Raw genomic sequence first — 49,161 nt, forward strand, 5'->3', positions numbered from 1 at the left:
CCGTAAAACGCCCCTGTGACACCGCCGCCGCCACCGCCGCCAGATGCGGCGTTTGAGGTCACGGTCACGTTGTTCAGCGTCAGGACCCCTGCGTTGAAAATCCCCCCGGCCATCGCGCCCGTGGCGCCGTAGCCACCGTTGCCGCCCGTGCCCGACACCAGCCCACGGGTGATCACCAGACCATCGAGCGTCACGGTTTTGCCCGCCGCAATTTCAATCACCCGGGTCCTGTACTGACCGTCGAGAGTCACATCCGCCACACCGTCGTTGTTCAAGTCGCCATCAACGATGATGTTCTTGTTGATCAGCAGTTCGGAGGTCAACTGCACCGTCATGCCGGTGCTGAAAGTGACGGTATCGCCGTTCTGCGCCGAAGCGATGGCGGCACGCAACGAGCCCACGCCGGTGTTGGCGTTGTTGGTGGCCGTCCAGCTCGCCAGGCCCCACTGATAGTCGCTCATGGCCATTTTCGACAGCACGTTGGCGCTTTCGATATTGCCGGTGGCGATCTCCAGATCCCAGTCGCCACCCACGCCGGTACGGTTGCTGGACGCCGCTACATCACGGCCGGTCAATTGCGCCAGGGAATCGACGAAGTTCAAACCCCGTTCACCCTCGGCGGTGTAGCAGCCGTAGATCAGGATGTCGCCGCCGACGTTCATGTCCTTGCCGATTTCCGCCAGCACCGCGCTGCGGGCCGCGACGTTGTCGGCTGACAGGTAACTGTTCCCCAGCCACAGATCGCCCGCATTGCCGTGGGCGATGATCTGTACCGAGCTGATGCCCTGATGGGTGTCCAGGTAATCGGCAATCTGCTGCAAGCCGTCCTTGGTGGCATCGAGTTGAACCACCTGAGTACCGGGCGCCACACCTTTGAGCAGGCTGTCGGCATCCTTGACCCGGGAATCGACGAACACCACGCTCTGTCCCGGCACGGCAACGGGCGCCACGGCAGGCGTGGCATCGGCCTGGCCGTGGGTGTCCTGGCTGGCGACCGGTTTTTCCGCAACGGGCGGCTTGGCCGCGTCGGCCGTGGTGTGGCTGTCAGCCTGGGCGCTATCGGCCACCGTGGCCGCGACCGCGCCGTCGAACAGCATTCGCGGTTCCAGGGACATGATCATTGGAGAGGCCAGCGCTCGTGCGCCTTTGGTAATCCGTGACTTGCCGTTGCTCCACCACATGTTACTCACCCGGACTCGAACGTTTTTTCTGCGTAAACGAAAACGCCGCGATCAACTGATCGCGGCATCGGCTTTCATACGAATGACATTGGCGGCGCTGGCAGAGCCATCGAGCCAGAAGGACAATTCTGCGTACTGCTTGAACAAATCCGGCGGCAAAATCGTGCGCCGCGATTGCAACTCGACTTTGGGTTTGACCTTGTGCAGGCCGGACACACCGAGGGATTGATCGAACTCCGGCGCGTCGTAGGCCAGGTGGTCGAAATCGTGCTCGAACCAGGGCTCGCCAATGAAGTCGTAGACCAGCCGCATCACCCGGTCAGGCGCTTGAGTCAGCAGGTCGTAATCGACGATCAGCAGCGAGTCGGCGTGTTCACCGTAATAGGCTTCCTTGAGCGCCGCCCAGGCAAAACCGACCAGGCGATTGCGTTGGGCGAGGGTTTCGCAGCGGCTGTAGACCGTGTTGCGTTCGACCGCATCGCCAAACAGCTTGGTGTTTTCAAAAGGGTTGGCGCGATAAAGACGCTCGATGCTGTCCATGACCCAGGCAACGTTGCGCACACAGGCAATGACCTTGGCTTGCGGGAACAGATCGCTGATGGCCGGCAGGCGCGAACTCCACAAGCGGTTGGTGTCGAACACCACCGGTTTGTCGGCCTTGTCGGCGTAGAAGGAGTCAAACAGGCCGCGAAGCAAACGGCGGCGCAGGTCGGTATCGATCACCGCGCCGAACTCGCTGCCGGCGCTGCATTGTTCAAGGACACCGGAAAAGAGTGAGCCGACGGGGCTGGTCATGCCGGCATGGAAACGCGGGTTCTGCAAAAGGATTGCAGAAAGCAGGGTCGAGCCCGAGCGCGGCAAGCCGGAAATAAAATGGAACTGCTGCAATCCCTTCACCCTAGTCATAAGTCCTTTATGTATGACGGAGCGTAGACCATGAATGGCCTTAGAAGTAGTGGTGTTTTGATATCAAATCGAAGTTACGGCGCTGACTAAAACGCGTTTTTTATTACTGCTTGTGAGGTGAATCGTTTAAGCATTCCACCGGCTCAATGCAGTACGAACAATCGCGCAGTGGCGCCTCCCGCCTGTGTTTCGCCCGAGCGCTGCCAGCCTGAGGGCAACGGCGCGAATTCGTCCGGAACATCGACGGTGCCAATCAGCCAGACCCGGCCACTGCCCTTGGGCAAGCGGTCGAGACTGTCGAGGTACGTGTCCTGAGTCACCAATGTGCCGAAGCCATAGGCGTTCGGCCGGCTCGAAGCGCCATTGGCCAGCGGCGGAGTGAACAGCAGCGGCTTGGCCTCGGTGCGGTTGTAATAGACGTAACTGAGGTACCAGAGCATGTCGCTGGTGACGATCCGGTCACCGGTCACGAAGTGCTGGTTCACGTAGTCGACCATGACGTTGATTTGATCATTGGTGTCCACCGTGGCGTTGTTCTTCAGGCCCACCAGTTCAACACCGACAAACAGCACCAGCACCGTCACGGCCAGCACCCGAAAGCCTGAATACAGACGATCAACCGCCAACGCGACAATCATCGGCAGCCCCAGGGCATACGCCGTCAGGTAGCGCTCGATAAATACCGGCGTGATAAACGAAACCCCGAACACCAGCAGCAACGGCAACGCCGTGTAGATCACCAGCAGAGCGCTGCCACGAAAGACACTGCGGTCCCGCGCCAGCGCCACCCCCACAATGGCCAGTAACGCCAGCGGCATCGCGATGAACATTAGCGTCGGCAGGTTCTCGCCATCGTCCTGGATCAGGAACGACCAGAACATCGAAGGCAACGAGCCGAACGTGACAGGCGTTTCCCAGCCCACGTCGCCGTTGGCCTTGAGCTGATCCAGGTGCTGAAGCAGATCGATCAGGCTCGGCGCCCACGGCAGGTACAACAACACGATCGCGACATTCGCCAGCCACCAGCCGGGGCGTTGAACATGGCGCAAGCGATGCCCCGGCTGGACGCGGATCAGCCCCAGATACAGCCAGTGGCAGAGCACGCACAGGGCCGTGAAGTAGTGGGTGTAGAACGCAGCAGTCATCAACAGCACATACGCCACCAGATATCGCCTGCGATGCGGGCGCCTGATCCAGTAGGCCAGGGCAATCGTCGCGCCGATCAGCCACAGCCCAAGCAGCGAATACATACGCACTTCCTGGCTGTAGCGCACCGCCGTGGGCAACAGTGCCAGCAGGAAACCGGCCAGCAGCGCTGCACGGCGAGTGGCGAGCAAATCCATCAGCCAGACGCCGAGCCACACCGTGACGATGCCGGGCAAGGCGCTGAGGCAGCGGATCGAAAAAATGCCGTCGCCGAACAACCCGACCCAACCATGCAGCAGCAGGAAATACAGCGGAGGGTGCACGTCATGGGCCGCATGGACCCAGATGTCGGCCACTGAATACTGACTCAGCAGCAGGCTGGACCCTTCATCGCCCCAAATAGCGGCCGCCGTCAGGTCGTAGAAACGCACCAGCGCCGCCAACGCCAGGATCGGCAACAGCCAGTGCTCCTGCGCCCAGCGCAACCAGCGCTGAACAATCGCCCAGATGCCGGGGGCTGCGTGCGGCTCATGGGTGCCGCCAAACGGTGTTTCTCTGCGCGCCTCCATTACCCCCCCTGAAACAGCCCTCGACCACCCTGCCTGTTGATCACTTTAGGACGGCGCCGGTTCGTCGTCGATGCCGGTTTTGCGACCAGCGACATTCGGCCGTGAGGCGCATCAACTACGCTCTGGTTTGGCGTGACTCAGCCAGGGAAATGAATGGAGTCGGCTGATCGCAACGATGGTTCCGGACGTCCGGACCACGCTTGTGGCGCGCCAGACAACTAACCTGAGGGATGAGGAACTATGGAAGTATTCATCGGCACTATCCAGCCTTTCGCCTTTAACTACGCGCCCAGCGGCTGGGCCTTGTGTAATGGCCAGACGCTCTCTGTCCAGCAATACAACGCACTGTTCGCGCTGCTGGGCGTCAACTTCGGAGGCAATGGCGTCTCCAACTTCATGCTGCCCAACCTGCAAGGCCGAATGCCGGTGTGCATGGGTAACGGGCTGAACCTGACCCCACGCGTCATCGGCGAGTTCTCCGGGACCGAGAACGTCACCGCGACCATCACCAACCTGCCCAATCACACCCACGCCCTGTCCGGGCTGACGGCCACCACCACCCTGCAACTGGCCAGCCCGGCGAGCAACCCGGTCACCACCCCCACCGCGACCAACTCGTATATCGGCGCCTCCGGCGGCGGACCGGGCTCGGCGAGCATTTACTCCGATCAGCAAGGTGCGGCGGCCGTGCCGCTCAAGGGTGTGGCCACGACGGTCACCGGGGAAATCTCGTCCGCCGGCAACGGCCTGCCCATGGCAACGATGAACCCGTTCCTGGTGCTGAACTTCAGCATTGCCCTGGAAGGGCTGTTCCCTTCGCGCGGTTGAAATCCGGCCGGGGGATTCAACGCCCCCGGTCACTTTCATTTTGGGAGTGACGCCATGCTGCAACAGGTTCAACACCAACACTTTCAGGCGCTTCTGGGAAAGACGGGGACGCTGCGGTTGCCGGATGGCAGTGAGCTGCCGATCCATATCGACAGCCTTGAAGAATCACCCCGGTCGCGGATGCCGAATAGCGAGCGCATGCCGTTCCGGGTCGAGTTCAACAGCCTGCAACCCACGGAGTTTGTAGATGGGTTGTGTGCGCTGGAGTTACCGGAACTTGGCTACGTGGAGGATATTTTTGTCTCGCGGGTGCCCGCCATGGGGCGTGATCCGGGCGTGGGATATTTCTACATCGCATTCAACTGATTCACAGGGATCAAAATGTAGGAGCGAGACCGGCTTGCCGGCGAAGGGGCCTTCACACTCAACATCACTGCTGAATGATCCACCGCTATCGCGAGCAGGCTCGCTCCCACAAGGTCATGGTTGTATTCAGCCATTGGGATACCACACCAACCGCTCCGCCGCCGGATTACGCTCTTCAACCTGAAACCCCAGCGCCAGGTAATGCTGGCGCGCGTGGGCATTGTTGGCCCAGACCACCGTGGCCACCGGGCAGCGAATCTGCTGCGCTGCTTTCTGCACCCCTTGCAGCACCGCCCGACCGTAACCCTGGCCACGAGCCTGCGGGATGAACGCCAGGTACAGCACGCGGATTTCATTGGGACCAAAATCAGTGGTCAACGCACCGATGGCCGTGTCGAGTATTTCGATCACGTAGTGCATCGCATTGGGGAAGTGCTCCCCCAGCCCTTGTTCCTGTACCTGGAATTGCTGGGCGACGACCTGCTCAACCACCTCTCGCTCGCCGTCGATCCATTGCAGATCCGGTCGTGCCGATTGGTAAAGCCTGTGCAGAAAAGGTCCATCGTTAACGCGCGACGGCCGCACCACCAAACCGTCGGCCACCACAGCATCCGTGTTCGCCATCGCTGCTCTCCCTAGAAACCGCTTTCCCTGACACCCAACGCGGCCATCCGCCGCCAGGCAACGCCCAGCAAAGACTCGCCGCTCCCCTGCAACACCACCACGCCACGCAAAGGTTGAAGCGGCGTCGGGGTGGCCTCGAGGGTGTTCAGCCGCGCGCCGTATTGTCCCTGTACCGGCTCGGCCCGTTGCGAGGCATCCCGGCGCACGGCAATCGGCCCGTGGTGATCGGAGGTCAATGCCTCCTGATCGACATAGGTCGCACCGTTGGTGTCGATTTCGGTCAATTGCACCGCGATCGCCGGGTGCATCGGATCATCGGCGATAAACCGCCCACTGGCGCCCGGGGCAACACGCCACAACTCAGCTTCGGCCAGATAACCCCGCAGCCGTGCGCCGTCTTCCACCACCCGCGCCAACGGATCTTTGGGCGACAACCAGCGGCCGGCGGACAACTGCGGCAACAGATCTCGCACCTTGCCCGCCTGCGGCGCCCGAATCAGCAGCCGCTCCCGCTGCGCAGCCAACCCACGGTACTCGGCCACGGCCTCCGCCAGACGCTGCTCGACAATGCCCGCATCGGCGGCGGTTTCGCTACGACTTGCCTGGCGGCGCATCTGCAATTGCTGGATCTGGATTTCGCGACGGACGATGGCCTGGCGCGAATCCAGATCCGGCGACACCAATTCGATCAGCACATCGCCCTGAGCCACCACCTGACCGTCACTGACATTCACCTGCCTGACCCGCGCCGCCACCGGCGCATGCAAGGTACTGACGCGCCCGGCCTCGAGCATCGACGGCAGTTCCACGGCACTGCGCCAGGGTAGCGCCAGAAACAACACAAACGCGGCCAGCCCCAACGCACTCAACAACACCCGCGACACATGGGCGTGCTCACGCTGGCTCCACCACTCGCGCCACTCGCGCACGATAGGCAGAAAGATGAACCACACCAGCTCCACCAGCATCAGGAAAATCCCCAGGAGCTTGAAGAACAAGTGGTACACCGCCAGCGCAATCCCGAAAAACAGCACCGCGCGCCACAACCACGTTCCATAACCCCAGACCAGCAAACGCCGCCGCATCGTCGGCGACCAGGGTTCCGGAGCCGGTGCGCCGTAGCCGAACAAGGTCTCACGCAGATGCCAGCGGCACAGGGCAAAGGCTCGCCCTTGCAGGTTCTCCACGTCCCAGAAATCACTGAGCAAAAAGTAGCCGTCGAACCGCATGAACGGATTGAGGTTGATCACCAGCGTGGTAATCCAGGTGGCACTGGCGAGCATGAACGCCGCCGTGCGCGCCGGCCCGTCGGGCAACAGCGACCAGGCGAGCAGCGCGATGCTCGCCAGCAGCAGTTCGGCCAACACGCCACCGGCCCCGATCAGCAATCGGGCACGTCGATCATTGACTCGCCAGGCATCGCTGACATCGGTGTAGAACATCGGCAGCAGCACCATGAACGCCACACCCATGCTTTGCACCCGACAGCCCGCGCGCTTGGCCATGAACGCGTGGCCGAATTCGTGGCACAGCTTGGCAAAGAACAACGCCACGCCGAAGGCCAGCGCGCCACCCAGGCTGAACAAATGGGGGAAAGTCGCGATGAATCGCTGCCAATCCCGGGACACCAGAAATACCCCCAAGATCAGTGTTGCCGGCAATCCGAAGCGCAGCGTTTGCGGACCGAATCGCGACAGCCAGGGCCAGGCGCGATTGAGAAAAGCATCCGGCCGCCAAAGAGGAATCCGGAAAAACAGGTACTGATGCAACAAGACCTGCCACCACGACTGATGCTGGGCGGCGGCTTTCAAGTTGTAACTTTCACGCTGCTGCGGGTCGAGGGCGCTGATCAGATCGTGGCTGCGCAGAAAGCTCAGCAGTTGCTCCAGATCGCTGCCGGCCAACGGCAAACCTGGCTCGCGATTGGCGGCGTGCAGTATTTTTTCGGGATCGCCCAGGGACCAATGTCGCAGCAAGCGCATCGCCGCCACCCCGAGCTTGAAATAGCGACCGCGCACCGGGTCGGCCAACGTCCAGCGCGGCGAGCCGTCCAGCGCCGGTGAAGCGGGCGTCAGTTGCAAATCCGCACGCAGGCTCGGCAGGCTCATCTACAGGCCCACGCTCTGGCGCAAACCGGCCAGTGGTTTACGTAACAGGTACAGCGCCAGGGGCGCGCGATCGCCGAAGATTTTCGCCGTCCCTCGCAAGCCGATGCGCGGCGGCGCCTGATCGAAACTGGCATCGAGCCGATAGGCCAACTGCCCGCCGGCGGTGGGTTGTGCTTCGTATGCGGCGCGCTCGAGCCGGGCCGAATGCCGTTGCAACGGATCACTGTCGAGGAACAGTGCGACTTGCGCACCCGGCTCCAGGGAAATCGCATCGCTCACCGCCAGCTCGATACGCAGTTCGGCCTGGCTCGGGTCGGCGATTTCCATCAGCCGTTCGCCGGTCTGCACCGGTTTGCCGGTCCAGCGCTCGGCGTCGGCGAACACCGCGATGCCGTCGCGCTCGGCCCGCACTTCGCTGCGCTTGAGCAATTCACGGGCGTAGTCCCGTTCGGCGCGTTTTTGTTCGACGCGCGCCGCCAGCAGATCAATCTTCGAACTGGACTCGGCATCGGCAAACGAGCGCTGGGAATTGGCTTTCAATTCAGCTTCGGCAACGCCCAACGCACGTTCGGCCACATCAGCCTGAGCCTTGAGGGTGGTGCCTTCGAAGCGCAGCAACGGGTCGCCGGTTTTCACGGTCTGGTTGGGTTTGACCAGGAATTCGGCAATCACGCCGTCCAGCGGCGCAGCCACGACGCGCCCGCCCAATGGCACCACTTCGGCCGGCGCCAGCACCGATTGGCGCACCGGGATCAACATCCCGAGCACCAGCAGCGCGATCAACGCGACCTGACGTTTTCGGGTCCAGCGCAGTCGCCAGGGCTTGTGCGGTTGCAGCGCCAGCCAGGCGTGACTGTAAGTGTCGCCGAGTTGCGACAGCAGCACTTGTTCGGCCGGGTTCCACGGCAAATCCCGGGCCAGCCACAGTCCGCCGAACACTTCGTTTTGGTGATCGATCAGCGGCAGCCAGAACACCTGGGCGGCGGACAGACTTTGCCAGTCCGCCTGAATCGATTCGCTGAGCAAATCGGGCGCAATCACCCGCGCCTGCTTCAGCACATCACGCTTGAACAACTGCGCCACGGCCTGCTCGACGAACGCCACGAACGGCGCGTTCGGGTCGACGGTACTCACGCCCGTCACCGCGTGCACCTTGCCGGCAATCAACAACGCGGCATGACGAAAACCGAACAACGCCTGAGCGTCATTGACCAGGCTGTAGGCCAGTTGCGACGGAGTGCGTGCGGCGCGGGTCTGGCGTTCAAGATCGAGAAAGCGGGCGAAGACCTGTTCCGCACCGCCGCTGACCGGAGCGTTCACTTGAGCTCCGCGAAACGCGCCGTGCCGCTCATGCCGGCCAACAAGCCAGAGGCGTTGGGCAACGTCGCGACCAACAGCAAGGTCTGACTGCCCTCGTCAATTCGCGCCCCCAGTCGTTTGACCGTGGCATCGAGTGGCCGGCCGGTTTCATCGGGGACAAAACTGAACGTCTGGCCGGGCTTGAGTTTGCCCATCCAGCGCGACGGCACCAACAAATGGATTTCCAGGGTGCGGTTGTCGACCACATCGAGCAACGGCGCGCCGGCGGCAACGCTTTCAAAACGCTGAACCTTGCGCTCCACCACCTGGCCATCAAACGGCGCAACCACGCTGCAGCGTTTGACCTGAACCTGATACACCTGAGATTGCGCCTGCGTCTCGCTGAGCCTGGCCTCGGCCCGCGCCACTTCGAAACGCCCGACCGAATTCAACGCCGCCAGTTGTTTGTTGTGAGCCAACTCCTCACCGGCCCCACGGCTCGCAGCCTGCGCCGCATTGAGCTGCGCTTGATAGGCCGAACAATCGAAGCGCGCCAGCGTATCGCCCTTCTTGAACGACTCGCCCTCACTGAACGGCAACTCGACAATCCGCCCGGACAACTCACTGGCAAGCATCGCCTGATCCCTGGCCCGCAACACACCACGGGCCTCGGTGCTGGCTGCCGAACCGCTGCTGCCGACGGTGCTGCTGTCCAACAGCGGATCGTCTGGCACGGGCGTTTGCGCCTGAGCAGTACACGTTAAAATGGTCAATCCGATAACCCACACACGAACTCGTCGCATAACCGTAACTCCCTGACGGATGAGCGGAGTCTATGACAGCGTGGGTGAGCGTCAAGTGGGTGGGAGTTTTTACCTGATAGAGCGTGTGTTATTGCTAGCAACCATTTCCTTACGGGCAATCGAGACGTGTCCTACGTCATCCGCTGCCAATCAACTATTGCAACCCTCAACACTCAGCTTTTAATCTCTCCCTACCACTGAACCCTGTACGCAGCGATTAAATTCGCTGGCAGTCAGGGGTGAAAAAACCGGCTCCGGCCGGTTTTTTCGTTTTTCCAAATGCACATTAGCGTTGCGCCATCTCCCCCACCGGATACACCGACTCCCATCCCCCACCCAACGCCTTGTACAACCCGACCATCGCCAGCGACACCCCGGTCGAACTTTCGACCCATTGCTGCTGAGTCGCCAGCAATTCACCTTGCACGGTGAGTACGTTGACGAAATCCACCACGCCTTCCACGTACTGCTGTTGCGCGGTGCGCAGGGCGATCTGGTTTTGGCGTACGGCTTCGGCGAGGCTGTCGCGGCGCAGTTGGCTGGCGTTGTAGGCGGTCAGTTGATCGTCGATTTCGTGCCAGGCGCGCAGCACGGTTTGTTGGTAGGCGATGGCGGCTTCCTGTTGTTGCGCTTCACGCAAATTCAGCACACCGCGCAGGCGACCGCCGTCGAACAGCGGCAGGCTGAATTGCGGGCCGATGCCGAAAGCACGTGAGCCCCATGAGCCGAAGTCGCTCAGTTGCATGGCCTGCGAACCGAGGTTGCCTGACAAGGTGATGCGCGGATAGAAATCGCCCTTGGCCACGCCAATGTTTGCGGTGGCGGCATGCAAGCGGGCTTCGGCCTGGCGGATGTCCGGGCGGCGCTCGGCCAGTTGCGACGGCAGGCCGATGGCGACCTGACGCGGGGTTTGTGGCACCGGCGCGTCTGTGGATAACTCAGCGTGCAGCGCTTGCGGCGGCTCGCCCATCAACAGGCTCAGCGCGTTGATCAGTTGCGACTGGCGCTGCTCCAGTGCCGGCAAGCGCGATTCGATGGCCGCGACTTGCGCGGCGGCTTCGGCGACATCCAGGTCGGTGGCGACACCGTCGGCCAGGCGCAGTTGCGACAGCTTCAGGCTGTGGCGGGCGACGTCGAGGTTCTGCTCGGTGACGGCTCGTGTGCTTTGCACGCCGCGCAGTTGAATGTAGTCCTGGGCGGTTTCGGCGAGCACCGACAGCAGCACACTGCGCTGGTCGTTTTCCGCGACTTCAAGGGTGGCATCAGCCGCTTCGGTTTCGCGTCGCACACGCCCCCAGAAATCCAGTTCCCAGGAGGCCGAGAAACCTGCGTCCCACAGGTTGAACGCCGAGTCACCGTGGTGCCCCGACGGATCGCTCAGGCCTTCACCGCTGTTGCGTTTGCGCCCGTAGCTGCCGGTGGCGGCGGTGTTGGGATAGCGTTCGGCGGTGATCACCTGGCGCGCGGCGCGGCTTTGCTGCAAACGGCTGCTGGCGAGTTTCAGGTCGAGGTTGTCGGTCAGAGCGCGTTGGGTCAGGGCCGAGAGTTTCGGGTCCTGGAAAACTTCCCACCAGCGTTCGTCCATATGAGCGGTTATCACTTCACTGGCGGCGGCTTTCGATGGTTTCGACCATTCGGTAACTTGCCGGGCTTGAGGCTTCTGGAAGTCAGGGCCGATGGTGCAGGCGGTGAGGCTCATGACCAACAAGGCGCAAAGGGTCAGCTGAAGCTGACGGCCCCTTCGCGAGCAGGCTCGCTCCCACATTGAGGTTGAGTCATGCACACAATCACTGCTCAAAAGGAGATCCCCTGTGGGAGCGAGCCTGCTCGCGATGAGGCCAGCCCGGTTAACAAACATCTTCATCGTTGCGCAACCTCATGCTTGCCAGTTTCAGCCGTATCAATACTCGCCTCCACCGACATCCCCACCCGCAACCGCTCAGCCAATGGCTGCCCCGGATCGAGGACGATTTTCACCGGTATCCGCTGCACAACCTTGGTGAAATTGCCGGTCGCGTTGTCCGGTTTGATCGACGCAAACGTCACCCCGGTGGCCGGCGCAATGCTCTCGACTCGACCGCGCAACGCTTCGCCGCCAAGGCTGTCGACGTGCACCTGCACACCCTGCCCCGGCTGCACCTCAGTCAGTTGGGTTTCCTGGAAATTGGCGACCACATACGCTTGCGCCAGCGGCACCACGGCCAGCAGCTTGCTGCCCGGCGTGACATACGCACCGACACGCACCGCACGCTCGCCCACCATGCCATCCTGCGGCGCGACGATGCGCGTATAGGACAGCTCGTAGCTGGCCATTTCCAGGGCCGCTAGCGCCCGTTTCAATCCACCGTCGGCGGCGTCACGCTGGGCGGTGAGGATCTCCACTTGCTTGCGCTCCGCCGACAGCACCGCTGTGGCATTGGCTAACCGGGCGCGGGCTTGATCAATACGCGTACGTGCTTGCTGAGCATTCTGAACCGTACCCGCGCCAACGCCGGCAAGGTGGTTGTAGCGGTTCAATTCATGCTCGGCGAACGCCATTTCAGCCTTCGCCGACACCACCGTGGCTTGCGCCTGCGCAATCACTGATGTCTGGCGCTCAAGGGTCGCCCGAGCGTTTTGCAGTTGCGCCCGCGCCACCAGCGTTTCGGCGTCGGCGGCCTGAGCGGCAGCGCGCAGGTCGCGGTCATCGATCAGCGCCAGCAACTGCCCGGCCTTGACCTGCTGGTTGTCTTCCACCAGCACTTCCTTGATGAACCCGGCGACGCGGGGCACGACCAACGTGAAGTCGGCAGAGACAAAGGCGTCATTGGTGTTCTGTTGCGTACGCTTGCCAAAAATTCCCGGCGCCAGCAGATACACCAGCACGCCGACCGCCACCACGGAGGCAATTGCGACGGCGATTTTTTGCTTGGATTGAGTCGTCATAAAAACCTTCTGTTTCAGTGAAGCATTCATGTCGGCGCACGCGGCGGATAGATCCGCGTCGGCAGCCAGAAAATCAACAGGATCAGCGCCAAGGCGACGCCGCTCATGCACAGATAAAGGTCCGAGGCGGTCAGCACCACGGCTTGCTCATGCAGCCGGTGGGCAAGGCCCGCGCTGTCGCTGTCGACCAACGGCGAGTTGCCGAGACGGTCCACCAGCATGGTCGAATGAAAATGCAGCCGCGATGTGGTCAGCGCGTCGATTACGCCAGTCGCGATCACCGCCGACAGGCCTTTGACGGTGTTGAACCAGGCCGAAGCGAACGGCCCTTCCATCGGGCTGATGCTGCCGGTCGAGAGCATCAACAGCGGCAACACCGCCATCGGCTGACCGAAGATTTGCAGCAGTTGCAGCACGTAGAAATCGTCGCGAATCCACGCCGATGTCAGTTGCGAGCCACCGACGCACGACAGCGCCAGCATGCTCAGGCCGATCCCCAACACCCAGCGGCAATCCACCCGGCGCAGGTTGCACAGCGCCGCCACCAACGGCAGCGCAAGCAACTGTGGCAGCGCCGCCAGCAACATGACCGGTGCGGTCTGCACCGGGCGATAACCCTGGACCTGCGCGAGGTAACTGGACGGAATGATGATCACCGCCAGCAAAATCACCAGCACACCCGCCAGGGTCAGCAAGGCGAACGACAGGTTGCGGATGCCGAGCATCTGCATCTTGAAAAAAGGCGTCGGCTGCGACCATTCGTTGATCAGGAACAGCACCAGCAACACCAGCCCGCCGCCGAGCAATCCGCAGATCAGGGTCGATTCGAACCAGTCCAGCCGATTGCCCTGCAGGATGCCCATCACCAGCATGCAGATCGCCGGAAAACCCAACAGCAATCCGCGCCAGTTGAACTGCTTGAAACGCTCAAGGCGCAGCGGATCCTGGGGTAAACCGTAGGCCACCGCTGCCATGGCGAGCAGGCACGGCGCGATGATTTGCCAGAACGTCCACTGCCAGCCGACATGCTCGGTCCACAACCCGGCCAGTGGCGTGCCGAGCCCCGGACCGAAGGTGGCCGTGAGGGCATACCCGGCCAGACCGTAGAGCTTCACGTTGGCCGGTAAAAAACGCAGGGCGACGGTCATCAACATCGGCGGCAAGGCACCGCCCGCCAGGCCTTGCAAAGTGCGCATGAGCAGCAGGCTTTCGTAGTTCGGGGCGAACGGACACAGCACGCCCAACAACGTGAACACGCTGATCGCGCAGAGGGTGAAGCGCCGCAACGAGAACGTCACCGAGCACCACGGCGCGAACGCCATCGCGGCCACCGAGGTCGCGGTGTAACTGGCGACCAGCCAGGTACCTTCGTCATAGCCGATGGCCAATGCGCCGCGAATGTCGGCGAGGGCGACCTTGGTCACCATCTCGTTGAGGCCCGACACCAGCACCGCCAGCAACACACCCACCAGGCCGATGATGATTCGCGGACCGAAGACCGGTGGCGTCACGGCGACCATTGGGCTGGCCACGGCGAGAGCTGCCGGGGCCGTGAGGGAAGTCATTACTGCAAGCTCCGGGATGTGAATGTCGGAGCATTTTAAGAAGCGCGGGACCTGACGAAAATCAACTTATTGGCAGGTTATAAGTGCGCCCCACGCAGCAATACAAAACCCCTGTAGGAGCCGGCTTGCTGGCGATAGCGGTGTATCAGTCGATGAAAATGTTGAATGAAAAATCGCTATCGCCAGCAAGCCGGCTCCTACAGGGGCCCGTGTTCAGTCTGATGTGGGTTGCGCGGCCAGCCATGTCGCGTCGCAGCACGCCTTGAGCGTTTCACGCATCCAGCGATGCGCCGGGTCTTTGTCGAAACGCGGGTGCCAGGCCTGGGTCAGCATGAGGGTCGGCAACGGGATCGGCAGGGTGAACGAGCGCAATTTCAAGCCCAGCCGCCGCACGCTCAGCAGCGCTTCCTTGGGCACCGGCAGAATCAGATCGGAATCAGGCAAGGCAAACATCGCCGCATGGAAACTCGGCGCGATCACCGCCACTCGCCGCTCCAGGCCCAAGGCATTGAGCGCGGTATCGATCGGGCCGCGAGCAATCCCGCGCCGGGACATGCTGATGTGAGAAAACCCGGCAAAACGCTCGGCGGTGATTTCTTCGTCGAACAGCGGATGGTCTTCGCGCACCAGGCCGACAAAATGGGTGGAGAACAGGTTCTGGACCTTCACTTCCGGCATGAGCGGCCGATTGTTGCTGACGCTCAGATCGATGCGCCCTTCACGCAACGCTTCGTCATCCCCATCGCCCTCCGGAACGAAGCGCAATTCGCAGTGCGGCGCCTGACGCTCCATGGTGTCGAACAGCTTGCCGCCGTAGACACCGACAAAGAAATCGTTGGCGCGAATGCTGAAGCGTCGGCGCAAACTGCCCAGCTCCACGTCATCGGCGGAACGGAACAGCAACGCGGCCTGTTCGACCACCTCCCGCACCTGCTCGCGCAACGCCAATGCCTTAGGCGTAGGCACCAGACCGCGGCCGGCACGCACCAGAATCGGATCGCCGATGGCTTCGCGGATTCGTGTGAGCGTGCGGCTCATGGCCGCCGGGCTGAGGTTCATGCGGCGCGCGGCGCCCACCACACTGCCTTCGTCGAGCAAGGCGTCGAGGGCGACCAGAAGATTCATGTCCGGGAGTTGCATGCTGAGCACTCTTGGCCTGGCTGGATTGACCTGGACGCAATGCTAGCAAACATCTTCCATTTTTTGTTTTGGCAGGTCTGGCCCCATCGCGAGCAGGCTCGCTCCCACATTGGTTTTTCGTTGTGTACAAAATCTGCTTCCACTGGAGATCCCCTGTGGGAGTGAGCCTGCTCGCGATGGGGCCTGACCAAACACCACAAAACTCAGCGCTGCATCCCCCAACGCTTCACCGTCACCCGCTCCAACGAATCAAACACCAGATTCTCCACCAGCAATCCAATCAGGATCACCACCGCCAACCCGGCAAACACCTTGTCGGTGTACAGCTCATTACGATTCTGAAAGATGTACCAACCCAAACCGCCCTTGCCACTGGTCGCGCCAAACACCAACTCAGCGGCGATCAGCGTGCGCCAAGCAAAGGCCCAGCCGATTTTCAGCCCGGCGAGAATCGACGGCAGCGCCGCCGGAATCAGGATGAACAACACGAAACGCATGCCCTTCAAACCGTAATTTCGCCCGGCCATGCGCAAGGTTTCCGAGACACCCAGGAACCCCGCGTAGGTGTTCAACGCCAACGCCCAGAGCACCGAATGCACCAGCACGAAAATCAGGCTGTTCTGCCCCAACCCAAACCACAGCAGCGCCAGCGGCAGCAGCGCAATGGCCGGTAGCGGGTTGAACATCGAGGTCAGCGTACTCAGCAGATCGCGACCGAACTGTGTCGACACCGCCAAGGTGGTCAGGGCAAACGCCAGGACGATGCCGATCAAATACCCCTTCAGCAACACCACCAGCGAAATCCACACCTTGCCTAGCAATTCGCCGCTGAGCAGGCCGTCATACAGCGCAACGGCAGTTTGCAGAAAACTCGGCAGCAGCAAGTCGTTGTTCTGAATGCGGGCAACCACTTCCCACAGCACCGCGAGCAAAATCAGGATCAGGCTTTTGCGAATCCAGCCCTGCTGCCACAGGCGTTGACCCAGGGGCAACTCACGCTCCAGCGGGACGCTGGTCAGCGGCTGCAAAACGGTTTCGAACTCTTCACGCGCAGATGATAACTGGCTCATCGGGCACTCCTCTCAATGGCTCAGTAAGCGATGCGAATGTCGGAAAAATCCAGCTCGCGCTCGGTTTCCGGTGACTGGCCTTCATCGAACAACAACCGATGAATCCGCCGCGCCGACTCCTGAAACGCCACGCCGCCAAGACTGTGCAAATCGTACTGATGGCTGTGGACTTCCGCCCGTACCCGACCGGGATGCGGCGACAGCAGCAGGATGCGATTGCCCACCACCAGCGCTTCTTCGATGGAGTGCGTAACGAACAGCAACGTGAAACGCACCTCTTCCCACAGCAGCAACAATTCTTCCTGCATCTTGCGACGCGTGAGGGCGTCGAGGGCAGCGAAGGGTTCGTCCATCAGGAGGATTTTCGGCTGCATCGCCAATGCCCGCGCGATGGCAACGCGTGCCTTCATGCCGCCAGACAAGGTGTGCGGGTAAGCATCGGCAAATGCCGCCAGTCCGACCTTGTCCAGATAGTGCAGCGCCCGTTCTTCGGCTTCTTGGCGCTTGAGGGTTTTCGACGCCAGCAGCGGAAACATCACGTTCTGTTTGACGGTTTTCCATGGCGGCAGTTGGTCGAATTCCTGGAACACCACAATCCGGTCGGGCCCCGGTGCATGGACGGTTTGCCCTTGCAGACGAATCTCGCCTTCAACGGGCTGGATGAACCCGGCAACCGCCTTGAGCAATGTGGATTTGCCGCAACCGGAAGGACCGAGCAGCACAAAGCGGTCCGCCGGGTCGATTTCAAAACTGACTTGGTGGGTCGCTCGAACCACACGCTGAGGCGTGCGGTATTCGAGGCTGACGTTGTCGACCGACAGCAGCGCCTGGGCTGCGACGTTCGGTTTGCTGACCGTGTGGCCTTGCAAAGGGGCGTTCATGTCGGTCAGCTCCCTTGCAGCGGTTTGGTGTCCTGGAAGAAGTAATCCTTCCATGAATCCGGTTTGTTTTTAATCGCGCCGACGCGGTAGAGGAACTCGGCCAGTGGGTAGGTATTTTTCGGCGTGACGCTGAATTCGAACTGCGGGTTATCGATGATTTTCAGCAGCGCGGCGCGATCGATTTTCGCCTTGGTCACGCGGATGTAGGTATCGGCGGCAGCGCCTTTATCGTTCTGGGCAAATTGCGCCGCTTCGGTCAGCGCCTCGACGAAGGCCTTGTAGGTTTTCGGGTTCTCGTTGCGGAATTTCTCGGTGGCGAACAGCACCGTCGGCGAGTTCGGGCCGAGCAGGTCATAGGTGTTCAACACCACATGGACGTTGGGGTTGGCCAGCGCCTGATCCTGGAATGGCGGGTTGGAGAAATGCCCGGTCAACTCGGTGCCGCCGGCAATCAGCGCAGCCGTGGCGTCCGGGTGCGGAACGGCGATGGTGTACTTGTCGAGGCGATTGAATTCCTTGTCGCCCCATTGCTTGGCGGCGGCGTATTGCAGGAAGCGCGACTGCACCGACACGCCAACGGCCGGCACCGCGATGCGGTCCTGCTCGGTGAAGTCGGCGATGGTTTTGACCTTCGGATTGTTGCTCACCAGGTAGTACGGGAAGTTGCCGAGGGAAGCCACGGCCTTGACGTTCTGCTTGCCGTGGGTGCGGTCCCAGATGGTCAGCAGCGGACCGACGCCGGCACCGGCGATATCAATCGAACCGGAAAGCAACGCATCGTTGACCGCCGCGCCGCCGGACAGCTGAGTCCAGTCGACCTTGATGTCGATGCCTTCCTGCTTGCCGTACTTCTCGATCAGGTTCTGATCGCGCACCACGTTGAGCAACAGGTAAACGATGCCGAACTGTTCGGCGATGCGGATTTCACCTTCGGCGTGAGCCACGGTCGGCGCCACCAGGCTGCCGGCGATCAGGCTGAAACCCAGGCCGATGGCCGCAGCCAGCGGTGCAAAGGGAAGACGTTTGGACATGATTCAATCTCCGACAAATCAGAAAGGCGCGTCGCCCTGAATGGTGGTGCGATACAACTTGCGGCGCAGATGGCTGGGGCATCCGGCGGCGAGGTGGATCAGCGAACGGTTGTCCCAGAACACCAGGTCATGGGGCTGCCACTGATGGCGGTAAATGTTGTGCGGCAGCACGCTGTGGGCGTAGAGCTCGTCGAGCAGTTGCTTGCTCTCGTCGTCCGGCAAACCAACGATGCGGGTGGTGAAACCCTCGCTGACGAACAACGCCTTGCGACCGTTTTCCGGGTGCGTGCGCACGATGGGGTGGACGACTTCGGCAACCTGGGCCAGTTGCTCCGGCGTCAGGGTCGGACGCCAGTTGCCTTCGAATTTGGTCTCGCTGTAGCGCGCCGTGTACGAGTGCGCCGCCGAGCGACCTTCGACCGCTTTGCGCAACGCTTCAGGCAGGTTGTCCCAGGCTTTGTGCATGTCGGCGAACAAGGTGTCGCCGCCCTCGGACGGCAACTCCTGGGCGTGCAGCATCGAGCCCAGGCTCGGCAATTCTTTATAGGACAGGTCGGAGTGCCAGAACTTGCCGGCGTCACCGAGGCCGATGGATTGGCCGTTTTCGATGATGTTGGAAACGATGAGGATTTCTGGGTGCCCGGTCAGCAGGAACTGCTTGAGCACGTGGATCTGCAACACGCCAAAGCGGCGGCTGAAGTCGATGTGCTGTTCGGGGGTAATGCGTTGGTCGCGGAACACCACGACGTGATGATCCAGGTGCGCGCGGTGGATGCGGGCAAAGTCCTGATCATTGATCGGGCGGGACAGGTCCAGGCCGATGATTTCGGCTCCGACGGCACCGCTGAACGGGCGAATCTCGAAGGTTTGCGGTGCGATTGCAGGTGATGCAGAGACGGCTGACATAAAAAATCACTCCCACGCACGGCACGCTCAAGGGCGCGCGCGTCGATCAGAAACTCACGGAGGTCCCGTGTTGGTTCGTTTCGTGCGGCGCGCCGATTGGTCGGCAGGTACGCAGGTGAGTGACTTTATAGATATAAGAATTTAAATTTAAATACCGTTAGCGAATAACGATATGGCTTTTGAATTGTGTTGTCTGTCAGGCAGCCTTCGCGAGCAAGCCCGCTCCCACCTTGACCGTGTCCGTCAGGACTACTCGGTTAACTGTGGGAGCGGGCTTGCTCGCGAAGAGGCCATCAGCCCCACCTCACTTCGCCCAATCGATCACTTCACTGTAGGGCGTCTGCAAATCCCGCTCGGGGATTTCCCAGATGATCAGCTTGGGCGGCGTCTGTTTGAACGCCGGGTTGTTGAAGTAGCCGTTGGCGCCACCGGAAAACTCGCCCCCGTCCTTGGCGAAATTGCCGATCGATGCACCCAGCGCCTGCTGCAGGAATCCCGCGAAGTTGGAGTTGCGCGAGAACGAGGTTCCGATCAGCGCCACGTTCGGCAGGTTGTCATCGCCAAACAGGTCGTCGAGGTTATCGCCGCCGCTTTGCGCTGCGGCCGCTTTCTCGCTGATCCGGGTGGCCGCCACGGTTTCCGGGGCCGGTTGCAGGGTCACCGGCAGCCATTCCAGACCGGCAAGCCTGACCAGGTCGCCCGGACGGCGTGCCGGTTCTTGCACCTGCGCCTCGAAATCTTTGTGCGGCGTCGCGCTGATGCCCATGCGCCGCACCTGCTCGGCCAAGGCTTTGGCCGCAACGGCAGCGCCTGTTTCGCTCCAGTGGGTGTCCGTGCGCAGGTACGCGTCAGCGCCCAACGGTTGCAGGCTCGGCGCCAGGTCCACAGCAGCGACACCGACCTTGTTCAGCCCCTCGACCCACGTCGCAGCGCGGTCCTGCAACATCGCCGGGCGACGCAGGTCGCACAATTGCGCCTGGGCGATACGGCTCTTGTCCGGCACCACCGCCACCAGCAACGTGACGCCGCGTTTGACCAGGCGTTGCTGAAGTTCACGCACCACGCCGGCCTTGGTGTCGGCATTGGCGCCGGCGTGACGGTTGATGCGCATCTCATCGGTCAGGAACAACCAGCCGGCACACCCCGAGCGCACCCGTGGGCCGGTATCGTGCAGCGCCAGCCAGCTTGCGCCGCGCTCCAGATTCGCCGCCTGCTCAGGCACCGACGCCTGCGACAACTGCTTGGCGATCTTGTGGGTGATGTCGCCTTCCAGTGCGGCCTGACGCGTGAGTTCTGGCGGCACGAACTCGACTTTGCCGCTCGCCAGCAGCCAGGCGCAAGAGGCGAAACCCAGCGCCAGAAAAGCCACGAACACGACGCCCGACAGCTTGCTGATGCGGGCGGTACGTTCGCAGGGTTGAGCCGGTGCGGGAGACGAAGAAGTCATGGGCGCGGTCATCAGAACTGAAAGTACAGAAAGGGTACGGCTTCACGGCTCGCGATCAACGCAAACGAAAGCAGGAACCCCGCCACCGGCCACAGAGCCGTGACCGGAACGAACAAGGCGTGACGGGCGAACCGCCGCTCGACACGGCTTTGCAGGAGCGGCGCGAGGATGCACACCACGCCGAGCAGCGCTGCCAGCCCATGCACCGGGCGCAGGGTCACCGCCAGCGCATCACCCAACGCAAAGCCATGCAGGCCAAACTGCCCGGCATACATTGTCAGCGCCGAATGGAAATCCGGCGCGCGGAACAGCGTCCAGGCGAGGAACACGAACAACAGCGTCAGGCTGTGCGAGAGCAACGGTGGAATGTTCGGCAAACGGGAACGAGACCAGAGGCGGTCAACGCACAATGCGACCCCATGCGCCGAACCCCACAACAGGTAATTCCAGCTGTCGCCGCCGTGCCACAAACCGGCGATGGCCATGGTCAGGAACAGGTTGCGATAAGTCTTCCAGGCACCGTTGCGGTTGCCGCCCAGGGCGATGTACAGGTAGTCGCGCAGCCAACTCGACAGCGACAAATGCCAGCGCCGCCAGAAGTCCTGGATGCTGCTGGCCAGGTACGGCCGGTTGAAGTTTTCCGGAAAGTGAAAGCCCAGCATCAGGCCCAGGCCGATGGCCATGGCGCTGTAGCCGGCGAAGTCGAAAAACAGTTGCAGCGAGTAGGCCAGACAGCCAATCCAGGCGTCGACAAAGGACGGGTTTTCCAGGTGGAACGCGACATCCACCAGCGGCGACAACGTGTCGGCCACCAGCACTTTCATGCACATGCCGATCATGAATCGACGCGCACCGAGGGAGAAATTCTGCCAGCTGAAATACCGCTGCGTCAGCTCTCGGCGCACCCAGTCATAACGAATGATCGGGCCGGCAATGGAGTGGCCGAACATGGAAATGTACGTGGCGTAATTGATGAAACTGCGCTCCACCGGCACGGTATGCCGATGCACGTCCACCAGATAGGAAATCGCCTGCAGCACGATGAACGACAGGCCCGCCGGCAGCGCCACCCGCTGCCATTCCAGCGGCATCGCCCCGTAATAGGTGATCAGCTCACTCCAGGTCCCGGCGAGGATGTTGGCGTATTTGTACCAGCACAACACCGCCGTGTTGAACACGATCAACGCGATCAACAGCCGCACTCGCCCACGGGAGCCGTCCGGTGCGCGGGCCACCAGCAGGCCGCCCACCCACGCCACAATCGTCAGCACGATGTGCAGCGTCAGGAACAACGGGCTCAGCCAGCCGTAGAACAGCCAGCTGCCGAGCAACAGGATGACATTGCGCCAGGCCGGTCGGCCCAATGCGTAGACCAGCAGAAATGCTGGCAAAAACAATGTCAGGAACTCTAATGAGGCGAAGACCATGGCGGCGCAGAGATCCGATCAGTGGGACAACGAGTCCGTGGCGTTCAACAGACGCGGTCCTGCGGCCGACGGCACCAGCAGCACGCTGTAGCGCTCACCCGCTTTGAGTTCCCCCAGATCCAGCGGCCCGCCGACGTTGGCGTTGGCGCACACCAGTTGCACCGACAGGCTCACCGGGTTGATCGAGCGACGTTGCAAGCTGTCGACCGGCACCGCTTTGAACAGGTCGGCGGTACGCCCGGCGGGACGCAGACTGGCGTCGGCGCACGAAGCGTCGACGTTGAAGAACGCCAGCGACGCTTTCAGGCCGTTGAAGTCGTCCGGCTGTTCGCGCACGGCCACTTGCTTGATGCCAGTGCCGTCCGGCAACACCAGCACGGTCGCGAATTCACCCGGCTCGACTTTCAAATCCATGGCCAGTTTTTGCGCACCGCTGACCAGGCTGCCCTTGATCGGACTGCTGGCCTGCACCGGGAAAAACAACGATACCGGTGCGGCCACTTCAAGACGCAGTGGCGGTTGGCCGGCCTGAGCGATCACGTCCAGCGGCGCGGTGCCGGTGTTGACGAAGCGGATGAACGCCGAATCTTCGGCCGGGCCGGTGGGGTACAGCGCCACTTCGGCGTGGGCCAGGGTACTGATCGACAACACCGGGACGGCCGCGAGCGCCGCGAACAGCTTGATCATTTCTTGGCTTCCTTGACGGCCGGGGCTTCCAGCAGAGCCTTGCTGATGTCAGCACTCCAGGTTTTGTAGCCCGGCGCGGTCAAATGCTGACCGTCCACCGTGGCCCATTGGCCCGGCTTGGAGAACTGCAGCGAGTCGATGTAGCTGCACGGCGCCACGTTGGCGGCGAGGAACTTGGAGGTCATCTCGACCCGGGCAAACGTCTTGCCGTACTTGCCGCCTTCGGTGCCCCAGTTCGGGCCGACCCACGCACAACGGGTGCCGTTGGCCGAGATTTCCTTGGTCAGCGCAGTGGTCTGTTGCCACAGCCAGGCTTTCGGGAACGCCGGTTTGGTGTAGCTGGCCATGGTGTCGCCCATGACAATCAGCACCAGGTCCGGTTTGTCGGTGGCCAGCAACTGGCTGATCGGCAAGGTCGCGGCTTTACCGCCCAGCACCACGGTTTTTTCCGTGCCACGACGCTCGGCGCCACCGCAGGTGCCCGGCGTGGCTTTGAGCCAGTCACCGGCGTTGGCGCCGCAAATACCCAAGGTATGCACGGTCGCACCCTGGGCAACCAGGCTGTCGTGCAGGGAGGAAATCAGATAGTCAGGCGTTGCCAGGTGGCTGTCGCCAATCATCAAAATGGTCATGCCTGCCAGAATCGATACTGCCACGGTGCAAACTCCTGCTGCTTAATTCGAATAAGGGGAACGGTAAGGGCTGACCGGCATCGCCATGCGACCGGTGAAGTCTTCAAACATGTACCGCAGGTACAAACCACCGGTGAATTGCTTGTAGTCCCGGGCGTTGTCCAGGCCGAAGCTGCCGCCCAGGAAGACGTTGTCGCCAAAACGGTACTCGGCGGCCGTATTCAGGTTGTAGCCGACGCCTGTCTTGTTCTGTCCCGAGTACTGGGTCGGCACAATGATCCCGGCCGTGGCGTACTGCTGCGATACCTGATTCAGCACGCTCTGCATGTCGTTGTCGTTCGGGAAGTACGGCGTCGCATCCTGCTCGATGTGCTGTACGCCGACCGAGCCCTTGATCGAGTAACTCAAGCGATCGGTGCGTTGCGACCAGCCGATCGGCACGCCGATGGAAAAGAAGTTTTGCGGGCTGAAGTAACCGCCGTTGCCATAGGTGAAGTTGCCCTGGTTCTTGTCGTAGCTGATGCCGGTGAGGCTCAGGCCGGCGGTCAGCTGACGGCTGTCGTCATTGAGCAAGTACCAGTAGACACCGGTGCCGGCCTCGGCACGGCTGTTGGATTCGACGTGGTTGCCCACCAGTTTGTGCAGGCCACCGTAGCCATAGACGCCGTAATCGCCATTGTCATAGCTGAGCTGCAAACGCCCGCCATTGGCGGTGACGCCGCCCCATTCCAGACCGCTGCGGGCGTCTCGCGCACCGGCGAAAGACACCAGGCTGTCGGTCACCGGGCGCCGCGACAGGCTCAGGCCGTAGCGGAAATCGCTGCCTTCGGTGAACGAGCGATCAATGCTGATACCACCGACCACGGTGCTGTAGAGGAAACCCATGGGGCTTGCGCCCAGATCGGTTTTCAGCCCCAGCGACGGGTTCTCGTATGCCACGGCCAGGCCGACACCCGTGTCCTTTTGGCGCCCGATCGGGCCGCTGATCTGATTACGCAGAAAATCGGTCTGGACCGGGTTCGTGTTGTTCGCCAACTGGGCTTGCAACGCGGCCATCTGCTGCTCATTGAAACCACCGAAGCGCGACTTCGCAGGATCACTGATGCCACCGGCGTTCAGTGACACCGGCGTAACGCGCAGCGCCAGACGGTCATCGCCCAGCGGCACACTGATTTCCAGCGGCGTTTCGACGTCGGTGATTTTGCTCAGGCCCGACTCGCTGTCATTGCTGCGGATGGTCACGCCTTGAGTGACACGCAGGCTGCGTTCCTGATCAATCTGGTCCAGCGCACTTTGCATCGCCTGGCGGGCTTCTGCCTGCGGGTCCGTCGGCTTGGCCGGGGCCCGCGCGGGTTGCACAGCGTAAGCGCCAGCGCTGCCATTACTCGCCAGGGCATTCGATAGGGCCGGCTCGGCCTCATCCGCCGCCTGCGCAACTTGCACCTGCGCGGGCGCCGGAATTTGCGACAGCGTAGCCTCGGCCAGCCGCGATTGACTGCGTTGTCCGGCCTTGCCCACGAACGGGTTGGCAGCCACGGTCCCGGCAAACGGATTGGCGTCTTCCTTGCTCGGCGCTTGCAGTGCCAGGGCGCGCGCATACAGCTGCGCGGCCTTGGCGTTCTTGCCTTGGGCGCGATACAGACTGGCAGCGGTGGCGAGAATCGGCGCATCGTTCGGTGCCAGTTCCAGCGCTTTGTCCATGGCTTTCTCGGCGCCGCGATAATCGCCGGACTGATTCAAGGCCTGGGCCATGCCGATCTGCAGCTGCGGATCATTCGGCGCCTGGTCGAGCAACGGTTGATAAAGCTCGATGGCTTTTTTGGCGTTGTTGTTGGCCAGGTACATGCGCGCCAGCGCGCCAACCGCCAACGGGTCATTCGGGCGCTGAGCCAGGGCCGGCGCGAGCGTGTCGTAGGCCGCCACGAGGTCGCCCTTTTCCCGCAACAGATCGGCCTGACGCACGGTGTAGAGGTACAACAATTGGTCGTAACTGCGCTGATCCGCCGCCGCCAATGGCTGGCTCTGCAACTCGTGCAGGATCTGATTGACCTGCACGTCGTCACCGGTTTTCAGCAGCACGCCGGCGTACGCCAGGCGCAGCGACGCCGACGGTGTGCTGCTTTGTGCCATGGCGTTGCGCAGCATCGACAACGCGTGTTCGGTATCACCGGCATCGACGTACGCCGAGGCCAGCATGCCCAATGATTCGGGTTTGCCGTTGGCCGCCAGTTCGGCACGACGCAGCAAGGTGATGGCTTGGCTGCGGTCACCTTGTTTGGCCAGGGTCGAGGCCTGGCTGGCCAGGGATTGCACTTGAACCTCGTTGGCCAGTTGTTGCATCGCCGTGCTGCGCTGGCTCACCGGGATGCGCTCCAGTGTGCTTTGCGCCGTCGACCATTCGCCCAACTGGCTCGACAGCAACGCGCTGACGTACAGCGCATCGACGCGCTGCGGATCGGCCTTAAGAAGCTCCGCCATGGTCTGCCGGGCTTTGTCCGGGGCCTTCGCTTGCACGTACAGACGCGCCAGGTCATAGCGCGTCCAGACATTCTGCGGGTCGTTGCGCACGGCTTCCTGTTGCGCGGCAATCGCGCCGTTCAGGTCGCCGCTGCGCTCGGCATTTTTCGCCTGGCCGACCGCGACGGCGGCACGCAATGGCCGCAAATCGCCAAGGCGTTTTTGCTGGGCCGGGTTCAGCCCTTCGATCATTCGCAACCCTTGGCTGGCCTGACCGTTTTGCGCCAGCACGGTGATCAGCCCCAGCAAGGCCGCTGGGTTGTCATTGTCCAGGGTCAGTGCCTGACGATAGCTCGCCTCGGCATTGTCCAACTGGTTCTGCTCCGCTTGCACACCGCCCAGGGCGACATAGCCTTCGACTTGTCGCGGCTTACTGGTGATGGCCTGTTGCAACAGGCTGCGCGCCCGCACCAGGTCATGGTCGGATTTGGCCTTGTCAGCCTGGCCCAGCAGATCCCAGTAGCGATTGCTCTCCAGCGCCGCTTGCCAGCGCGGGTTGCCGCCACGGCCTGCGGCACGCTTGAGCAATTCATTGGCGTCGCTCAAGCGGCCCTGACGCTGACGAACGATCCCCAGGCCGCCCAACGCGTCGGCGTCCTGCGCTTGTTCTTTGAGTCGTGCCAGAAAGGCTTGCTCGGCAACATTCAGCTGGTTGTCCTGAAGCGCCTTGAAACCGCGTGCCAGGTTCGGATTCTGCTGGGCAGCCACAGCGGCCGTGCCACGGCTGTTCATTTGCGTGCGAATCTCGGCGTCATCCGGATTGGCCTTGAGGTACTCCTCGAACAACGGGATCTCCGCCGCTCGTGGCGAACCCAGCCACACCAGACCCTCGCGCCAACTCTCGGTAGCCTCACCGCCCAGTTCGGGCAAGGTAGACAGCTGACCCAAGCGACGAATACCGTCGGTACGGGTCGCCTCGTTGCGCAGCAGCAGCTTGGCCAACACCAGTTTGATCTTGGCGTTGTCCGGGCTTTGTTGCAGCAAACGCTCCAGGCCCTGGCGCGACTCGGTCCAGCCGCCGGTCGAGTAACCGAGGTAGTTGTAGAACTCCAGGCCCAGCTCCCCTTGAGGTGCCTTGTCCGCGAAGATCTGCCGATAGATCGGCATGGCCTTGTCCAGCTCGCCCGCCGTTGCCAGTAGGCGCGCCTGCTCCAACTGATCGAGGTTGTTGCCGCTCTGCAAGGCGATGGCCTGTTCCAGCAACAACGTTTGCGATTCGCCGGGATGGGATTGCTTGAGCTGATCCAGGTAGCGATTGGCACCCGCAGGACGGTTGGCCTTGAGCTCCAGCAAGCCCAGACCGTAAATCGCATCGGCTTGCTGCGGATCGATCAGCAGCAGTTTTTTCCAGGCTTCGGTGGCCCGGACCTGGTCACCTTGTGCCTGCCAGTATTGCCCCTGTTGCAGCAGCGCCTTGCCGGCGCCATTGAGCTCGGCAAAGCTGCTGCTGTGGATCAGGGCGGCGAAAACCCCGAAGGCTATGGCGTGACGGCGCGCTGGCATTGCTTCTCCCACATCGGTTGCAACTTCCCGTGATCGAGGAAGTGGTAGCGGTTGTCCATGTAGCCCAGCGAAAACAGGCTCAGTACAAAAAAGTAATAGGGTGGCTGCTTTGCCTGGACCGCTTCGGCGGTCAGGGTCTGGGCCATCAGTTGCTGTACGCGCAAGGCCTGTTGCTGTTGCAGCGACGCATTGCCCAGCGCTTTGAAATACGGCAGCAGCGCGGCGGAAAAACCGAAGGGGCCGGCACCGCTGCGCTGACCGCTGAGCACCTGGACTTTCTCCGGCGGCACACCGTCGGCGAGCGTGGCGGCGAGCATGCCGCCCAGGCTGCCGAGCAGCGGTTTGCGCAGCGGGTCCTTGACCGGCATCACGCCCGCCCACAGGTACGTGCGGATCGCATCGTAACTGCCCAATTCACCCTTGACCGGGTCGACGATGAACTCGCCCTTGCCCGGCCCGGTGCGGTGATAACTGACCCAATCGGCAACGAAGCCTTTGTAGCTGACGGCCTTGATCAGGGTCGCGGTGTTCGTGGCGATTTCCGCCCACGGTCCGTTGCGATCGATGTCGGCGAATCGGCGCAGCACCGGAATCGGCAGGTAACTGGGGTTGAGCTGCCACAGCTCGGGTTTGTCGAGGTCGGGTTTGATAAATCCGAATTTCCCCGGCATCAGCATTTTGCCCAGCCCCGGCAGGTCCTCGACCTCCTGGGTGACAACGTTGTGCAGGATCTGGCGCGCCGCCTGGGTGTAGGCGTCGCTCTCCCATAGTCTTCCGGCTTCGAGCAACGCGTAGGCGAACCAGAGATCGGCGTCTGACGCCGAATTGCTGTCCAGCAGGCGCCAGTTGCCCTGCTCGTCCAGGCCCCAGAACCAACCCGGCAGATTGTTCTTGATATCGCCTTGGGCGAGGTTGTCCTGACTCCAGCGCCACAGCTTGTCGAAGGTGACCCGATCATTCGCCACCAGGGCGAAGAACATGGCGTACGACTGACCTTCAGACGAGCTGTGACGTTGCGGCGTGCTGGCGTCCAGCACACGCCCGTCAGGTTGCACAAAGTGCTCGACGAACGTCTGCCACAACGGCCAGGTCGATGCCTCGCAACGTTGCGCCTGGGCGGTGGCGGGCAGCAGCCATGCCAGCAGCAGCGTCGACAACGCGATCACGGCGGCACGGCACGGGCGTTTACGGGCGAAGGCGGGCACGCTCATCACACCTCAAGACGTCGTTTGGCGCGGGCACGCAGCGACACGTACGCCAGACCACTGAGCAGCACGATGGCCAGCCCGGTCAGCGCAAACATCCAGCCCACATGCCGCGACAACATCCATTGCACGTACTTGAACGGACCGAGTTCGCCGACGTAGTACTGCTCGTCCGCCACCAGCGCCTCGATGGATTTGCCGCGAACCACCACCAGGCTGCCCTGGATCGACTGGGTGTACTCTTCGCCACCGACCAAGGCTTTGGTCGCTTCGGTGAGGCCTTCCGGCCGGTCGCTGGCAATCACCACGACGCTGCGACCGCTCTTCAGCGGCGACTCGAAACCGGTCAGGTACGTGCTGCGCTGCCCGCCGGAAAACGCCATGGCCAGCCGCGCCTTGCGCTGGTTGGCATCCGGGTCGGGGCTGAACCAATCCCGTACGCGCATGGGCAAATCGGACAGTTCGAAACGTTGCTGGCCGTCATTTCCGGCCGCCGGCAGACGGTCAGCCCACTGAGTCAGCAGCGGCTGGTTGACACCGGACGCCAATACCAGCAGATCCTTGTCGGCAGCCGTCGCGACCTGCGCCGCTTGCGTCACCTGTACACCGGTGGCCGGGTAACCGGTGGACTGGCCAAACCGTCCGAGCACCGTGAGGTAGGCATCCAGGTCAGTAGCCCCGGCGTTGTCCGGCAGCACCACGGCGGTTTGCGACAGGTCGGCCAAACGGGTGAACGGGAAGCCTGCATCCTTGAACACGCCGAGGTTGGGCATGGCCATGAAGTGGTCGTAGCCGCGCAGGTCCAGGGTCGATTCCGGGTCCACGCTGCCGCGCATGTTGTCGATGATGATGTCGCCGCACTCGCCCTGTTTGATGTAATCGAACATGTAGCGCAGTTGCAGGCGCGATTGCAGGGCGACCGAGTTCAACGGCAGGCGCACACGAACTTCGCGGGCCAGGCTGTCGTTGGTCTTCAGCGCGCTGAGCACACCGCTGTCGAGTTTGTCCTGGGACGGCAGGTTGCGAGACTGAATCAGCCCGTCGTTGAAGCTGACAATGAACGACGAGTTGGAGGATTTCTCTTGCGGGGTGTAGCGGTATTTGAGGTCCAGCGGTGCGCCTTCGTCGCGCCAGGTGAACAGGTCTGGCGGGAAATTCAGCGGCACGGTGATCTCGCCGGGGTTGTAGCCGGCGACATTCAATTGCTTGGCCGCAATCAACTCACCCAGCTTGACCGGACGATCGGTGGGCAACCAGTTCGGTGCATCGTACGGCTTGCGTGGCTGCACGTTGTCGAGATGGTCGATCACCACGCGGCTGCCCGACAACGCCTGACTGCCCAGCACCAACGCCGTCGCGGCGCGCTTGAGTTCCGCCCCGTCGCGACCGGTGATCACCAGCAATTTGCCGTTCGCATCATTGGGGTTGCTCATCAGCGTCAGGGTCGGCCCTGTCGCCGCCGGCAGCGTCAAACCACCGAGTTGCAGCGCATCAGGACCACTGAGCAGCACCACGGCATTGCCGCTGGCCGGCAGTTGGTTGAAGCGCGAGGAAAACACCGCGCCGCGATAGCTGGCCTGGGCGCCGAACCACGACGACAGTGCGCCGGCGGCTTCCAGGGTGCTGTTGTCTGGCGCAGCGGCAAACACAAACGGCAAGCTCAGCTGACGCGCATCCCGACGGTCGAAAAACGGCAACGGCAGGATCGCCAGATCGTCCGGCAAGGTCAGTGGCGACACTTGAATGTCGAGCTGACTGTTGTTGCTGATCCTGGCCCACAGGCTGGAGTGCTGCGGGTCTTCGCAACTCATCGAATAGTGGCCGACGAACTGCAGGCTCAAACGGTTGAACTCGGTGATCAGGTGAGCGGGAATTTCCACCACCTGTTTTTGCATCGCCCCGGCGTTTTCCTTGGGCAATGGCAGGCTGGCAGCCACCTCATCGTTGACCATCACGTTGATCTGCGAAAGGTCGGCCAGCAGCGCAGGGGAATAGGTGTATTGCAACGTCAGGTGCGCGCCGGTCACGATCGCATCGGCGCGCACGTCGAAGTTGACGCTGTCGGCGGACTCGACGCCGCGCAGGGTCATCGGATAGTTCCGGCCCAGCTGCTTGAGCGTCAGACTGTAGTTGCCGGCACCTGCCGTGGCACTGGTCGCCGGCGCCGTTTCGGCGAACGCCGCGACACCACTCCCCAACGCCAGCATGGTGCAGGTCGCACGAGCCAGAGCGCGGCGAACACCGCGCAGGTTACCGACAGCGAAAGACTTCGAGTTCATCACTTGTCCAGAACGTTTTCTAAGAGGGGTGGGGGTGGACGACGGTTGCGCAGCCAGGCCCGCGCTTCCAGGACCGTGGCCTTGAAGAGTTCGTAGATACCGCGCAGGCCAATGGCACTGACGTCACGCAACGCCACCAACGGCGTATCCACCTGACCGCTGCCCCAGGTCGACGCCCAGGTGTCGGCGCGCGAGAAGGTCAGGCGCACCAGTTCGCTTTGCTGGCGCAGCGTCAACTGATCGAACTGCGCGCCCAAAACGGTGCCGCGACTGAACACAATCACCGCCGGGAACACGCTCAGGTGTTGATTGCGAAACAGCGAGATCTGCACCCGCTCGCCCTGGGGAACCGTCACCCCGTCAGGCAAACGGAAGCCCAGGCCTTTTTGCGAGAAATCGAGAGTGGTGCCTTCGATGACACTGCCGTCGGCACGGGTCAGGCGCATCGGCAACGCCGCCGCAACCCGCGGCTCGGAACGCATCTGCCGGGTTTCACTGGCCACCGCCACCGAGGCGCTGGTGATGATGATGTTGTAAACGGTCCAGGCCAGGTTGATCAGGATCGTGGTCGCCGCATCGTCCGCGCCCTCCATCAGCTTCACCACACCGATGATCATGCCGACGACGTTCAAACTCAGCAGGATGATGTAGGGGCGCGCCAGCTTCCATTCGAAGTACTTCTTGTCGATGATCCCGCCCTTGTCGGTCACGTTGAAGCCGCCGAACTTGGGATTGACCAGCGCCATCAGCACCGGGCCCATGATGTACCAGGCCAGTACCGTCTCGTAGACCTCGTTCCAGAACGAATGGCGGAACCGCCCCTGAATGCTGGAGTTGGTCAGGCTGGCGTGAAGGATGTGCGGCAGCACATAAGCGGTGATCATCAAGGCCGAGGCGTGGTAGATCCGCGCGTCGAAAATCAGAAAGGCCAGCGGCGCCGTAAGGAACGCCAGACGCGGCAAACCATAGAAAAAGTGCAGCATCGCGTTCACGTAGCACAGACGCTGGCCCAGGCTGAGGCCCTTGCCGAACAGCGGGTTATCGGTGCGAAAAATCTGCGCCATGCCCCGTGCCCAGCGAATCCGCTGGCTGATGTGGCGTGACAGGCTTTCCGTCGCCAGGCCCGCCGCCTGAGGAATGGCCAGGTACGCAGTGTTGTAGCCGGCACGGTTGAGTTTGAGCGCCGTGTGGGCGTCTTCGGTCACGGTCTCGACGGCCACGCCACCGACTTCCAGCAACGGTTCACGGCGGATGACGGCACAGGAACCGCAGAAGAACGTCGCGTTCCACAGGTCGTTGCCGTCCTGCACGAGGCCGTAGAAAAGCTCACCTTCGTTCGGCACGGAACGGAAGGTGTCGAGGTTTTTTTCGAACGGGTCAGGGGAGAAAAAGAAGTGCGGCGTTTGCAGCATCGCCAGCTTCGGGTCCTTGAGGAACCAGCCGATACTCACCTGCAGGAAAGAGCGCGTGGGCACGTGGTCGGCGTCGAAAATCGCCACAAACTCGCCACTGGTGACCTTCAACGCTTCATTGAGGTTGCCTGCCTTGGCGTGGCGGTTGTTGTCACGAACGATGTAGTTGACGCCGATCTGCCCGCAGAACTCGCGGAAGTCCTCGCGGCGCCCGTCATCGAGAACATGCACGCGCAGCTTGTCGCGAGGCCAGTCGATGGCCTGAGCGGCGAAGATCGTGACTTTGACGATATCCAGTGTTTCGTTGTACGACGGGATGAACACATCGACCGTCGGCCATTCACTGGGCGGGCCACTCATCAATATCGGTTTGCGGCGCAGCGGCCAGGCGGTCTGGATGTAACCGAACACCAGCACGATCATCGCGTACAGCTCGGCCATGACCAGGCCGTAGCCAAACAGCATGTCCAGCCAGCCTTCGAAACCGAGAGTGGACGTCAGCCGCCAGTACAGATAGCGCAGGGATGCCGTCAGTGACAAACCGATCAGCACCATCACCGTCAGGCGCCCCGGAATCTTGCGCAGCACCAACGCGGTGGCGAAGCAACCCGCCGCAAAGAGGCACTGCGAATACAGATCGAACGGCACCGTGATGATAAAAACAGCCATCAGCGCGCACATCAGCGTGACGCCGAGGATCAACGCTCGACGCAATGCCTTGGGCAAACTGTCCACGCGTTCGGACAGCGCCTGCGCCCAACGCTGCGATCGCGTCAGGGCTTCGGTATCGGGAGCTGAGGCTGTAATCACGAAGCGTACGACTCCGCGATATCCATCGACTTCAACTGCGCCTTGAGCGTGTCACTCAGGACTCGCATGTCTCGGCAGGCCGGGGAAAAGCCCGGCTCCAGCAGCGGGTTTTGACCGTACGCCAACGCCTCGCCGATGCTGTGATCCAGCGCCACGGCCCCCAGCAGATCGTTACCGAGACGGCGCTTGAGCACCTCTTGCATATCCCGGCAAAACGCTCGGGAGGCGTCGAACTGATTGATCACGTAATTGCACTGCGGGGCCTGCCCCCGGGCCTTGCGTTCGTCGAGCAAGCGCTGCATCGGGTCCAGTGTCAGGAAGCACGCGGCATCGGCGGTCACCACCACCAGCACCTGATCAGCCACCATCAAGGCCTGGTCCAGGTAAGCCGTGCGACCCGGTGGTGTGTCGAGGATCACCACGTCGTTTTCGCCCAGCGCCATGTTCGCCAGCTGACGGGCCAGCCAGAATCGATCGTTTTCCAGATAGCGTTCCAGCGTCCGGCGTTCATCTTCAGTGACCGCACCATAAGGCAGCAACAATGAGCCGGCCGGCCCGGCCAACAGCAGTGAATTCCAGTTTTCACCCTGCAGGCTGGCGTTGGCCATGCCCGCCACATCCGGCTCGGCACCCAAGTGATGCTGCAAGGCGTTTTGCGGATCGAGGTCGATGGCCAGCGTCTGACCGTGCTCAACCCGCAACAGGGTGGCCAGCGCCGAGGCCAGGGTGCTTTTGCCAACACCGCCCTTGCCCGATATCAGCGCGATGACATGCGCCTTGGTTTTGCTCGGACGGCCATGAGGCAGCACCTGGCGCAGCGCCTCTTCGTTGCGTGCCTGCGCTTCTGCCTGACGCGCCAGCGCGACCTCGGCCAGTAAATGGCGAAGCGGCGCAGCAACCTGGGGGATTTTGACGGGCGGCAGTTCAGCCTCGTCATGGAGCGCGCGCTCGACCGGTGCGGCTTCAACCACCTCGGCAGCGGCCTCAGGGGCTTCAATCACCACGGACACAGGCGTAGTCGGCACCAGCGCCAACGGCTTTTCTTTGTAGTCAAAATGGCTATCGAATTCGAGATAGCTGTCCGCACTTGCCCCGAACCTGTTGAACAGGTTCGATATATCGTCTGTACGATTCATAGACTGCCCGAGGCGCTTACTGAGATAGAACACGAAGCTCGTGACGGTCCGTCGAGGTGAGCCACTAAAATGATATCGTCAATATTTTGAACTACACTAGCGTAATACTTAATCGCGATCAAAATTATTTTTTAATCGCCATTTTTTTGACTTAGCGCTGTTTTTTTGGCTGCAGATCTATGCATGCATTCACCGAAAAAACGGCCCGACCGGACGGCGCGCGATTATCCACTCAAGCCTGAACGGCCGCTCATTTTGGCGCCGAATGGCAGGCTCATTCAGTCGCTGACAACATCACGAACACGAGTAACAACGGAGCAATAAGCGGACCATTTACCCAGGCAATTAACGAACAGCCGTTTAGTTGTTTCGTATATATCTTTTAAATCAATTAGTTACTTAGTTCATAAGCATGTTTTGCCACGGCCTGACATCAAGTCACCGCTCCGTTGGCTATGCTGCTGACAGACCTATGCGGGTCATTCATGGGGGATGCTCAATGTTCTACGTGCAACGCAATGCAGACGGCCAACTGATGCGCGTGGAAGCCGAGGCCTTTGCCGGGTCGACCGAAATACTCCCGGCCGACCATCCCGATCTTCAAGCCTGGTTTGCCAGCGAAGTCATGGCGACCAGCCACAAGCAACTTCAGCAAATCAAACAACTCAAGCAATTGAGACAAAGTGACCTGGACATGATCCGGGTACTCGACGACTTGATTCAGGTGCTGACCGATAAGGGCGTAATCCGCGTCACCGACCTGCCGGCCGCCGCACAGGCCAAACTGATGGACCGGTCACAGGCCCGGGAAGCGTTGGGTGGGTTGAGTAATCTGGTGGATGAGGATGATTCGGGGTTGATCTGATCCAACCTTTGTCGTTGTCTGTGCTGACGCCATCGCCGGCAAGCCGGCTCCTACAATGTTTACCGGGTTGTTCGCGATGGCGATCGTCAGATCTGATCACTCCCAAGGCTTCGGCTCACCAAACAACTGCCCCTGCACACCGTAAATCCCCATCTCGCGGATCACCGCCAGCTCCCCGTCCGTCTCGACCCGCTCGGCAATCAACGGCAAGTCGATGCTGTGCGCCGCCCGCTGAATCGCCTCGATGAACAAACGCTTGTCGCTCTCCTGATCAATCGCGCGGATGTAAACGCCGTCGATCTTCAAATACGCCAACCCGAGCCGTGCCAGGTTGCCGATCATGCTGAAGCGCCCGCCAAAGTGTTGCAGGCTCAACGAGAAGCCGAGTTCACGTAGCCGCCGTGTCAGTTCTTCCAGCTCAGCTTGCTCCGGCAGTTGTTCCTCGCCGATTTCCAGTGTCAGCCGCGACCCCAAACTGGAATGCGCCCGCAAAATATCGAAGAGTTGACTCAGCGCCTGCGGATTGGCCAGCGTCGCCGAGGACAGGTTCAGCGCCAACGACGCTTCATGGTCGGCCATCTGCTCAAGCACCCGCTCCAACATCAGGCGGTCCAGGCGCGCGGCCCAGCCGAAACGCTCAAGCCACGGCAAGAACCGGCCGGCGGGGATCGCCTGGCCCTGCTCGTCGATCAGGCGCGAAAGCACTTTGTAATGCAGCACCAGCGTCGTGTCCTGGCTGGCCACCACCGGCTGGAAATACAGCTCGAAGCGCTGCTGATTCAGCGCCAGGTCGAGCAAGCTGTGCCAGGCATGATGATCATCGCCGACAGGGGCCGACGTTGCGCGGTCCAGGCACACCCACCGCGAATCGCCCTGGCCTTCGGCCTGCGCCAGTGCCTGATCCGCCAGCCCGAGCACCGCTTGCGGGGCGTCGCCATACACAAACGGCGCCAGCCCGATGAAGGCCACTGCGGCCACGTCGGTGGCGCCGGTCGCATGCAGGGTGACCAAGGCGCTGTCGAGGTTTTGCGCCAGTTGCAGCGCCTCTGCGCGCAGCAATCCCGGCGCCAGCACGGCAAATTCACCACCACGGATCCGCGTAACAAGGTTCAGCGTTTCGGGGTATTTGGCGCACTCGCGGGACAGTTGCTCGCCGACCGCTATCAACAAATCATCGGTGTGTTGGCCGCCCAGACGCTGATTCAGCCCGGCGAGGTCCTTGACCCGTAGCAGCAACAAATAACCCGAACTCGCCTGTTCCGGATTGCTCACCCGCGCGTTCAATTGCATCTCGAAATAGCGCCGGTTGGCCAACCCGGTCAGGTTGTCCTGATAGGACTCGGTGCGCAGTTTTTCACTGCGTTCGGCCTGCTCCTGGAACAACGCCTTGAGCTTCTCGACCATCTGGTTCATGGCCTGCACCACGCGGCGCAATTCAGGTGTGCGCGGCAGGTCCGGCAGGCTGAGGAATTCGCGGCGGGCAATGGCGTGGGATTGCTGGACCATGTAGTCCAGCGGTTTCAATTGCCGGCGCAACAACAACGCACCCAGCGCCGCACTCACCGCGCCGCAAAGCAGCAACCAGCCGAGACTGCCCAGTGCGCTCTGCCAAAGCTTGGCCAGCGCGAACATCGGATGGCTGACCACTTCGACCCGCGCAGCCTGCTCCCAGCCACGGCTGACAATCGCATCGCCGCCCGACGGTTCCAGGCCGATCAGCTTGATGAACCAGTCCGGCACATTGGTGACCGCCGGGATGCCGTTGCGTTCGACCAGCGTCTTGTCGTTCGACAGATCGACCACGCGGATGCTCGCGTAATAACCACTGTCGAAGATCGAGCTGACCAGCAACTCGACCATCGCCGGGTCATCGATGTTCGGCGTCAACGACAGCGCCAACGCCGTCGCGGCGTCCTGGGCGTGGGAGCGCAACTGGTTGACGTACTGGGTGCGCGAGCTCTCGAGGCTGACCATGAAGCTGCCGGTGAAGGCGACCACCAGGAACAGACAAATAGCGATCAATAGCTGTTTGAACAAAGACATCTGAGCGCGTGCTCCTAGTTAATCGTTTCGACCGGGAATCCTTCCGCCTGCATTTTCTTCAACACATCCTGCCAACGGGACAACCGCTTGGTATCGCCCACTTTCTTGTTGCCCTTGGCACCCGGCAACCACAAGCCTTCGGCATTGAAAGCGTAGACGGGCAACAGATCGGTACGTTGGCTGGCGGGCTTGATCGCATCGATCAGGCTGTCGAGCACCAGCGGCATGGCGTCGGGGCTGGCGTAGTAGGTCAGCACCATGTGCGCGCGATTGAGGCTCAGGGCCTTTACGTAAGTAATGCGCAACTTGTCACTGGAAACGCCGAGGCGGCGCAGGCTGAAATACTTGGCGATGGCGAAGTCTTCGCAATCACCGGCGCCTTTCCACAGGGCTTCGATCGGGGTTTCCCAATAATCGACCTCGTGCCACAGGTCGATGTCCTCTTCATAGCGCATCTGTTTGTTGAAGAATTGGTTGACCACATTGAGCTGGTCCAGCTCACTGAGTTGCTTCTGCGTTGCCAACAATTGCTGCCAGGCATCGATGCGCTGCTGACCCTCGCCCAATGGCCCGTACAACGCCTGCGCCCGACGGCTGATCAGGGAAAAATCCCAGTCGGCGTGCAGGCCGCCCGAAATGACACCGGCCAGCAGCAACGCGCAGCACAACCAGCGCAAGGTCCGAGGGATCGCGAAACGTGCCGCCAATGCGAGGCATCCAGGGTGGGCAGGTGGAATCGATTGATGTTGAAGGTTAGCCTGTTAAATAACAATGGCACGGTGAGATCACTGCGGGCCGACTAAACTTGAAGTGTGACCCTGTGTGCGTTTGACAACCTGTCAGGCAGTCACTAGTGTCCTCTTGGATCCAAATTATCTCAGTCATTCAGGGTGCGTTGTAGTGACACAGAAGCCCAACCCTCTCAGCAGTATCAAGGTCAACGGGCCGATTCCCGCGCATTTGGCCCGCTCGGTCATCGAAGAGACCCTGCGTGCCGCCATTCTCGATGGTCGCATTCCTTGCGGCACGGCCCTTCGCCAACAAGACCTGGCCGACCTGTTCGGTGTCAGCCGCATGCCGGTCCGTGAAGCCTTGCGCCAGCTCGAAGCCCATGCGCTGCTTAACGTGGTCGCCCACAAAGGTGCGGTGGTCGCGCCACTGGTTCAGGGCGACGCCGTCGAGACTTACGCATTGCGCATCCTTCTGGAGTCCGAAGCCCTGCGCCTGTCGATCCCTTTGCTCACCAACGAAGACTTCGAGCAGGCCGCCCGCTACATCGACGAACTGGAAACGGAACACGATTACACCGAAATCGGCCGGCTGAACCGCCTGTTCCACATGTCGATGTATTGCAAGGCGCCTAACCGTCGGCTCTTGAGGCTGGTCGAAGACGGACTGAACGAAGAGGAACGCTTCCTGCGCTTCAACCTGGAAGCCATGGGCCTGGGCAAACTGTCCCAGGAAGATCACCGTGCGCTGCTGCGGGCGGTGGAAGACCGCGACATCGAGCGTTCGGTGAAGCTGCTCGAACATCACCTCAACCGAGGCGTCGAGGTCATCACCCGCTATCTCGAAAGCCCCGAAGCGCAAAGCAGAAAAACCTCGAAATAAATCACCCCGGCAACGGCGCGAGCAGGTCGACCTGCTCGCCCGCGCTTGCCGCGCCTGCACATCCTTTCTGCCAAACCCGCCCCTTGCACTGACCCTATGACGCGTCGGTGATAGCGGCTGCCTTGATTTACGCTCACTCTTGGGCTGCCAACGAATAACAAACGGGCGACGCACCGCATGAGCGGCGCAGTCCCCGCATCAAGAACCTAAGGAAGGAGTCTTGCCACGGGAAAGGAAGCATCGGCGTCCCGGCCAACTTCCACCCCTCAAATCACACTAACGATCACCCTTAGAAAGTTGCTTCGAGTGAGGCATTCACTCTTTATTTCGATTTCGACTTATATAAGCCGAAAGGAGCAACTACGCCCAAATAAAACTTATTCAAAAAGTCTTATTGGAACTTGTCACGCTCGAAAAAGTTAAACTTTAAAATAGTATAAAAATAACTTGCCCAGCACTTTATTCGTGTATTAGTTTTTCTCCGCCACTACTGGCTACTGGCTGCAACCCCTTAGCCATAAGACTTACATGCAACTAATACCGATCAATTCATTTGAGGCATCCGCTCGCCATCAGACTTCTTAAAGCACTCATTACTTATTGATCACACCTCACTCCGGACCACTTATAGGCTCGCCATGAAATCGACTAAAGACCGTCTTAATCAGAAGAAAGCAGAACTTAGCGCGCACCCGATTTTCTCTGAAATACATTCGCTTTCGGTACTTCAACGCTTCATGGAATCCCATGTGTTTGCGGTATGGGATTTCATGTCGCTGACCAAGCGCCTGCAACAGGAACTGACCTGCGTTCAGTTGCCCTGGCTGCCGCCGAGCGATCCGCAGGCGGCGCGCCTGATCAACGAGATCGTGCTTGGTGAAGAGTCCGATGATCGTCCGGCCCACGGCCATTACAGCCATTTCGAGTTGTACCTCGATGCGATGCGCGAAGTGGGGGCCAGCACGGCCGTCATCGAACGCTTCGTGGCGCTGCAGCAAGAAGGCGTGAGTTATGACGTGGCATTGCAGAGCGTGGACGTTGACCCGGCCGCTGCGCAGTTCGTGCGCCACACCTTGCACACCGCGCTGCATGCACCCGGCCACAGTGTTGCAGCGGCATTTTTGCACGGTCGTGAGAGCGTGATTCCGCAGATGTTCCAGCGGATTCTCGACGATTGGGGCATCGGCATCGAGCAAGCGCCGACCTTTCGTTACTACCTGGAACGGCACATCGAAGTCGATTCCGAAGACCACGGCCCGGCAGCGGAAAAACTCCTCGCGCGATTGGTCAATGGCGATCCGCAACGCGAAGAAGACGTCTACGCCAGCGCCCTCGCCGCCGTGGAAAGCCGCATTGCCCTGTGGGACGGCCTGCGTCTGAGCATGAGCGAGCCGTTGGCGGAGGTGAACGCATGAACGCCGCCGACTACCAATCCTTCGCCGACGCCTGGGAAAGCCGCGCGACCATCCGCACCCGACCGCGCCGCGTGCTGGAGAACGACGAAAAGCTGATCTACCCGCTCAGTCGCCAACCGCTGGTATTGAGCGAAACCTTCCTGCGCGAATGCCCGGAGCAACGGGATTTCGCCCTGGTGCAGACGCTCTACAAATTCATCAACGACGTGGTGATTTTCGAAACCGAGATCGTCGACAAAACCGCGCGCAGCATCGCCAAGAACCGCTTTGCCGTGGCCTTCCCGTTCGCCTGCCGGTACGACGCCATGACCGTGGTGGTGGACGAGGATTATCACGCGCTGGTGGCGATGGATTTCATGCAGCAAACCGTCGCCATGACGGGCATTACGCCCATCGACCTGCCGGATGAAATCGAACTGAGCCGGGCGATTCCGGCCGCCGTGGCACTTGCACCGGAACACCTGCGCAGTGCCGTGGAGTTGATCTGCGTGGCCATCGCCGAAAACACCGTCACCGGCGATGTGGCGGCGTTTGCCAAGGACGACACGGTCAAGCAATCGATCAAGGGTTTGATGGCTGATCACCTGCTCGACGAGGGTCGTCACTCGGGCTTCTGGGCGCGGCTGGTGCGCATCTACTGGCACACCGCAAGCGAAGAAGATCGCCAATGCATCGCGCAGATTTTGCCGGTGTTCATCGGCCATTACCTGACTAACGACATTCAGAAGTCGTTCGATTTCCGCCTGATCGAGTCTTTGCAAATCAGCGAAGCCGCGCGCGCCGCACTCAAGCGCGAAGTGTCGGGACTGGCCTTCCCGATCAACCGCCATCACCCGTTGGTCGCCAACATCGTGCGGTTTTTCCGCAGCAGTTCGCTGCTCGATTCGCCGTGCGTTCAAGAAGCCCTGAGCGACTACCTGGTTTAACGAGGAGCACATCATGAGACGTCTCGACATTCTGCTCATCGGGCAGAGCCAGGCCCTGACCGACCTGGCGCTGGAGCTCGAACAACACGGTCATTCACTGATGCAGCTTGAAGCAGTTGGTCAGCCTGCGGCGGGACCGTTCGATTTGCTGATCGACGACACAAGCCTGCCGTTTGAGGACTTCGGCGCGACATCTCGACTGACGCTGCAACTGGGCATCGGCGAGCCGCAGACTTCAGGTCTTGTGACGTTGGACTTGCTATGCCTGCACAGTTCGACGCTGCTCACGCGCGTGCCGATTGCCGACGAACCTTCGGGCAACGGCCAGGCATTGCGTGTGCGGGCGGTAGCGGAACTGGTAGATCATGTAGCGCTGCTGGTCAGTCGTTTCTCGCGGGACGCCGACTATTTTCTACTGGCCGAGCCAGCGACCCCGGTGCATTTCGAGCGGCTAGAAAGCCTGCGGTTTCTGGAACACCTGGCCTACATCCATCGGCTCAACTCCACTGCTGATCCTCGGTTGCTGCAACTTTCGAAAGTGCCGATGATCGAGCGGCTTGAGCAGCGCTTCATGCAGTCCGCCGACAGACCGGCGCTGAACCTTGCCGGTACGTCCCTCAGCTATCGCCAACTGCATGCCCACAGCCGCGCCATCCAGCAGCGTTTGCAGCCAATGCTCGAACAACTCGACGGGCCGTGGGTGATCGGCATTTGCCTGCCGAAATGCAGCGCGTTGTATGCGGGGATTCTGGCGATTCTCGGCAGCGGCGCGGTGTATCTGCCGCTGGAGCCGAGCCATCCGCTGCAACGTCAGCACTACATTCTGTCGAATGCCGGTGCCGTGTTGCTGCTGCACGACGGGGAGCATCCTCTTGCATCCGAGATGCTCAGCCTGGACATCAGCGCGATCGCCATCGACAGCGTGGATCTCGACCAACCATTGATGCGCCAGCGCCCGGACCTCGATGCGCCGTGCATGGCGCTCTACACCTCCGGCACCACCGGCCATCCCAAAGGTGTGTTGCTCAGCCAGGCCAACCTCGCGCACTTCACCGCGTGGTACGCCGACTATGTGCAACTGACGGAGCAGAGCCGGGCGCTGCAGTTTTCGTCGTTGAGTTTCGACTCGTCGCTGATCGATATTTTCCCGACCCTGTTGCAGGGCGCCGAGCTGATCGTGCCCAGCGATGATCAACGCCGTGATCCGCTGCAACTGGTGGAACTGATCCGCCACCAACGCTTGAGCCACGCGTTTCTGCCACCAGCCTTGTTGAGCATTCTGCCGCTGGAGCAGTTGCAGGTGCTGGATCATGTGATGACCGGTGGTGATGTGTGCGAGCCCTATGTCATCGAGCAGCTCACCCGCCAGGGCAACCTCTACAACCTCTATGGCCCGACCGAAGCGACGGTGCTGATCACCGCGCGACAACTGCGCGCCGGCGACAGCAATCGCACCCTCGGCGCGCCTATTGCCAACAGTCAGGTGCTGATTCTCGAGGAGGATTTTCAGCCGGTGGGCGAACAGACCGTCGGCGAGTTGTACATCGTCGGGCCCGGTGTCTGCCTGGGCTATCTGAACAATCCGCAACAGACCGCCGAGCGCTATTTGAACGTGAGCCTGCCGAGCGGTGAGCACCTGCGGGCCTACCGCACTGGCGACATGGCGAAGTGGACCGACGCTGGCATCGAGTTGTGCGGCCGCCGGGACAATCAGGTAAAGATTCGTGGCTTTCGGGTCGAGCCGGAGGAGATCGAACGTTGCCTGCGCGACAGTCAGCTGTACCGCCAGGTGGCCGTGGTCATCGACAACCAACGGCGGATTCTGGCGTTCCTCGCCCAGCCTCAAGAAGCGCTACCCGGCGCGGCGCGTGAAGCGCTGAAGGCGCACGCCACCCAGTTTCTGCCGGACTACATGCAGCCCACCGCCTGGACCGAACTGGCGAGCATGCCGTTTGCCAGCAACGGCAAGGTCGACCGTAAGGCCCTGCTGGAGCTGCCCGTCAGCATCGCCGAAAACACCGAGCGACGCTTGCCGGCCAGTGCCGATGAAGCGCTGCTGCTGGAGATCTGGGCCGAGCTGCTGGAGCTGCCGGCCAGCGACATTTCCACCGACGAAAGTTTCTTCAATTTGGGCGGCCACTCGATCCTGCTGTCGCGCATGCTGTTGCGCCTGCGTGAAGAGTTCGGTCGCAGCATCTCGATCAACCGCTTCATCGAACTGCCGACCATCGCGAAACTGGCGACACTGGTGCGCGGCTCCGGCACAGAGGAAGTGCTGAGCGAACAGGCCATGGCGGATGCCTTCCGCGAACTGGATATCGAGCCGCTGCCCGTCAGTCGCATGGGTGATGTACACAAGGTGATCGTCACCGGCGCCAACAGTTTTGTCGGTGTGCATATTGTTGAAGCGTTGTTGGCGTGGGGCGCCAGCGAAGTGGCGTGTCTGGTGCGCGATGGCAGCGGACAATCGGCGGCGGAACGCTTCGCCCACGCGTTGCGGGAAAACCGCCTGGAGCATCTGGATTTGAGCCGGGTGCGGGTTTACTCGGCGGACATCACACAGCCCTCGCTGGGGCTTGCGGTGGATGTTTATGAGCGCCTGGATCGCGAGTACGGCGCGCTGGTGCACAACGCCGCCAACGTCAATCACGTGCTGGATTACGAGTCGCTGGCGCGGGACAACGTCGAGCCAATCTTCGAGTGCCTGCGCCTGTGCGAAGGACGCAGTAAAAAAATCTTCAATTTCGTCTCGACGCTGTCGGCTTCGAGCACGATTTCCGCTGATGGCCGGGTGCTCGAACTGCCCGCCGCGCAGACTCCGCCGATCTACATCAAGAATGGCTACAACCTGTCCAAGTGGGTCGGCGAACGGATCCTGGAAAGGGCTCGGGAGCGCGGGGTGCGGGTCAATCTGTACCGGCCCGGCAACATCAGCTTCAACAGCTTGAGCGGCGTCTGCCAGCCGCACAAAAACCGCTTGATGCTGATGCTCAAAGGCTCGATCCAGCTCGGCCAGGTGCCGGAGTTCGCGTTGAATTTCGACCTGATGCCGGTGGACTTTCTCGCCCGTTTCATCGCCTTCCACGCCAGCCGATATTCAGCGGAAAAAGCGGTATTCAACCTGCACAACCCCGAGCCGCTGAGTTGGGACGATTACGTCGCGTCCTTTCGTGAGGCGGGTCGGGAATTCTCCATGGTCAGCGTCTCCGACTGGCAGCAGCAATTGGGCCGGGTCGACAGCGACAACGCGCTGTTCGGCGTGCTCGGTTTTTACCTCAACGGCTTCGAAGAAGACATCGGCGACATCTCGATGATCGGCCATGACAACGCACAGGCCGGCGTACGGCAGATGGGCGCGCACTACCCGGAAAAATCCCCGGCGCTGCTGCGTCGCGGCTGCGACTACCTCAAAGAAATCAACTTCATCTGAATCACTCAAACGGAGCAAAACCATGAAAAACCTGCAACCCGATACCCTGATCAAAAACCCACAAGGCTGCCTCGTCGTGTCTTCGGTGGACGTGCCGGCGCAGGCCGAAAAAGTCTGGGCGGTGGTCGGCAACTTTGCCGGCTTCGATCAATTCATCCCGGCGTTGTCGCACATCGAGACGACCGGCGAAGGCGTGTCATCACTGCGCAAGAAATTCTTCAAGGACGGCAACCTGGTGGTCGAGCAACTCAATTCGCGGGATGACCAGGCGCGGAGCATGACCTGGACCACGATCTACAACACCTTGGGCGTGGCCAATTTGTGGGCGGCGATGACGGTTGAGGTGCTGGGTGAAGGCAAGTCCCGAGCAACATGGACCATCATCGCCGAGCCGGCTCAGGGTGGCGCCGAGGCACTGCCGGGGTTCAAGGATTTTGTGCAGGGGTTTGCCGATGATGCGATGAATAATGTGTTGAAGTTGTTTGCGTAGGACACACTTTTTTCGGTGATGCGCCAGTCCTCTTCGCGGGCAAGCCTCGCTCCTACAAGGTATCGAGTAACCTGTAGGAGCGAAGCTTGCTCGCGAAGAACGATAACGCGGTGATCTGACCTGAATCAGATCTTGAAGCTATCAACCAACTGCTTTAACCGATTCGCCTGCAACGACAATGCATCGCAATCCTTCAACGTTTCATTGAGGTTGGCCACGCTCTGCTGATTCAGCAGATTGATCTGGTTAACGTCGACGTTGAGGGTTTCCACCACCGCCGTCTGCTCCTCGGTCGCTGCCGCCACCGACTGGTTCATCCCATCGATTTCGCCAATGCGCTTCGTCACGCTGACCAGACGCAGACCCGCCTGGTTCGCCACTTCAACGCTCTCTTCGCTGGAGACCTGACTGGCGTTCATGGTGGTCACCGCTTCACGTGAGCCGACCTGCAGCGAAGTGATCATCTTGTGAATCTCCTCGGCCGACTCCTGCGTGCGATGCGCAAGGTTGCGTACCTCGTCCGCCACCACCGCAAAACCACGACCGGCTTCACCGGCGCGTGCCGCTTCAATGGCGGCGTTGAGCGCCAACAAGTTGGTCTGCTGGGAGATGCCTTTGATCACATCGAGAATGTGCCCGATGTTGTCGGTGCTCGCGTTCAGGGTTTCGATCTGCGTGCACGACAGGCTGATTTTCTGCGACAGCTCGGTCATGGCCAGAATGGTTTTTTCCACCACCTGACGACCGTCATCGGCCTGCTCGCTCGCGCCGCTTGCATGCTGCGAAGCGTCGGCGGCGTTGCGGGCGATTTCCTGGGTGGCGGCGCCCAACTGGTTAATCGCCGCCGCCACGCTGTTGGTGCGCGCACTTTGTTCGTCGGAACCGACGATCGACGCGTTGGACGAGGCCATCACCCGTTGCGACAGGTCATGGACCTGCCGGGTTGCCGAGGACACTTCGGAAATCGACGCGTGAATTCGCTCCACGAACTGGTTGAAGGAGCCGCCAAGTTCGCCGAATTCATCTTTGCTTTCCACGGACAGTCGACGGGTCAGGTCGCCTTCGCCCTGAGCGATGTCCTGCATCGCACGACCCATGGTGGTCAGCGGACGCATCAGCACGTTGATCAGCAGGGTCAGCAGCACCGCAATGACGGTGACAGCGATAAACATCGCGATCAACGCCGAGGTGCGGAATTGGCTCAATGGTGCGTAGGCCTTGTCCTTATCGATCGACAGACCGATGTACCACGCAGCATTCGGCAAACCGTTGACCGGGGTGAACGAGAGGATGCGTTCCTGGTTGTTCAGGGTGACTTGCTGATTGCCCTTCTCGATGCGCAGGCCGGCGTTGGGGTAGATGTCCTTCAGGTTCTTCATGACCTGGTCTTTGTCCGGGCTGACGATCACCTGGCCGTCGGCACTGACCAGAAACGCATGGCCAATGCCGCCGAAGTCCACCGAGTTGATGATCTTCACCAGGGTTTCCAGGCTCAGGTCGCCGCCGACCACGCCAAGCAACTCGCCATTCTTTTTCACCGGCATGGCGATGGTCACGACCAACCCACCGACGGCCGCCATGTAAGGCGGGGTCAGCATGGTTTTGTCAGCGACAACCGCTTGCTTGTACCAGGGACGCTGACGCGGATCGTAGCCATCCGGCATCTTCGCGTCTGGGCGCTGAGTGAACACGCCATTAGTCTGGCCGACGTACGTGAACTGGAAGTTGGAGGTGAAGGCCGGCTGATCAACCAGCCCCGGCAGATCGGCATTGGCGCCTTGATGAGCGACGTTTTGCGCGAGGTTTTCCAGCACCAGCACGCGGCCGCTCATCCAGTTCTGCACGCTGCTGGCGGTCAGGTCGCCGGCTTGTTGAACGGAGGATTCGAGGTTTTGCCGAATGGTATTTCGCTGCAGATAGTCGTTGTACAAAGTGAACAACGCAAAAGCCAGCACCACGACGCCGGAGGCGGCCAACAGGATTTTATGGCTGAACTTGAGATTCATTTCATAGGGCTTCTATGCAGAAAGTGGGGATGCGTTCCGGGTTGCAACATTCCATGTACAGCTCAAGCGGCTCTAAGGCCGCTCTACTTTGGTGCACGCATGTCTCACCAGTCTGTCGGCACAGGCGGGATAAATCTTAGGGGCATGTACGAAATGACCGGTATTTCCGTCAGATACCCGCCGAACGGCATGCTAGAGCGCTTGAGTAGCATTGGTGTGATGACGGTTGTTCGAGCGGCAGTTGCAAATTCCCCGTCCCTTGACAACAATGCGAGTAATTATCATTTGTGACGTTCGGGCTAATGCAGCCGAAGGGCTCACTCTCAACGTTCGGTGGAGCGCTATGTCGCTGATTCGCTCTATCACTGCTACCTGCTGCGGTACCCAACATGATGCCTGTGGATAATTCGGCACTGGGTCGGCGTGGCGAACCTCATCAACAGGTGGTCAAACAAGCCATCCACTGGCTGCTGCGCTTGCGAAACAACGCGAGCAATTCCAGGCTGCGCCAGCAATGCGATGTCTGGCGGGCAGAACATCAGGAGCACGAACTGGCCTGGCAACGGGCGCAGTCGCTGCACGCCGAACTCAGCAACAATCTGCATGCGGTACCCGGTGCCCACGTCGCCTTCAACACGCTGGAAAACAGTGCTCAAGGACTGGGTAGACGCCAAGCCTTGAAACTGTTGTCGGGTGCGTTGTTGATGGGATCGGCAGCATGGCTGGGCAGGGATCTGACGGGTTGGCAACAGTGGACCGCGGATTTCGCCACCGCTACGGGCGAGCGCCGTGGTTTCCAGCTGCCGGATGGCACGCGACTGGAACTGAACACCGCCAGCTCAGTGGATCTGGACTACACCACGCACCAGCGCCTGATCAAACTGACCCGTGGCGAAATCATCGTGACGTGCGGCGGGGCCGATGAAGGATCTTCACTGGATCGACCGCTACGCGTGCACAGTCACCACGGTGTGTATGAGGGCGTCGCCGCACGTTTCATCCTTCGCCAGGAAGCGGACTGCACGCGGCTCAGCGTGACCAGCGGCATGGTCGCGATCCATTCACCACTGCCTGCTGATGGCATGCCGATTCAGGTGCAGGCCGGTCAGAGCTATGTGATTGATCATCAGCGAGCACGTTTGGCACCACCGCAGGCCATGGATGTCGGCGCCTGGGTCGACGGTCTGATCGTCACCCGCAACATGCGTCTTGGCGATTTCCTGCAGGAGGTCGGGCGCTACCGCCTTGGTTATCTGACGTGCGCAACAGATATCGCCGACTTGCGGCTGTCCGGTGTCTTCCGGTTGGAGGACACCGACAAGCTGCTGGCCATCCTTCCGCAGACCTTGCCCGTGCAACTGCGCTACCGCACCCGATGGTGGGTGACGTTGGAGCGGCAGTCAGCAGCCAGCGCTACAACGTTGCCGCCGGAGCTTTGAGCGATGTGCTCAATCAGTTTGCTCGCCAGGCGGGCATCTGACCGAAAACCGCCACGGTTAGCTACCAGTTCTAAATACTCGGCATACAAAAAAGCCAGCCCTTGATTTTCAAGGGGCTGGCTTTTTTGTTTTTCCTAGGCAGGCAATCGAGATATTAGCGAGCCCGAAACGACAAAACCCCTGTCTGCGTTAGCAGACAGGGGTTTCGGAATTCAATCTTGACGATGACCTACTCTCACATGGGGAAACCCCACACTACCATCGGCGATGCATCGTTTCACTGCTGAGTTCGGGATGGGATCAGGTGGTTCCAATGCTCTATGGTCGTCAAGAAATTCTGTGACCAGCCCGTTACGTTGTAACGTGCCAGCAAAATTGGTGACTTCTACTAAAACAAAACCCCAACTGCTTTCGCAATTGGGGTTTCGGAATTTAATCTTGACGATGACCTACTCTCACATGGGGAAACCCCACACTACCATCGGCGATGCATCGTTTCACTGCTGAGTTCGGGATGGGATCAGGTGGTTCCA

36 protein-coding genes, 2 rRNA genes and 1 pseudogene are annotated in these 49,161 nt (G+C 61.1%); 10 read left to right on the forward strand and 29 right to left on the reverse strand.

Annotation, left to right across the window (positions count from 1 at the left end; translation table 11 throughout):
* The 3 genes from KGB25_RS23505 to KGB25_RS23515 all read right to left on the reverse strand — a co-directional run.
* Window positions 1-1,181 (reverse strand): DUF4347 domain-containing protein (locus KGB25_RS23505; RefSeq protein ID WP_223436904.1); only part of this gene is annotated, 1,181 nt, incomplete at its 3' end.
* A gap of 51 nt (window positions 1,182-1,232) precedes the next feature.
* A complete protein-coding gene (locus KGB25_RS23510) occupies window positions 1,233-2,078 on the reverse strand; it encodes a sulfotransferase family protein (protein WP_411740545.1) in 846 nt (281 codons plus the stop codon).
* 152 nt (window positions 2,079-2,230) lie between these two features.
* Window positions 2,231-3,802 carry a glycosyltransferase family 39 protein gene (locus tag KGB25_RS23515; RefSeq protein ID WP_223436908.1) on the reverse strand — a complete coding sequence of 524 codons (1,572 nt, stop codon included), beginning with the start codon at window positions 3,800-3,802 and terminating at the stop codon, window positions 2,231-2,233.
* A 240-nt stretch (window positions 3,803-4,042) separates the two neighbouring features.
* On the opposite strand from KGB25_RS23515, the gene KGB25_RS23520 reads away from it, so the two are divergent.
* Both KGB25_RS23520 and KGB25_RS23525 read left to right on the forward strand, forming a co-directional pair.
* Window positions 4,043-4,630 carry a phage tail protein gene (locus KGB25_RS23520; RefSeq protein ID WP_008039652.1) on the forward strand — a complete coding sequence of 196 codons (588 nt, stop codon included), beginning with the start codon at window positions 4,043-4,045 and terminating at the stop codon, window positions 4,628-4,630.
* Between the two features lie 54 nt (window positions 4,631-4,684).
* Window positions 4,685-4,996: a DUF6916 family protein gene (locus KGB25_RS23525; RefSeq protein WP_207285554.1), complete on the forward strand. Its 312-nt coding sequence runs from the start codon at window positions 4,685-4,687 to the stop codon at window positions 4,994-4,996.
* A 126-nt stretch (window positions 4,997-5,122) separates the two neighbouring features.
* On the opposite strand, the gene KGB25_RS23530 is transcribed toward KGB25_RS23525, so the two are convergent.
* The 21 genes from KGB25_RS23530 to bcsQ all read right to left on the reverse strand — a co-directional run bounded on the left by KGB25_RS23530 (window position 5,123) and on the right by bcsQ (window position 34,403).
* Window positions 5,123-5,620, reverse strand: coding sequence for a GNAT family N-acetyltransferase (locus tag KGB25_RS23530; protein WP_223436910.1), 498 nt, complete (start codon window positions 5,618-5,620; stop codon window positions 5,123-5,125).
* 11 nt (window positions 5,621-5,631) lie between these two features.
* Window positions 5,632-7,728 carry an efflux RND transporter periplasmic adaptor subunit gene (locus tag KGB25_RS23535; RefSeq protein WP_223436912.1) on the reverse strand — a complete coding sequence of 699 codons (2,097 nt, stop codon included), beginning with the start codon at window positions 7,726-7,728 and terminating at the stop codon, window positions 5,632-5,634.
* Window positions 7,729-9,048, reverse strand: coding sequence for an efflux RND transporter periplasmic adaptor subunit (locus tag KGB25_RS23540; protein WP_223436914.1), 1,320 nt, complete (start codon window positions 9,046-9,048; stop codon window positions 7,729-7,731). It abuts the gene before it with no gap.
* Window positions 9,045-9,830, reverse strand: coding sequence for an efflux RND transporter periplasmic adaptor subunit (locus tag KGB25_RS23545; RefSeq protein ID WP_008039635.1), 786 nt, complete (start codon window positions 9,828-9,830; stop codon window positions 9,045-9,047). Before KGB25_RS23545 ends, KGB25_RS23540 begins: the two co-directional genes overlap by 4 nt.
* Before the next feature lie 286 nt (window positions 9,831-10,116).
* Window positions 10,117-11,694, reverse strand: coding sequence for an efflux transporter outer membrane subunit (locus KGB25_RS23550; RefSeq protein WP_223436916.1), 1,578 nt, complete (start codon window positions 11,692-11,694; stop codon window positions 10,117-10,119).
* On the reverse strand, window positions 11,691-12,755 hold the full coding sequence (locus KGB25_RS23555) for an HlyD family secretion protein (protein WP_207285549.1): 1,065 nt from the start codon (window positions 12,753-12,755) through the stop codon (window positions 11,691-11,693). Before KGB25_RS23555 ends, KGB25_RS23550 begins: the two co-directional genes overlap by 4 nt.
* Window positions 12,756-12,781: 26 nt before the next feature.
* Window positions 12,782-14,320, reverse strand: coding sequence for an MFS transporter (locus KGB25_RS23560; protein ID WP_223436918.1), 1,539 nt, complete (start codon window positions 14,318-14,320; stop codon window positions 12,782-12,784).
* Between the two features lie 213 nt (window positions 14,321-14,533).
* Window positions 14,534-15,460 (reverse strand): LysR family transcriptional regulator, encoded by a 927-nt coding sequence (locus KGB25_RS23565; RefSeq protein ID WP_192226630.1) that lies wholly within the window; start codon window positions 15,458-15,460, stop codon window positions 14,534-14,536.
* Between the two features lie 203 nt (window positions 15,461-15,663).
* The gene (locus tag KGB25_RS23570; RefSeq protein ID WP_207285547.1) at window positions 15,664-16,530 is read right to left on the reverse strand and encodes an ABC transporter permease; all 867 of its coding nucleotides are present in this window, start codon (window positions 16,528-16,530) and stop codon (window positions 15,664-15,666) included.
* 20 nt (window positions 16,531-16,550) lie between these two features.
* Window positions 16,551-17,411, reverse strand: coding sequence for an ABC transporter ATP-binding protein (locus KGB25_RS23575; protein ID WP_008024500.1), 861 nt, complete (start codon window positions 17,409-17,411; stop codon window positions 16,551-16,553).
* Window positions 17,412-17,416: 5 nt separating this feature from the next.
* Entirely contained in the window at window positions 17,417-18,442 is a 1,026-nt protein-coding gene (locus tag KGB25_RS23580) for an ABC transporter substrate-binding protein (RefSeq protein ID WP_008039621.1), read from the reverse strand.
* Window positions 18,443-18,460: 18 nt separating this feature from the next.
* The gene (locus KGB25_RS23585) at window positions 18,461-19,348 is read right to left on the reverse strand and encodes a TauD/TfdA dioxygenase family protein (protein WP_008024496.1); all 888 of its coding nucleotides are present in this window, start codon (window positions 19,346-19,348) and stop codon (window positions 18,461-18,463) included.
* A 304-nt stretch (window positions 19,349-19,652) separates the two neighbouring features.
* Window positions 19,653-20,795, reverse strand: a complete 1,143-nt coding sequence (locus KGB25_RS23590; protein WP_223436920.1) for an alginate O-acetyltransferase AlgX-related protein — start codon at window positions 20,793-20,795, stop codon at window positions 19,653-19,655.
* Between the two features lie 11 nt (window positions 20,796-20,806).
* Window positions 20,807-22,222, reverse strand: coding sequence for an MBOAT family O-acyltransferase (locus KGB25_RS23595; protein WP_223436922.1), 1,416 nt, complete (start codon window positions 22,220-22,222; stop codon window positions 20,807-20,809).
* Between the two features lie 18 nt (window positions 22,223-22,240).
* Window positions 22,241-22,909 (reverse strand): alginate O-acetyltransferase AlgF, encoded by a 669-nt coding sequence (locus KGB25_RS23600; RefSeq protein WP_223436924.1) that lies wholly within the window; start codon window positions 22,907-22,909, stop codon window positions 22,241-22,243.
* On the reverse strand, window positions 22,906-23,529 hold the full coding sequence (locus tag KGB25_RS23605; protein WP_050562986.1) for an SGNH/GDSL hydrolase family protein: 624 nt from the start codon (window positions 23,527-23,529) through the stop codon (window positions 22,906-22,908). Before KGB25_RS23605 ends, KGB25_RS23600 begins: the two co-directional genes overlap by 4 nt.
* A gap of 54 nt (window positions 23,530-23,583) precedes the next feature.
* A complete protein-coding gene (locus KGB25_RS23610; protein WP_223436926.1) occupies window positions 23,584-27,561 on the reverse strand; it encodes a cellulose biosynthesis protein BcsC in 3,978 nt (1,325 codons plus the stop codon).
* Window positions 27,537-28,772: a cellulose synthase complex periplasmic endoglucanase BcsZ gene (gene bcsZ, locus KGB25_RS23615; protein WP_223436928.1), complete on the reverse strand. Its 1,236-nt coding sequence runs from the start codon at window positions 28,770-28,772 to the stop codon at window positions 27,537-27,539. The genes KGB25_RS23610 and bcsZ overlap by 25 nt, the downstream gene beginning before the upstream one ends.
* Entirely contained in the window at window positions 28,772-31,045 is a 2,274-nt protein-coding gene (gene bcsB, locus KGB25_RS23620) for a cellulose biosynthesis cyclic di-GMP-binding regulatory protein BcsB (RefSeq protein ID WP_223436931.1), read from the reverse strand. Before bcsB ends, bcsZ begins: the two co-directional genes overlap by 1 nt.
* Window positions 31,045-33,267 (reverse strand): UDP-forming cellulose synthase catalytic subunit, encoded by a 2,223-nt coding sequence (gene bcsA, locus KGB25_RS23625; RefSeq protein WP_008039607.1) that lies wholly within the window; start codon window positions 33,265-33,267, stop codon window positions 31,045-31,047. The genes bcsB and bcsA overlap by 1 nt, the downstream gene beginning before the upstream one ends.
* Window positions 33,264-34,403 (reverse strand): cellulose biosynthesis protein BcsQ, encoded by a 1,140-nt coding sequence (gene bcsQ / locus KGB25_RS23630; protein WP_223436933.1) that lies wholly within the window; start codon window positions 34,401-34,403, stop codon window positions 33,264-33,266. The genes bcsA and bcsQ overlap by 4 nt, the downstream gene beginning before the upstream one ends.
* A gap of 499 nt (window positions 34,404-34,902) precedes the next feature.
* Between bcsQ and KGB25_RS23635 the strand changes: the two genes are divergently transcribed.
* On the forward strand, window positions 34,903-35,268 hold the full coding sequence (locus KGB25_RS23635) for a tryptophan synthase subunit beta (protein ID WP_223436934.1): 366 nt from the start codon (window positions 34,903-34,905) through the stop codon (window positions 35,266-35,268).
* 96 nt (window positions 35,269-35,364) lie between these two features.
* Here the strand turns inward: KGB25_RS23635 and lapD are convergent, their stop codons facing one another.
* Both lapD and lapG read right to left on the reverse strand, forming a co-directional pair.
* Window positions 35,365-37,311, reverse strand: a complete 1,947-nt coding sequence (gene lapD, locus KGB25_RS23640; protein ID WP_223436936.1) for a cyclic di-GMP receptor LapD — start codon at window positions 37,309-37,311, stop codon at window positions 35,365-35,367.
* Between the two features lie 14 nt (window positions 37,312-37,325).
* Window positions 37,326-38,018, reverse strand: a complete 693-nt coding sequence (lapG, locus tag KGB25_RS23645) for a cysteine protease LapG (RefSeq protein WP_192226605.1) — start codon at window positions 38,016-38,018, stop codon at window positions 37,326-37,328.
* A 193-nt stretch (window positions 38,019-38,211) separates the two neighbouring features.
* Between lapG and KGB25_RS23650 the strand changes: the two genes are divergently transcribed.
* From KGB25_RS23650 to KGB25_RS23670, 5 genes are all read left to right on the forward strand, one after another.
* Window positions 38,212-38,922 carry a GntR family transcriptional regulator gene (locus tag KGB25_RS23650; protein ID WP_008039600.1) on the forward strand — a complete coding sequence of 237 codons (711 nt, stop codon included), beginning with the start codon at window positions 38,212-38,214 and terminating at the stop codon, window positions 38,920-38,922.
* A gap of 638 nt (window positions 38,923-39,560) precedes the next feature.
* Window positions 39,561-40,337, forward strand: coding sequence for a DUF3050 domain-containing protein (locus KGB25_RS23655; RefSeq protein WP_008039599.1), 777 nt, complete (start codon window positions 39,561-39,563; stop codon window positions 40,335-40,337).
* Entirely contained in the window at window positions 40,334-41,263 is a 930-nt protein-coding gene (locus KGB25_RS23660) for a diiron oxygenase (RefSeq protein WP_223436938.1), read from the forward strand. The genes KGB25_RS23655 and KGB25_RS23660 overlap by 4 nt, the downstream gene beginning before the upstream one ends.
* 13 nt (window positions 41,264-41,276) lie before the next feature.
* Entirely contained in the window at window positions 41,277-44,693 is a 3,417-nt protein-coding gene (locus KGB25_RS23665; protein WP_223436940.1) for a non-ribosomal peptide synthetase, read from the forward strand.
* Between the two features lie 22 nt (window positions 44,694-44,715).
* On the forward strand, window positions 44,716-45,183 hold the full coding sequence (locus KGB25_RS23670) for an SRPBCC family protein (protein ID WP_008039596.1): 468 nt from the start codon (window positions 44,716-44,718) through the stop codon (window positions 45,181-45,183).
* 125 nt (window positions 45,184-45,308) lie between these two features.
* Here KGB25_RS23670 and KGB25_RS23675 read toward each other — a convergent pair whose 3' ends face one another.
* Window positions 45,309-47,189 carry a methyl-accepting chemotaxis protein gene (locus tag KGB25_RS23675; RefSeq protein ID WP_008024479.1) on the reverse strand — a complete coding sequence of 627 codons (1,881 nt, stop codon included), beginning with the start codon at window positions 47,187-47,189 and terminating at the stop codon, window positions 45,309-45,311.
* A gap of 309 nt (window positions 47,190-47,498) precedes the next feature.
* On the opposite strand from KGB25_RS23675, the pseudogene KGB25_RS30675 reads away from it, so the two are divergent.
* Both KGB25_RS30675 and KGB25_RS23680 read left to right on the forward strand, forming a co-directional pair.
* Window positions 47,499-47,582: pseudogene (locus KGB25_RS30675) on the forward strand (RNA polymerase subunit sigma); the annotation flags it as partial.
* On the forward strand, window positions 47,582-48,628 hold the full coding sequence (locus KGB25_RS23680; protein WP_223436942.1) for a FecR domain-containing protein: 1,047 nt from the start codon (window positions 47,582-47,584) through the stop codon (window positions 48,626-48,628). The pseudogene KGB25_RS30675 and the gene KGB25_RS23680, both read left to right, overlap by 1 nt.
* 216 nt (window positions 48,629-48,844) lie before the next feature.
* On the opposite strand, the gene rrf (KGB25_RS23685) is transcribed toward KGB25_RS23680, so the two are convergent.
* Both rrf (KGB25_RS23685) and rrf (KGB25_RS23690) read right to left on the reverse strand, forming a co-directional pair.
* Window positions 48,845-48,960: ribosomal RNA gene (gene rrf / locus KGB25_RS23685) — 5S ribosomal RNA — on the reverse strand.
* A 104-nt stretch (window positions 48,961-49,064) separates the two neighbouring features.
* A 5S ribosomal RNA gene (gene rrf / locus KGB25_RS23690) occupies window positions 49,065-49,161 on the reverse strand; the annotation flags it as partial.

Source organism: Pseudomonas sp. BF-RE-21 (genome assembly GCF_019947305.1).
Classification (GTDB): Bacteria; Pseudomonadota; Gammaproteobacteria; order Pseudomonadales; family Pseudomonadaceae; genus Aquipseudomonas; species Aquipseudomonas migulae.

Coding starts and splice junctions, on each gene's coding strand:
- bcsZ (WP_223436928.1), bottom strand. CDS start 28,772: ATGAGCGTGCCCGCCTTCGCCCGTAAACGCCCGTGCCGTGCCGCCGTG.
- KGB25_RS23675 (WP_008024479.1), bottom strand. CDS start 47,189: ATGAATCTCAAGTTCAGCCATAAAATCCTGTTGGCCGCCTCCGGCGTC.
- KGB25_RS23580 (WP_008039621.1), bottom strand. CDS start 18,442: ATGTCCAAACGTCTTCCCTTTGCACCGCTGGCTGCGGCCATCGGCCTG.
- KGB25_RS23545 (WP_008039635.1), bottom strand. CDS start 9,830: ATGCGACGAGTTCGTGTGTGGGTTATCGGATTGACCATTTTAACGTGT.
- KGB25_RS23570 (WP_207285547.1), bottom strand. CDS start 16,530: ATGAGCCAGTTATCATCTGCGCGTGAAGAGTTCGAAACCGTTTTGCAG.
- KGB25_RS23655 (WP_008039599.1), top strand. CDS start 39,561: ATGAAATCGACTAAAGACCGTCTTAATCAGAAGAAAGCAGAACTTAGC.
- KGB25_RS23595 (WP_223436922.1), bottom strand. CDS start 22,222: ATGGTCTTCGCCTCATTAGAGTTCCTGACATTGTTTTTGCCAGCATTT.
- KGB25_RS23635 (WP_223436934.1), top strand. CDS start 34,903: ATGTTCTACGTGCAACGCAATGCAGACGGCCAACTGATGCGCGTGGAA.
- KGB25_RS23565 (WP_192226630.1), bottom strand. CDS start 15,460: ATGCAACTCCCGGACATGAATCTTCTGGTCGCCCTCGACGCCTTGCTC.
- KGB25_RS23575 (WP_008024500.1), bottom strand. CDS start 17,411: ATGAACGCCCCTTTGCAAGGCCACACGGTCAGCAAACCGAACGTCGCA.
- KGB25_RS23525 (WP_207285554.1), top strand. CDS start 4,685: ATGCTGCAACAGGTTCAACACCAACACTTTCAGGCGCTTCTGGGAAAG.
- KGB25_RS23600 (WP_223436924.1), bottom strand. CDS start 22,909: ATGATCAAGCTGTTCGCGGCGCTCGCGGCCGTCCCGGTGTTGTCGATC.
- KGB25_RS23520 (WP_008039652.1), top strand. CDS start 4,043: ATGGAAGTATTCATCGGCACTATCCAGCCTTTCGCCTTTAACTACGCG.
- bcsQ (WP_223436933.1), bottom strand. CDS start 34,403: ATGAATCGTACAGACGATATATCGAACCTGTTCAACAGGTTCGGGGCA.
- KGB25_RS23590 (WP_223436920.1), bottom strand. CDS start 20,795: ATGACTTCTTCGTCTCCCGCACCGGCTCAACCCTGCGAACGTACCGCC.
- KGB25_RS23530 (WP_223436910.1), bottom strand. CDS start 5,620: ATGGCGAACACGGATGCTGTGGTGGCCGACGGTTTGGTGGTGCGGCCG.
- KGB25_RS23680 (WP_223436942.1), top strand. CDS start 47,582: ATGCCTGTGGATAATTCGGCACTGGGTCGGCGTGGCGAACCTCATCAA.
- KGB25_RS23660 (WP_223436938.1), top strand. CDS start 40,334: ATGAACGCCGCCGACTACCAATCCTTCGCCGACGCCTGGGAAAGCCGC.
- KGB25_RS23585 (WP_008024496.1), bottom strand. CDS start 19,348: ATGTCAGCCGTCTCTGCATCACCTGCAATCGCACCGCAAACCTTCGAG.
- KGB25_RS23550 (WP_223436916.1), bottom strand. CDS start 11,694: ATGAAGATGTTTGTTAACCGGGCTGGCCTCATCGCGAGCAGGCTCGCT.
- KGB25_RS23665 (WP_223436940.1), top strand. CDS start 41,277: ATGAGACGTCTCGACATTCTGCTCATCGGGCAGAGCCAGGCCCTGACC.
- KGB25_RS23560 (WP_223436918.1), bottom strand. CDS start 14,320: ATGACTTCCCTCACGGCCCCGGCAGCTCTCGCCGTGGCCAGCCCAATG.
- KGB25_RS23605 (WP_050562986.1), bottom strand. CDS start 23,529: ATGATTGGCGACAGCCACCTGGCAACGCCTGACTATCTGATTTCCTCC.
- KGB25_RS23535 (WP_223436912.1), bottom strand. CDS start 7,728: ATGAGCCTGCCGAGCCTGCGTGCGGATTTGCAACTGACGCCCGCTTCA.
- KGB25_RS23555 (WP_207285549.1), bottom strand. CDS start 12,755: ATGACGACTCAATCCAAGCAAAAAATCGCCGTCGCAATTGCCTCCGTG.
- KGB25_RS23670 (WP_008039596.1), top strand. CDS start 44,716: ATGAAAAACCTGCAACCCGATACCCTGATCAAAAACCCACAAGGCTGC.
- KGB25_RS23515 (WP_223436908.1), bottom strand. CDS start 3,802: ATGGAGGCGCGCAGAGAAACACCGTTTGGCGGCACCCATGAGCCGCAC.
- bcsB (WP_223436931.1), bottom strand. CDS start 31,045: ATGAACTCGAAGTCTTTCGCTGTCGGTAACCTGCGCGGTGTTCGCCGC.
- lapD (WP_223436936.1), bottom strand. CDS start 37,311: ATGTCTTTGTTCAAACAGCTATTGATCGCTATTTGTCTGTTCCTGGTG.
- KGB25_RS23610 (WP_223436926.1), bottom strand. CDS start 27,561: ATGCCAGCGCGCCGTCACGCCATAGCCTTCGGGGTTTTCGCCGCCCTG.